Genomic DNA, 57671 nt, shown 5'->3' with positions numbered 1-57671 from the left:
GCAAAACTGCGTCCTGGCGCATATCACCACACAGATGAAAGCACTGCAAAACGGGGCTCCGATCGCCCTGATGTTCCAGAGTCTGGCGGGGACCCAGCAGGCAAACGAAGCGTTCGGAATTTCCCGGGCGATCCTCGATGAGGGGATGGAGATGATGCGGCAGATGGGGACTTCCACAGGGCCGAACGTCATGTACTTCGAGACGGGACAAGGCTCGGAGGTTTCCCTCGACGCCGATCTGGGCGTCGACATGCAGACGCTGGAGGCGAGGACATACGGTTACGCGAAACATTGGCAGCCGTTCATGGTCAATAACGTGTCCGGGTTCATCGGCCCGGAGACGCTTTACGACGGCCGCCAGGTGATCCGGGCCGACTTGGAGGATCTGTTCATGGGGAAACTGCACGGCCTGCCGATGGGGATCGCCCCTACCTACACCAACCACATGTACGCCGACCAGAACGACCAGGAAATCGCCGGCATCCTGACGACGGTAGCCGGAGCCAACTTTTACATGGGACTGCCGGGCGGCGACGATGTCATGCTCAGCTATCAGGACACCAGCTACCACGATGACGCCAGTTTGCGGGAGATGCTCGGATTGCGGCCGCTGCGAGAGTTCGAAAAGTGGCTGGAGCGGATGGGGATTATGCAGGACGGCCGGTTGACGGAGCAGGCCGGGGATTTGTCGATATTTGATTAGGACTGTAAGGCGGAGGTGAGGCGTGATGTCCCAGTTTGATATGGAAGCAATTGTTGAAAAAGTGCTGCAGGAGCTCTCCCGGCGAACGGAGGCAAAGCAGCCCGGGGGCGGGGAACAGACGACGGAGCCGGCAGATGCGGGAACCATCTATTTTCCCGAAGAAAAGGAGATGGGGCTGACCAATCCGCGGAATCCTCAGACCATCGAGCGGGCCAGGCAGATTACTCCCGCGCGTATCGCGATTGGCCGGGCCGGCACGCGGATGAAGACGACCAGCTATCTGCAGTTTCGAATCGACCAGGCAGCTGCCCACGATGCTGTGATGAAAGACGTGAGCGAAGATTTTCTGCGCGACCTGGGGCTGCCGGTGCTGAAGACGAGAGCGGCGGATATACAGGAGTATTTGATGAACCTGGATGTGGGCAGGAAACTGTGTGACGAATCGGTCCAATGGCTGAAAGAAAACGGCCAGAAGGGGAAAGACGTGCAGATCATCGTCTCCGACGGGCTCAGTTCATCGGCGGTCGAAGCGAATACCAAGGACCTTTTGTCCGCGCTCTTGCAGGGATTGAAGCTGAAGCATATCAGCGTCGGGCAGCCTGTGTTTATCAAGCGCGGCCGGGTCTGGGTGCAGGATGAGGTGGCAGCATTGGTCGGGTGCGAAGTGGTCGTTTCCCTGATCGGCGAGCGGCCGGGGCTGGCGACGGCGGAGAGCCTCAGCGCCTACATGATTTACCGGCCAAACGAAAACAGCGTGGAATCGGACCGGACCGTCATTTCCAACATTCACCGCGGCGGGACACCGCCGATAGAAGCCGGAGCTCATCTGGCGGATCTGATTGAAGACATCCTCAGGTTCAAAGCGAGCGGGGTCAAGTACATGCAGTTGAAAAACTCCTGACGAGCGGCGAGCGGCAGGGTTATATCGAAGGGATGGGGGGAAATACATGGCGTTGATCGGTACGATTGTGATTTACATCATCATGGCATTCGCTGTCGCCGGTGCCGTTGCGGCGATTCGCAATGACGAGGAAGGCTTGGGAAAAGAGTTTTTGCAGGGGCTGTACTCGATTGGCCCGATTTTCGTACCGGTAGCCGGAATCATGGCCTCGATTCCGTACTTGTCCAAGTTCATCTGCGCCGTCTTCGGCCCCGTCTACGGCGCGATCGGGGCCGACCCGGCGCTGGCGGCGACCACATTCATTGCGACGGACATGGGCGGATACCAGCTGGCGGAAGCCTTGGCGGCGAGTCGGGAGAGCTGGATCATGGCGATGGTCACCGGCTTCATGGCCGGCGCGACGATCGTCTTCAGCATACCGGTGGGCCTCGCCATGCTGGATAAGCGGGATCACAAGTACATGGCCCTGGGGATCATGTCGGGCATCTTGACCGTACCGGTCGGGGTGTTTATCACCAACTCCATCCTCGCTTTGACGAGTGCGGGGGTTCGCGGCCAGATCTCTACGGAAGCGGCATCGGACTATCACTTGGCTTTGGGCTTTGGCACGATCTTGTCCAATCTGACGCCGTTGATCGTGATTGTCGTGGCGATCGCGCTGGGACTTCGGTTTTTTCCCGACCAGATGATCAAAGGCTTCATGTGGTTCGGGCGGATGATGGATGCCGGCCTCAAGCTGGTATTGGTCTTTTCCATCGTGGAGTACTTCACCGGGGCTTTTTCGGCGCTTTTCGGCGGCTGGGGCTTCGATCCGATCATCGCCGATCAGGCGGATCAATTCCGCGCGCTGGAGACGGCGGGCTACATCGGCGTGATGCTGGCCGGGGCTTTCCCGATGGTGTATACGATCAAGAAATACCTGGCGGGACCGCTGGCCGTCGTCGGAAATAAAGTAGGCCTGAGCGGAGTCGGCAGCGCGGGCATCCTGGCCACTGTCGCCAACATCCTGGCGATGTACCGCCTGATCAGAGACATGCGCCCGAAGGATAAAGTGCTGAATATCGCCTTCGCCGTCTGTGCCGCCTTTCTGTTCGGTGATCATCTGGCCTTTTCCGCCAACTTCCAGCCGACAATCATCCTGCCGCTGATGATCGGCAAAGTGGCGGGCGGCGCTCTGGCAATCGCCCTGGCGTACTGGATATCCGTTCCGAAGGCGCTGGAGTTGGAAAAACAGGACCGGGCAAGCGGCGTGATCGGCGCACGCGAGTACCTGTCGGAGCGGGACACGGACGTAAAAACAAGCGTGAATGGGTAGAACGGAAATACGGTTATCCCGGGCAGGACTTTGCCTGGGATAGCCGTTTTGCTTAAAATAGCTCGATCTCCTCTCCGGTGGTGATGTCGATCACTTTGACCGGATTCCCGGGTGTTTGAATCGTGCTGCGATCCTCCTGCCTGATACATTTCGCGGGATCGTTTTCCGCCAAGTAGCGGTGGGCGGCTTTTGTCACCTGTCTGAAGCGCTCGTTCCACTCCATCAGCGTATCCTCTTCGGCGACCAACGCGTTTTTGCTTTTGGCAAAGGGATCGCTGGGGTCGATTTCACCCTGTGTGCCTTTATCGATGGCGGCGAACGCGAAGCCCTTTTCGAGCACGTAATCGCTGAACAAGAGATCAGTAGAGGTTTCATTGCGCGTGCCGGGAATTCCCGCTACAACCAATTTTCCGTTCCAATCGTCGGGTACGCGGATGACAAATTTGGCGTCTTCAAACATGCCGTTTACCTGGGTGCCCGTTATTTCTGCCGGTGTGTACATGTGATGCCAGCCTGTTCGCTCTTCCTTATCCCCCCAGGCCGTCGGGGCCAAGCCAAGGTTGCCGTACTGGATTGCGCTTTCGTACTGGACGGGGTTTTTGGTTGTCAGCCAATTCCCGTTTTTGCCGTCAAACTTGGTCACGGTGACGCTGTGCGCTCCGGGAATCACCGGTGAATAAGCCGCTTGGGCTGCACCGGGCAGAACCATGGGACATGCCAGAGTCAACCCCAGCAGTGCCTGAAAAACAGCAGAAACCCTGTTCCGTTTCATCCTTCCCCTCCTTAAATTTTTTGCTTCGGTGAGTTGCAAGTCATGTACCAGTGCGGCATGATCTGCCGTTTAGCCGTGAACAAGGACAGTGTGTCTCATGACAGATACATTCGCAGACAACATTGCAGCGACATGTCTCTTTTATGAGACATCGGTCGGGAAGGAAATCACCAGGTTTTCCATCGCCAAACGGCATCTGGCACGTTTTTTGCTATCTATGGCATATATTCGTGGTGCACGACTGGAAACCCGATTGATTTCACCAATCGCGACGGAGGGATGATCGTTGAACAGGATGCTGACGGATCGAACAGCTTTTATTACGGGGGCTGCCAGCGGGATCGGGCTGCAGATCGCCAAGGAGATGGGAGAAGCGGGGGCAAAGGTGGTCCTGTCGGATAAAAACCGGGAAGCCTTGTCTGAGGCAGCGGAGCACCTGAGAGCGGACGGCTTGCAGGTGCTTGCCGTCAAATGCGATGTGCTGAACGAACAGGAGATACAGGAGTGCTTGGAAGCGGCAGAAAAAGCGTACGGACGAATCGACATTCTCGTCAACAATGCCGGCATGCAGCACGTCGCCCCCATTGAGGAATTTCCCACGGAGACGTTTGAGCAAATGGTCCGGCTGATGCTGGTGGCGCCGTTTATGGCGATCAAACACGTCTTTCCCGTGATGAAACGGCAAGGCTTCGGGCGAATCATCAACATCGCCTCGATCAACGGGCTGATCGGCTTCGCCGGAAAAGCCGGTTACAACAGCGCCAAGCATGGGTTGATTGGTCTTGGCAAGGTGGCTGCCCTGGAGGGAGCTGCCCATGGCATCACGGTCAATGCTTTATGTCCCGGCTACGTCGACACGCCGTTGGTGCGAAACCAAATGAAGGATCTGGCAAAGACCAGAGAGGTTCCTGTCGAGAAGGTGTTGGAGCAGGTCATATTTCCGCTCGTTCCGCAAAAACGGCTGATCACCGTACAAGAGGTGGCCGCATATGCCGTCTTTCTCGCAAGCGAAAAGGCGGCGGGGATAACGGGGCAGGCCGTCGTGATCGACGGCGGTTATACGGCGCAGTAGCAGCCCGCCGGTGATGCCGGGCGGGCTGCCTGTTCGCTTCACCCCGCCAGGTTCCTGCGCATTAATTGCGCAACCCCTCTGGGATTGTCGTCATCGTAAACCTCCAGGGCGCGAATCACGCCCTCCTGCCTCGCTTGCGGGGTTTTGGTTTACCTTTCGAATGGTCGAGTATGCTTTTCAGTGCCTCCTCGTCTTCCACTTACCTTCACGATAAGGAAAAGAGAGTTTCGATTCAAATAATTCCGCTTTATTCTGACACTAGGATCAAGTAACATAAAGAGTACAGGCGGAGGTGGAAAATATGGGGATAACTGGTGACGTCCTGCAGAACGGTTTGACGCCGGAGACGAGACAATTGCTTGATTCGCTCAGCAATGGCGTGATGATCGTCGACAAGCGGGGAGTCATTTTGTATGTCAATCAAGCGGGCTGCGGCATGTTGGGTTTGAAACGGCATGAGGTCCTATTCCAAAACATCACCGGCATTGCGCCAGGGACGGATATCCTGCAGGTGATGAAAGAGGGAAAACCCAGCTTGGCCAATGAAGTCCGGTTTGGCGACAAAATGTTTCTGGCAAATCGCACCCCGTATGTTCTGGACGGGGAGATCGTCGGGGGAATATCCGTGTTTCAGGATATCACCGCTTACGAGCTCGCCTTTAAAAAGATGTCGGCGCAGGAGCGGGAGCTGCAGCAGTTCAGGGAATTGGTCGATCAGCTGTACGACGGCCTGGTGATGTGCGATCGCGAAGGCCGGATTACGATGATCAATCAAACCTACTGCGATTTCCTCGGGACCACCATAGAGGAAGCGATCGGCAAACACATTACAGAGGTCATCGAGAATACCCGGATGCATTTGGTCATTCAGACGGGAAAGCCGGAGTTGGGCCATTTGATGCGGCTGCGCAATCGGGATATCATCGTCAGCAGAATGCCGCTTCGCGAAGGTGATGAGATCGTCGGGGGATTGGGCAAGGTTTTATTCAGCGATTTGCGCGAGCTGCGCGGGTTGGTCGAGCGCTACAACATCATGGAGCGGAAATTGGATTACTATCGGCAGGAGCTAAAGCGTGTCATGGGAACAAAATATTCTTTCAATTCAATATTTTCAGACCACCATCTGCTTGCAGAAGCGATCGAGCTGGCGAAAAAGGTGGCAAAGACCAAGTCGTCGATCTTGATTTTGGGGGAAAGCGGCACCGGCAAAGAACTGTTTGCTCACGCGATTCATGAGGCGAGCCCGCGCGGGGAAGGGCCGTTTATCCGCGTAAACTGCGCTGCCATCCCGAAGGATTTGATCGAGGCCGAGCTGTTCGGTTACGAGGAAGGGGCGTTTACCGGCGCGAAAAAGGGAGGAAAACCGGGGAAGATCGAATTGGCCCACGGCGGCACGCTGTTTTTGGACGAAGTGGGAGACATGCCTTTGGATATGCAGGTGAAGCTGCTGCGCGTGCTGCAGGAGAGAGAGGTAGAGAGGGTGGGTGCCACCAAACCGATCAACGTAGACATCCGGGTGATCGCAGCGACGCACCGCCCTTTGGAAAAGCTGATCGCAGAGGGCAGGTTCAGACAAGACCTCTACTACCGGCTGAACGTCTTTACCATTAGCATCCCGCCGCTGAGAGTGCAGGGCCATGCCATTTTGAGCCTTGCGCATCACCTGATCTGGAAGCTGAATCAGGAGCTGTGCACAGCTGTAACGGAGCTGAGCCCGCGGGTGGAAGAGATCTTCCTCTCCCACAGTTGGCCGGGCAATGTAAGGGAGATGCACAACGTCTTGGAGAGGGCGCTGCAGTTGGCCGACTCCGGGACGCTGCAGCCCGATCACCTGCCTCCCTATCTGCAGGACCGGCAGGTGATCCTCAAAGGGGAGGCAGTCACACTTGACCTGGAGGCCGAGTTGGCCAAAACGGAGAAGCGGGTCCTGGAGCTCGCCCTGGAAAAGTGTCAAGGAAACAAAGTGAAGGCTTCACAGGTGCTGGGCATTCACCGGGCAAGCCTGTACCGAAAGCTGGAGAGACACGGTCTGCTCTCGCTTTGAAAAAAATGTCTCATCACGGCTTCATGTCTCACCATCGAAACAGGCTATTGTCTCTTTTCTGCGACAACTAAGATCGCTGCCTGCGCTGCCTTTCCCGGCCGCAGCGGTTGGCATAGGTTTTGCTAAGTAAGAATGACAGCGATTGCAAGGTGCCTTTCGGTGAGAAGAAAAGGGGGACGATGTGAATGAAAGCAAAGTGGCTGTTATCTGCAGTTTTGTTGTGTTCAATGGGATTTGCCGGCTGCGCCCCAAAGGTGGATCAGCAGACCAGCGCTCCCGCTCCGGCCAATCCGGCATCAGAACCGGGACAGACCAGTTCAGGCGGGGATGCCGGAGAATTTAAGATTGGTCTCGCCATTTCCCTCAGCGGCGGAACAGCCAAATTCGGGGAAGCAGTCAAACGGGCTGCTGCAATGGCTGTGGATGAGTTTAACGAAGCGGGCGGAGCAAACGGTCAAAAAGCCAAATTGATCGTGTACGACGATGAAGCAAAGCCGGAAAAGTCGGTTGAAATCGTGCAGCGCCTGATCAATCAGGACAAGGTCGTCGCTTTTATCGGCCCGGCCAACAGCGGCAACGGGAAAGCCCATATCAAGTACCCGCAGGAAGCGGGTATTCCGGAGGTCATCCCTGTCGCAACGGGTACTGGAATCACCACACAGTACGCTGATCAGGAGAAAAATTACATTTTCCGGGTTGCCCCTTACGACCGGGGACAGGTTGAGACGATGCTGAAATTTATCGTCGAGGAAAAAAAGTACGCCAAGATCGGTCTTTTGCATGATACGACCGGCTACGGGCAGGGCGGTAAAGCCGATGTCGAAGACGTGCTGAAAACCAAGTACAACATGCAGCTCACCATAGCCGAATCGTTCCAGGTGAACGACACCAGCATGGAGTCCCAACTGACAAAAATGCGCGAGGCAAACGTCGATGTCGTCATCTTTTACGGCCTGGCTCCAGAGGCGGCACAATACCTGAAATCGCGTGAAAAATTAAACTATTTTCCGGTCACGGTCGCGTCGTGGGCAATGGGCGATCCGACAGTCAAAGAACTGGTTGGCGATCTCGTCAACAAAGACGTCTACATGGTGCAGTCCTTTACGGTGGACCAAAGCCCCGAAGCCGCTGCGTTCCACGAAAAAGTGAAGGCGAAGTACGGCGATGACATCTTCCCGATCGCTTCAGCCCAGGGATATGACTGCGCCAATCTCATTCTGGAAGCGGTGAAGAAAGCGGGCACCGATCCCAAAGCGATTCGCGATGCCATTGAGAATACGGACGGTTTTCGGGGGATTACGGCGATTGATGCCAAGCCGTTCACCAAAGAAAACCACGAAGCGCTAAACAGCGATAATATGTTCCTGGCAACCTATAAAGACGGTTTGATTGTGAAACCGTAACGCCGGGCAGGAAGGAGGAGGCGCGTTGCTGCAAGCAGTGGTAAGCGGATTCATTCTCGGAAGCATCTACGCAATCATAGCCCAAGGCTACTACATTACCTATGTGACGACACGGACGCTGAATTTCGGTCAGGGCGACTTTCTCATGGTCGGGGCGCTTTTGGGATTGACGTCACTGGGGGCGCTGATGACTTCTGGAATCAACGTGTTTCTCGCTTTATTGCTCACCCTGGCCGTGACCTGTCTGGTCATGGGCCTGTTGGGCTGGGGATTGGAGCGGATCGCCATACGTCCGCTGCAGAACAATTTCATATCGATTAGCTGGATCCTGAGCACGGTGGCCGTATCGATGATGTTTCGCAATCTCGCCATGCTGGTCTGGGGAAGGAACGTCATCCCGTTTCCTTCCCCGTTCGGCAGCGGAGTGCTCAGGTTTGGGGGCGTCGGCATTGCCAAACACGAGATTTTCATTGCCGTCTGTGCGCTTGTCATCATGGGCTGCCTTTTCATTTTCCTGAAAAAGTCCCTGCTCGGCAAGGCGCTGGCTGCGGTCGCATGCAACCCCGAGGCGGCAGCTTTAATGGGGATTAATCCGCGTGCGATGGCCATTCTCGCCTTTGCCCTCTCTTCGGCGCTGGCCGGCATCGGCGGCATATTGGTCGGGCCGATTACCAACACCGCTTTTTTCATGGGGGCGACGCTGGGGCTAAAGGCGTTCGCCGCGGCGATTATCGGCGGATTGGATAACCCTGTCGGCATTCTCATCGGCGGCCTGCTGCTCGGCGTGCTGGAGCAGGTGTTTGCGCTGGGCAGTTCCGCGTACAAGGACGCCAGTGCCTTTGTGCTGATCCTGATCGTGCTGATTTTTATGCCGCAAGGTCTCTTCGGGAAAAAAGTGAAGGAGAAATTTTAAGATGAAAAAGTGGGGCATTTACGCGGCTATCGGAGCAGCTTTGTATCTTTTTCCGTGGATTTTTCCCAATTCCTACTTGATTCACCTGGCCCAGGGTTTCCTGTACACCTACATCGTCGTCGTCGGTCTCAACCTGCTGGTCGGGCTCTCCGGCCAGTTGTCGCTGGGACATGCCGGATTTTTTGCCATCGGCGCATACGGCACGGCTTTGCTCAACAACGCCGGCGTTCCCTTTCTCTTCAGCCTGACCCTGGGCACGGCCATCTGTGCCGCTGCCGGCGGCATCGTCGCGATGCTCTCCCTGCGGGCGAAAGGGCCCTATTTGGCGATGGTGACAATCGCGTTCGGCATGCTGATCGAGATTATCGCCAACCGCTGGGTAGAAGTTACCGGGGGGCCGGCCGGCCTGTACCTGAATTCGCCCAGTCTGCTTGGTTTATCGCTTGGGATTGTGGAGTACTACTGGCTGATCGCGCTGATTACCCTCGTCATTACCGTTTTGGCGGACAATTTGTTCACCTCCCGCGTCGGCAGGACCTTTCAGGCGATGGGCAGCAGCGAGGTGGCTGCGGCGACGGCAGGTGTCGACGTGCGGAACTGGAAGGTGCTGGCGTTTGTGGTCAGCGCCTCGATTGCCGGGATCGGCGGTGCGCTGTTCGCTTTTCAAAATTCCTATTTCAACAGCGACTCGTTTACCTGGGACAAATCGATCCTGTTTTTGGTCGGGGTGATCGTGGGCGGCGCCGGCACGCGGCTCGGGCCCGTCATCGGCACAATCGTGATTTTCTTGCTGCCGCAGGCATTCCAGAGCTTGTACGACTACCATCTGCTGATCTTCGGCGCCATCCTGCTGGTCAGTCTGGTGCTGCTGCCGCAGGGCATCGTCGGCAGCCTGGGCCGGGTCAAAGGAAAGAGAAGGGAAGCACTACCGCTTGCCAAAGAAGCGGACGGAGCGCGAGAAGCCTTGGGGACCGAAGTGCGCTGGGCGGCAAAAAGACAGGCGACGGTCCTCGATATCCGGCAAGTGGTGATGGAATTTGACGGGTACCGCGCAGTCGACGGGGTTGATCTAACCCTGCAGGGGCCGGAAGTGCGGGGGCTGATCGGGCCGAACGGGTCGGGAAAAAGCACGATCGTCAACGTCCTGAGCGGCGTATACGTCCCGACGGCGGGGCAGATGATCTGGAACACCCGCAACGTCACCAGCTTTCCGCCCCACAAGATGGCGGAGGCCGGGATCACCCGCACCTTTCAAAACTTGCAGCTCTTTTCGGAACTAACCGTCCTGCAAAACGTGCTGGTCGGATTTCATCTGCACTATACGAGCGGTTTTTTTGCCAACCTCCTGCACACCCCCCGCTTTTGGCGGGAAGAGGAGCGGCTTCGCGAAGAGGCCATGCATTTGCTGGCTTTCGTCGGGATGGCTGAAAAGGCGAATGAAATGGCAGCCAATCTCTCCTACGGCGAACAGCGGCTCGTCGAGATCGCCCGCGCAATGGCGGTCAAGCCGCAATTGCTGATCCTGGACGAACCCGCAGCGGGGGCGAGCCAGTACGAAGTGGACAAAATCGTGAAGGTGATCCGCAATCTCAAGGAGATCGGCATCTCGATCATCCTTGTCGAACATCACATGGAGATCGTGATGAACGTCTGCGACACGATCACAGTGCTTGACTTCGGCAAGAAAATCGCGGAAGGCGATCCGGCGCATATCCAGAAACATCCGCAGGTGATCGAGGCGTACCTGGGCGGCGAGGAGGTGACAAAGCTTGTTGTCGGTGAATGAGCTGTACGTCCATTACGGCAGGGCACAGGCGCTCTGCGGCGTCAATCTGCATATCGACGAGGGCGAGATTGTGGCCCTGATCGGCCGCAACGGAGCGGGCAAAACGACGCTGCTGCGGGCGATCACCGGACTGGTCAAGATCAGTTCAGGCGAGGTCAGGTACAAGGGAGAATTGCTGAATGGCATCCAGGCCCATGACATCATGAAAAAACGGATTGGCCACGTGCCGCAGGGGAGGCAGATATTCGGCGATCAATCCGTGGAAGAAAATTTGATCCTGGGAGCATACACCAAGACCAAAAAAAATCCGGCTCTCGTAAAAGAGTGGATCGAACGCGAGTACACCCGCTTCCCCCGGTTAAAAGAGCGCAGGAAGCAGCAGGCGGGCACTCTCTCAGGAGGCGAGCAGCAGATGCTGGCTCTCTCCCGGGCGCTGATGGCCGACCCCGAATTTATCGTGCTCGATGAGCCGTCGATGGGTCTTTCGCCGCTGTTCGTCAAGCTGATCCTGGACACGGTGGCACAGCTGCGCACCGAGGGAAAGACGATCCTGCTGGTCGAACAGCTGGCAAAAGCGGCGCTTTCCATCTCGGACAGGGCTTATGTGCTCTCATCGGGCGCCGTGGAAATCACAGGCGCTTCGAGCGAGCTTTTACACGACGAGAAGATCATTCAAACCTATCTCGGCGCGTGATCTGACTGCGGGCCGGGAGGTGGCTGTCTCAAGCGGCTGGATCAGCCGTCCCGGACAGCCTTTTTTATTAAGATGTCGCCTTGCTGAATGAAATGGGGTGATAGATCCCGACGGCATCTGCCGCTGTCACGGTTAAAAATAATTGATTACGAAAATTAATCAGAATTATATATATTGATGAAATATTTGTGTTATTATTTTCCTGAAAAATGAAAAATATTGCGAAATAGTGGAGGAGCGTGTGGGGAACAAGCGAACAAATCATTCCGTTTACGATCGGGAGAACGGCGTTATCTTTGGCTCCTTGACCGGAGGCACCGACTTGATGGAGGGCATCATCGCCGAATACGCCAAGTACAATGTCGCGTCCGGCATGCTGACCGGCATCGGCTCGCTCAGCAGGGCCACGTACGTATACGGTGTGGACGGGCCGGATGGGCGGCCGGGTTACAGCGATCCGGTCACGGTAGACGGGCCGATTGAGATTCTAAATGCGACAGGCTTTCTGTGCCGAAACGATGAGCAGGCGATCGACATGCACCTGCATGGTTTATTTGTAAACAAGCAGGGACAGGTTTTTGGCGGCCACGTTTTGCCCGGGAAAAATCCGGTGCTGATTACCGTCGAATTTACGATCAAGGTAGGGAGTTCTGTCGAGGCGGTTCGTTCCTTCCATCCGGAGCTGGGATTTTCCGTCATCACCTTTAAACAGGGAGGGTAGTGGTTGGAAACATTAGGGTGTATTGCCAAAAAAACATGCAGACAATTTTCCGCTCAGACTGCCGTTGCGGAAGGGGAGCGCAGCTTTACCTATGCCGAACTGCGGGACCGCTCTTTTCGCCTGGCAAAAGCACTGCATGACAAGGGGCTGAAAAAAGGGGACCGGGTTGCGATCCTGATGTCCAACCGCATCGAACACGTAGAACTGGACATAGCGATCGCGCTGACCGGGCTTGTCAAGGTTCCGCTCAACTACCGGCTGCACGCAAAGGAGCACGAGTACATCCTGGAACACTCGGGGGCGAGCCTGCTGATCGGGGAGGACCACCTGATGCAAAACGTGGCGGGTCCCCTTCCCAGGGTAGCCGTAGGCGGAGCGTACGAGAGCTGGCTTGCCGCCTCCGAATGCGCGGAGCCAAAGACGGCGGTGGACGAGGACGACCTGTTCGCCATCATGTACACATCCGGTACGACAGGACGGCCAAAAGGCGTGATGCTGTCTCATCGAAACTTCATTTCCGGCGCCTTGTCCCTGACGATGGCGTGCAATCTGACGCACGACGACGTCATCGGCCACGTCGCCCCGCTGACCCACGGGAGCAACTTCCTGGCGCAGTGCGCCCTCCTTTTGGGACTAAAGCAAGTCGTGTTCAACAGGTTCGAGCCGGAGCAGTTTTTGGAGGCGATCGAAACCGAGCGGATCACCACGGTCTTTCTGGTGCCGACGATGGTCAACCTGATGATCCACGATAAAAGCTTCGCCCGGCGGGACCTGCGTTCGCTCAGGACGATCAATATGGCGGGGGCGCCGATGGCGGCCGAGAAGGTCAAGCTGGCGCTGGAGCTGCTCGGTCCCAAGATCGTCGAAACCTACGGCCAGGTGGAGGCGCCGATGACGATCACGGTCATGCCCCGCCACGAACTGCAGCACCGTCCGGCTTCCTGCGGCGCCGCCGGTTCGTTTGTCGAGCTGAAGATCGTCGACGACGAGGGGAGCGAGGTTCCGGCCGGTCAGGTAGGCGAGATTGTCTGCCGGGGCTCGCTGGTGATGAAAGGATACTGGAACAATCCGGAGGCGACAGCCGAGACGCTGAAAGACGGCTGGCTGCACACCGGCGACCTGGGCTGGGTGGACGAGGCAGGGTACCTGCACATCGTCGACAGGAAAAAAGACGTGATCATCAGCGGCGGCGCCAATATTTATCCGCGGGAAGTGGAAGAGGTGTTGAATCTTCACCCTGCGGTCAAAGAAACCTGTGTGTTCGGCATTCCGGACGAAAAGTGGGGCGAAGCGGTCTGCGCCCACGTCGTCCTTCGCGAGGGACAAGCCGCAAGCGAGCAGGAGTTGATTGAACTGTGCAAAAGCCATCTGGCCAGCTTTAAGAAACCGCAGCGAATTCACATTGTGGACTCCTTGCCGAAAAGCACGTACGGCAAGATCTTGCGCAAGGAAATCCGCGAAACGTACGGGAGGAATGCCTGATGAGAGCGGTTTCAGTAATAGGAGTAGGCATGACGCCGTTCGGCAAGCACGATGCCACGATCAAATCGCTGGCGGTCGCCGCCTGCCGGGAGGCGCTCGCTGATGCCGGGCAGCCGAGGATCGACGCCGTCTACGTCGGCAACTTCATGGGCGGCCAGCTCGCCGAACAGGAAATCCTCGGGTCGATGCTGGCCAATGAGCTGGGGCTCGGGCCGATCCCGGCGGCCAAGATGGAGGGTGCCTGCGCTTCGGGCGGCATCGCCTTTCGCCAGGCTTACCACATGGTGGCTGCCGGTCTTTGCGATACGGTACTGGTCGTTGGCGTGGAAAAAATGACCCATGCCGCCACCAGCCAGGTGACCCATGCGATCAACGCCGCGATGGACAACGATTCCAACGAAGGCGTATCAGGCCTGACCTTCCCCGGATTTTTCGGCGTCGTGGCCAACCGCTACATGTATGAAACAGGAGCGGAGAAAAAGCATCTGGCCATGGTGGCCTTGAAAAACCGGAGTTACGCCGTGAACAATCCGAAGGCCCAGTTCCGCAAACCGGCCACGCTCGACGAGATCATGCAGGCGCGGATGGTGACCGATCCCTTGGGGCTGTTCGACTGTTCGCCGATCTCCGACGGAGCCGCTGCCGTCGTTATCACCGCGGGTGACAAGGGGGTAAACGTGCTGGCTTCCGCCCAGGCCTCCGGTCCGCCGCTGATGCAGGAGATTCCCGACCTGCTGCGCATCGGAGCGATCGAGGAAGCGGGACAGCAGGCGTACGAGCAGGCCGGACTTGGACCCGAAGACGTGGATGTCGTGGAAATCCACGACTGCTTCTCGATGACCGAGATACTGGCGACGGAAGCGCTCGGCTTTTGTGCCAAGGGCACAGGCTGGCAGGCGGTGGAGCAAGGCCTTACTGGCCACAATGGAAAAGTGCCGGTCAACACGAGCGGCGGCCTGCTGTCGCGCGGGCATCCGATCGGCGCCACCGGGCTGTCGCAAATCGTTCAAATCGTCAGTCAATTGCGGGGCAGCGCCCCCAATCAGGTGGAGCGGGCCCGAATCGGGCTGGCACAAAACCTCGGCGGAACAGGCGCTTTTGCAACCGTTCACATCTTTGCCGGGAAGGGAGGGCTGGCATGAACATTTCCGTATTGTCCTGCGAAAAGTGCTGCGCAGCCTTTATCCCGCCCAAGTACATCTGTCCCGTCTGCCGGCACGATCAGCTGACGACAAAACCGGCAAGCGGGAGCGGCACGGTCTATTCCTACACGACGATCCACGTCGCGCCGGAGAAGTTTACCGATCAGGTGCCCTACCATATCGTCCTGGTTGACCTGGAGCAGGGCTTGCGGGTCACGGGCCGCTTGACCAGCGGCACGCCGCGCATCGGGAAGAGGGTAGAATGCAGCCGGGTGGATGGATCCGTTTACTGGTTTGACCCGGCGGGGCCGTGAGGACGTGTTCCTCACTGCGGCAAGAAACAGATTCCTTTGAATGGAAGAGACGAGGGGGACTCATGAAAGTGAAAAAACATTGGAACGCATTGGCCGCATTTGTCTTGAGCGCGGCGCTGATCGCCGGCTGCGGCGGAGGAAAATCCGAACAGGCCGCTGGTACGGAGCCGTCCGCTGCCAAGGGCGAAAAAATCAAAATGAAGATGAGCGTTACCACCAGCGAAACCTCTACCTGGTACAAGGGCGCACAGATGTGGGCAGATAAGGTGAAGGAAAAGACCAACGGGCAGGTGGAGATTAAAATCTACGCAAACGAACAGCTGTCCAACGGCAACCAGCCGAAGGGCATCGAGCTTTTGCAAAACGGATCCACCGACGCGTCGCTTCACTCGACGATTATCTACTCCGGTTTGGACGAGAAGTTTTCCGTGATCAGCATGCCTTGGCTGTTCACTGATGAAAGCGTTGCCGACAAAGCGCTGGCGGGTGCCGGAGGGGAAAAGCTGTCCGAACTGCTGCGGGAAAAAGGTGTAGAGCCGCTCGCTTTCGGCGAAAACGGATTCCGGCAGATTACGAACAGCAAACGGCCGATCACCAGTCCGGCTGACATGGCAGGCATGAAAATTCGCGTTCCCAACATGAAGATGTACATCGACCTGTACAAGGCGCTCGGTGCCGACCCGACATCGATGAGCTTCTCCGAGGTTTTCACGGCGCTGCAGCAGGGAACGATCGACGGCCAGGAAAATCCGCTGCCCGTGATCATGAGCTCCAAGCTGTACGAGGTGCAAAAGTACGTGTCCCTGTGGAACTATTCGTACGATCCGCTCGTGCTTGGGGTAAACAAGAAGCTGTTTGACTCCCTGGACAAGGAAACCCAGGACATCATGAGAGAAGCCGCTGTCGAAGCGATGGAATACCAGCGCAAGATCAACCGCGAAGAAAACGCCCAGATGGTAAAAGAACTGGAAGCCAAAGGCGTGACGGTGACCACGCTGACGCCGGAACAGGTGAAGGCTTTTCAGGACAAGGTCGCGCCGATCTATGATCAGTACACCGATACCATCGGCAAAGACTTGATTGACGCTTTCCGCGGCGCAAACTAATTTGGCAGCCCCGGCTTTTGCTGGGGCATCTTTGTTCAGGAGGTGAACACCCGTGAAGTGGCTGAACAGATTGGAAGAAATCATCCTGGTCATCGCGCTTTCGGCGATGGCAGTCATCGCCTTCGCCAACGTCATATCGCGTTACTTTTTGCATGCCTCGCTTTCATTTACAGAAGAATTGACAACGAATTTATTCGTCTACGCCATTTTTATCGGAGCCTCGCTGCTGGCACGGGAAAACGGACATCTTGGCTTTTCGCTGTTGACTGACCTGGTCCCCGTTCCCTTGAAAAAAACCATCCTGACCCTGGTCGCCCTGCTCACGCTGCTGTTCTTTGTCATCCTGTTGTGGTACGGAGTAGAGATGGTCATGCAGCAGGTCGAATACGGGGCAAAAACCTCCGCCTTGGGAATTCCGGAATGGATCATGGGAGTGTCGATCCCGCTGGGGGCGTTCATCTGCCTGTTTCGTTTTACCGAAGGCTTCTGGAAGGAATTCAAGCGGCTTGGGAGGGATGAGTAGTGAGTACGGAAGTATGGTTGTTCGGCTCTTTTTTTCTCCTGCTCGTCCTGAACATGCCGATCGCGATTGCACTTGGCTTGTCGGCCGTAAGCACGATGCTGATCTTCGATTTGCCGATGCAGTCGATTCCGTCCCTGTTTTACTCCTCTACGGCAAAATTCACTCTGCTGGCCATCCCGTTTTTCTTTTTGGCCGGGATTATCATGGAACGTGCCGGCATCTCGGGCCGGCTGATCAACCTGGCAAAGACGCTGACCGGCCATTACACCGGCGGACTGGCGATCGTCTCCGTGGTCTCCGCCTGTTTTTTTGCGGCGATATCCGGTTCCGGACCGGCGACGATGGCGGCAGTGGGTTCGATCCTGATTCCTGCGATGGTCAACTCCGGGTACCGCAAGGATATGGCGGCCGGCCTGCTGGCGACTGCGGGAGGCATCGGGATCATCATCCCGCCGAGCATCGCCTTTGTCGTGTACGGCGTGGTGGCAGAGGTTTCCATCGGGAAGCTGTTTATCGCCGGGATTATCCCCGGCCTCTTGGTAGGCCTCACGCTCGCGGTTACCAGCTACTTCATCGCGAAGCGGGACAAGATTCCCAAGATGCCGCGGGCGACCGGCAGGGAAATCGGCAAAGCTTTACGGGAAGCACTCTGGGGCTTGGCCGCGCCGGTGATCATCCTCGGCGGCATCTACAGCGGGGTGTTTACCCCCACGGAATCAGCCGTCGTCGCCGTTTTTTACAGCCTGTTCGTCGGGCTCTTCATCTACCGGACGATCAAGTGGAAGGACCTTAGCGGCATCCTGCTTCAATCCGGGAAAACAACCGCGATGATCATGCTGATCGTGGCTTCCGCTTCGGTGTTCGCCTGGCTGATCACCGTGGAAGGGATTGCCGAAGACGTCGCCGACAGCCTGCTTGGTCTGGTACAGAGCAAGTACGCCATGCTGTTTATGATCAATGTCATTCTGCTGCTTGCGGGGATGTTTGTCGACGCGATCTCCGCCTACTACATTTTCCTGCCGATTTTCCTGCCGATTCTGGCCGCGCTCCAGATCGATCCGGTTCATTTTGGCGTCGTGATGACGATGAATTTGGCGATCGGGCTGGTGACGCCCCCTGTGGGACTCGACTTGTACGCCGCCTGCGGCCTGGCCAAAATCAGCCTGAAGGAAATCTCCCGCGGCGTGATCCCATTTATCCTGGCTTCACTTGTCGCTTTATTTATCGTCACCTACATTCCCGCCGTCGCCCTTTGGCTGCCGGACATACTCGGCATGTGAGCGGACGAGGCTGTCTTCAGGGACAGTCTCGTTTTTTTTCTCATCCCGCTTAATCTTGTTTTGAGGCCTCCGCCTGATTGCCCTCCGCTTCTTTTCCCGCCTTTTTGGCTCGATTGCCGCGGACCTTTTTCAGATTTTGCTGCTCAAAATAAGAGCTGATCCTCGCCAGCGTAAAGGTCAGAATGACGGAGAAGACGACGACTCCGTAAAATCCCGCACCGATGCCGATCCCTACCCCGCCGGCAAAAAAGATCATTGCAGCCGACGTCAACCCTTTCACCTGCAAGCCGTCTTTGATGATGACGCCTGCTCCCAAAAAGCCCAGCCCGGTAACGATTTGGGCAGCGAGGCGCATGGGATCCATCATGGTTCCGGTATCGGGGGCAGCCAGCATTTTTGCCGTGTAGATGGAAACCAAGGTAATCAATGTGCAGGCGACCGACACGTACGTATACGTTTTCAGCCCGGCCGGTTTATTGCGAAAGGAGCGGTCCCACCCGATAAACAGCCCCAGCAAGGCACTGACCAATATCCTGATATACATTTCCAGATTCCAGAATTCTGTCACAGCCGTATTCCCTCCTATTGACATCAGGGTATTTCAATGCGCCGAAGATGGGAAATATGTTGAAAAACAAGAAGTTGTTTAATTAAAAATATTTGCAATTTTTACTCAATTAATTATATAATATTCCCAACCCACTAAAAATCAATGAAAAAAACGAAAAAACATAAAAAACATGTGGAATTAATAATGAATTAACATCCATTTAACAGACTGCCATTAGTATTTTTGTTACAGTGACACGCCAAGAGAGAGGGAGGGGCTGCCTGAGACAAATAATGAGCGGTAAAGCTCCAGATACATTTATATGGAAGAGGGGGATTGCCTGTATGAGAAAGTGGTTTCGCTTTGCCTTTACCTCGATTTTGCTGTTATCGCTCGGCATGCTGACTGCCTGCGGCGGCTCCAAGGATGCTGCCGGCGGAAGCGGCGGACAATCGAAGGAATTAACGGTCTATACGGCATTGGAAGACGACCAGTTGAAAGCGTATCTCGATTCCTTCAAAAAGTCCCACCCGGATATCAAGATCAACCTGGTCCGGGACTCCACAGGCATCATAACCGCCAAGCTCCTGGCGGAAAAAGACAACCCGCAGGCAGACCTTGTTTGGGGAACATCCGCCTCCAGCCTGCTCGTGGCAGATCACCTGGGGCTGCTGGAGCCGTACGATCCAAAAGGCATCGAACGCGTCAGCCCGGAGTTTCGGGACTCTCGAAGCCCGGCGCACTGGGTGGGAATCGATGTGTATGAGACCGCATTTGTCGTCAATACAGTCGAACTGCAGAAGCGAAATCTGCCGATTCCGCAGTCGTATGAAGATCTGATCAAGCCGGAGTACAAAGGTTTGATCGTCATGCCCAATCCTTCCTCGTCGGGAACAGGTTTTTTGACGATCAACGCCTTTTTCCAGCTGTTTGGCGAGCAGGGTGCCTGGGATTACATGGGCAAGCTGCATGAGAACATCGGGTTGTACACCCATTCCGGGTCCAAGCCGGCCAAGATGGCGGCGGTCGGCGAGTATCCGATCGGGATCACGTTTGGTTACCGCGGCGTTACCGAAAAGAAAAAAGGCGCCCCGCTGGAAGTCGTCTTCCCCAAGGAAGGCTCGGGTTGGGACCCGGAAGCCAACGGGCTGATCAAGAAAAAAGAGATGAAGCCGGAAGCAAAGCTGTTCCTGGACTGGGCGATTTCCGACGATGCGATGAAGGAGTACAACAAGAACTTCGCGATTATCACCGTGCCCGCGATAAGCGAACCGTACCCGCCGGAATACCCTGAAGATCCGCTGAAACAGTTGATCAAAAACGATCTGAACAAAGCAGCCAAGGAGCGGGAGCAATGGCTGGCCGAGTGGGATAAACGCTTTAGCACCAAGAGCGAACCGAAGAGCTGACCGCGCCGATCAAAGCAGGTTGGAGAAAGGAGGAGTTTATGGATCAGGCCTACCTCTCAATACAGGGAATCAGCAAGTCATTTGGCAAGTTTACGGCGCTGAACCAGATTGATATCGACATCCAAAAAAATGAGTTTGTCTGCTTGCTCGGTCCAAGCGGATGCGGAAAGACGACGCTGCTGCGAATCATTGCCGGGCTGGAGAGGCAAAACACGGGACGCATTCTCGTCAATGGGAAAGATATCACCGGTCTGCCCCCGGCCAAGCGAAACTTCGGCATGATGTTTCAATCCTATGCGCTGTTTCCCAATCTTACGGCGGCGCAAAACATTGCCTACGGATTGAAATCAAGGAAGCTTTCCAAAAAAGAGATAGAAGAAAAAGTGGGAGAAGTACTGGCCCTGATCGACCTGGAACACATCAAAGACAAGTATCCGGCACAGCTGTCAGGGGGGCAGCAGCAGCGAATCGCTCTGGCCAGGGCGATCGCTCTGTCGCCCGACTTCCTGCTGCTCGATGAGCCCCTGTCGGCCTTGGACGCGAAGGTTCGCTTGAAATTGCGGCGGGAGATTCGCAGCCTGCACGAAAAAATCGGAATCACGACGATCATGGTGACGCATGACCAGGATGAAGCGCTGACCATGGCCGACAAGATTGTCGTCATGAACAACGCCGAGGTCGTGCAAATCGGCGGGCCACAGGAGGTGTATGAGAGGCCGAACAGTCCGTTTGTCGCCGATTTTATCGGTTCGATCAACTTTTTTGAATCAGTTCACTTTGCCGGGTTCACGCCCGAGCGAAATGGACTTTTGGCGATCCGTCCGGAGAACGTCCACGTGTTGGAGTACGATTCCGATGTCGGCATGAAGGCAGTTGTGGAAGATATGGAATTCCGCGGCTCTTTCTACCGCCTTCTGCTGCAACTCGCCACCGAAAAAAACGAGCCGCCGGGTCAGTACATCATGATTGATATGCCCGTTCACCAGGTGCACCGGTTGAAGCTGCAGAAGCACAAGGTGCTGTCGCTCGAACTGCCGCTGGAGAGGTTGATCACCTTTGACCAGGCAGCGGACCTCAAAGTGAGCGGGGAGTGATTGCAATGATTTCGACAAGAACCGCAGTCCGCCAGCAGGCGGGCAGGGACCAGTGGATCCAGCGAATCCTGATCAGCGTCATGGTCGTCGTATTGTTTGTGAGCGTGCTGCTCCCGCTTGTCGTCCTGTATGAAAAAGTCTTCCTGGACAATGAAGGAAACTACGTCGGGCTGGCTAACCTCGCGAAGTACTTCACCACTCCAGCCCTCTTTCAGTCCTTTACCAATACGATGTTCGTCTCGGCGGTGACGACGGCCATTTCGGTGACGCTCGCTTTCCTGTACGCCTACGCCTTGACCCGGACGGCCATCCCTGGCAAAGCTTTTTTCCGCTACGCAGCCATGCTGCCGCTGTTCGCTCCGACGATGATGCACGCCATCGCCCTGCAATACCTGTTTGGCAATCAGGGGTTGGTGACCACCGGGTTATTCGGGAGTATGGCCGGATTTGACATCCACTTGTACGGGCCGGTGGGCATTATCATCTCGGAAGTGATCTACACCTTTCCCCAGGCGTTCCTGGTCTTGTCTGTGTCGCTTTCCTTTGCCGATTACAATTTGTACGAAGCGGCGGATACGCTCGGGGCGGGCAAGGTCAGGAAGTTTTTCACCGTCACGCTGCCGAACATCAAGTACGGTCTGGTGAGTGCCCTCTTTGTCTGCTTTACCCTGAGCTTTACGGACTTCGGCGCGCCGAAAGTGGTGGGCGGCCAGTACAATGTGCTCGCCACCGACGTATACAAACACGTCATCGGCCAGCAGAACATGACGATGGGAGCGACGGTCGGCTTGATCCTGATCATCCCCGCGATTCTCGCGTTCATCGTCGATCGGGTCGTCGACCGCAAACAGAGCGCATCGATCACCGCAAAGTCAACGCCCTACAAGATCGTTCGGCAAGGCTGGCGGGACTCGCTGTACCTGGCGTACTGCCTGCTGATTACGGTGTTGATTTTTGTCCTGCTGCTGACGGTTGTATTTGCCTCTCTGGTGAAGGTATGGCCGTACGACTTGACGCTTTCCCTGACACACTTTGATTTTTCCAAGGTGGCCGGAGAGGGAATGCAGCCGTTCTGGAACAGTTTGCTGGTCTCCTTTTACTCCGCTGTCATCGGAACGATCATCACCTTCGTCAATGCGTACTTAATCGAAAAAACGCGGTTTATGAAAGGGCTGCGCCAGATCGGGTACTTCCTGTCCATTTTGCCGCTTGCCCTGCCGGGGCTGGTGATCGGGCTGGCGTTTATCTTCTTCTTCAACAACCCTGACAACCCGCTCCACTGGATGTACGGCACAGTTGCCATCATCGTCCTGGCCAATGTGGTTCACTTCTACTCGGTGCCGTTTATTTCATCGACCTCGGCGCTGAAAAAGCTGGACAAGGAGTTTGAACTTGCCTCGGAATCGATGGGTGTGCCGTTTTACAAGACGTTTTTCCGGGTGACAGTGCCCATGTCACTGCCGGCCATCCTGGAAAACGCCGTCTACTTCTTCATCAATTCGATGGTGACGATCTCGGCTGTCGTTTTTTTGTACACGGCCGATTTCAAACTGGCATCGGTAACCATCGTCAACATGGATGACGCCGGGGATGTCGCACCCGCGGCTGCCATGTCCGTGCTGATCGTCTTGACCAACATCATCATTCGCATCGTCTATGAGCTGACGACGAAGGGCCTCAGGCGGCGGACGGAAGCATGGCAAAAAAGATAGGAGGGAAAGAGCGAGAAGATGATTCAAGCTGTGATTATGGATTGGGCCGGAACAGCAGTCGACTACGGATGTTTTGCCCCGCTGGACGTGTTTATCGAGGTGTTCAAAAAGCGGGGAATCGCGGTAACCCACGAGGAAGCGCGGGAACCGATGGGAATGCTGAAGCGGGATCACATGAAGGCGATGTGCAGCATGGAGCGCATCGCCAACCTCTGGCAGGAGAAGTACGGGAGGCTGCCGACGGAAAAGGACATCGACGCCCTCTACGCCGATTTCGAGCCGATGCTGTTTTCCATTTTGCGAAATTACTGTACGCCGATCCCCGGGGCGATCGAGTTGGTGGAGCGGCTCCGAAGGGACGGGCTGAAGGTCGGTTCGACCACGGGGTACACGGCCAAGATGATGTCGATCGTGACCGCTGAAGCGAAAAAACAGGGGTACGCGCCAGACCTGCTGGTGTCCCCCGACGATGTCCCGGCGGGGCGGCCGTATCCCTGGATGATCTACCAGAATGCCATGACGCTGGGCGTTTACCCGATGAAACACATCATCAAAGTCGGCGACACGCTGAGCGATATCAAGGAGGGCGTCAACGCCGGCGTCTGGACCGTGGGGGTCATCAAGGGCAGCAGCGAGCTGGGGATGAGCGAACGAGAGGTGAAGGAATGCGACCCGGATGTCCTGGCTGACAAAATGGATGCCGTGGCCAGGCGCTTTAAAGCTGCCGGAGCCGATTACGTGATCGAGACGATCGGCGAGCTGGACCAGTTGATTCCGAAGATGAATCTTCGACTAACCCAAAAGGAGAGATGACTTGTGGAAGCGACTCGCTTGCAAGGAGAAAGACCGGTGGATCCAAGCCTTCTTCCCGACAATCCGTACCTGCTGCTGACTCCGGGGCCGCTCAGCACCACCAAAGGCGTCAAGGCCGCAATGCTGCGGGATTGGTGCACCTGGGATGACGACTACAACGGACTGGTGCAGGACATTCGCAGGCGGCTCGTCGCCCTGTCCGGTGAACAAACAGCCGGCTATACTGCCGTACTAATGCAGGGAAGCGGCACCTTTTCGGTCGAATCCGTGATCGGGACGGTTGTTCCGGCTGACGGCAAGCTGGCGGTGCTGACCAATGGAGCCTACGGCAACCGGATCGCACAGATCGCGCGGGTGCTGCAGATCGATGGCGAAGTGATCGATTTTGGCGAAGTGGCGCAGGTACAGGCGGAACCGTTGGAACGACTGCTCCAAAGCGATCCGGCGATTACGCATGTCGTCGTCGTTCACTGCGAGACGACGACTGGAATGCTCAACCCCATCGCGGAAGTGGGCAAAGTGGCGAAAGCGTACGGCAAGACCTTCATCGTCGATGCCATGAGCAGCTTTGGCGGAGTGGAGATCGACATGGCTGCCCTGCAAATCGACTTTTTGATCAGCAGCACCAACAAGTGCATCCAGGGTGTCCCCGGTTTCGGTTTTATCCTGGCCAAGGAAGACGAATTGCAAAAATGCAAAGGCCGCGCCCGCTCGCTCTCGCTCGACCTGTACGACCAATGGGCGACGATGGAGCAGTATAACGGCAAGTGGCGCTACACCTCGCCTACTCACGTCGTCCGCGCCTTCTACCAGGCTTTGCTGGAATTAGAAGAGGAAGGCGGAGTAGAGAAGCGCTCGCAGCGCTACAGGGAAAACCAGCGGACACTGGCCCGCGGGATGGAACAAATCGGTTTTCAGCCGCTCTTGCCAAGGGAATACCAATCGCCGATCATCACTTCGTTTTACTACCCCGACAGCCGCGCATTTACTTTCGGCGAGTTTTACAACCGGTTGAAACGGGAGGGATTTGTCATCTACCCGGGAAAAATATCGGCCGCTGAAACCTTCCGAGTGGGCAATATTGGCGATATCCACCCGGCAGACATGATCCGGCTGGTCCAGGCAATCGAACGAAACATCTTCTGGTAACTATTTTTTTGCAGCCGATCAAAACAAAAAACAATGAAAGAAATGTATAAACAGTGGGTTGCATAAGGTTTTCTTGCCTTTACACTGATGATTCAGGGAGGAAGCGGAGAGATGAAGGTATTTTGTTTAGGCGGTGCCGGCAGCATCTGCCGGGAAGCGGTGCTCGACCTGGTTCAGCACTCCCGATTTGAACGGATTACCATCGGCGATTTTAATGAAGAAGAAGGGATGAAGGTTGTCCAATGGTTGAATGATCCGCGGGTGGATTTCGTGAAGGTGGACGTGAAGGATCACGAAGCCACGGTCAGCCGGATGCGGGGCTACGATATCGTCATGGACGGCACGACGATCACGCTGAACGGGCTTTCTACGGCATGCATCGCCGAGGCTGGCTGCCACGGGGTCAACCTGAACGGCTTTGGCGAAGAGTGGGCGGCAGACGAGGTATTTAAACGCAACGGCAAAACATGTCTGCCAGGGTTTGGCATGACGCCCGGGGTGACGCAAATGATGGCGATGCATGCCGCCAATCAACTGGACACGGTCGACACGGTGAGGGTGAGCCATGGTTCTTACCGGCCGATCGCCTTTTCCAAGTCGATCGCCGAGACGACCACCTATGAGTACGATCCCGAGCTCCCGGGCCGGGTCGTCTACGAAAACGGCCGGTTCGTTCAGGTGCCGCCATTTGCCAGGCCGCGAGAAATCCAGCTCCCCGAGCCGTATGGAAAGACGGTCCAGTACATCATTCCCCACGCCGAGACCGTGACGCTGGCGAAGGCGCTCGCCGGCAAGGGCGTGAAGCTGATCGAGACGCGCGGGACCTGGCCGCCGGCCAACATGCAGCTGGTGAAGGCGCTGTACGATTACGGCTTTATGCGCAACGACAAAATTCGGGTAGGCGGGCAGGAAGTCGGGATTCTTGATTGCATTGCCCAGTATCTTTATAATTCAAAAGAGGGCAAGGAGACAGGGCTGTACGGCTATTCACTGCATGTGGAAGTGACAGGAGAGCGGGATGGACGAAAGATGCAGCATACCCTGACGCACACCCATCCGGCTTCGGACGGTTCTGTCCCGGGCTGGGCCGGACTTAGGGCATATACGCGCAACGTGGGAATCCCGTTTGCGATCGCCACACAGCTCATCGCCGCCGGAGCGGTTCAGGCGACAGGGGTGATCAATCCCGAAGAGGCTTTCGAACCGTCGGATATCTTTGCGGAACTGGAGAAGCGGGGCATTTTCGTTCACGAAGAGATCACATGCCTTGAATAACCCGGAGAATCACAGCGCTTGCCGCAGGAGGGGTATGCCATGTCATTGATTGGAGAAGAGCGGAAAGAAATCATCCTCGATATGCTGAACCTCGCCGGCAAAGTGAGGACGAATGAACTTACCCAACGGCTGCAAGTCTCTTCCGAAACGATCAGAAGGTACCTGGAAGAGCTGGAAAATGAACAGAAATTGAAAAGGGTGTACGGCGGAGCCATCAAAATCACCCATGACCGGGAAGAACCGACCCATCTCAAGCGGGAGATTACCCGCGCCGAGGAGAAGAAAAGGATCGGCAGAGCGGCGGCCAACCTGGTTCAGGATAATGATGTCATCGTCATCGACGACGGGACGACAACCTTGCACATGATCGAATACCTGGTCAACAAGATCAATCTGACAGTGATTACCTGTTCGGTGCCGGTCTTATCCCTGCTGATGGATTACCAGAACAAGGGACTCTTCTCCGGAGAGATTTACTTTGTCGGAGGCAAGGTGCAGTCCAAGTATTTCCGCGTCGCAGGTTCGCTGGCGGAAAAGATGGTGTCGGGCTTTTACATGGATAAAGCGTTCATCGCGGCAGACGGCATCTTGATGCGCAAAGGGATTACCAGCTATAACCTGGAGCGGTCGCTGCTCGTCCAGAAGTATATCGAAAATGCGAATGTCAGCATCGTCCTGGCCGACCAGTCAAAAATCGGCATCCATACGCCGTACAAGATTGCCGATATGAAAGACATTGACATGATCATCAGCGACGAAGCGCCGCCGAGGGAGTGGACGGCGGAGCTGGAGGCAAAAGACATCAACTGGATCGTGGCGGATTGAGCAAGGCCGCCTGTTCGCCTGCGTGATGGGCCCAAGGCTCCGCCGCCGGACTCTGGCGGAGCCGAGCCGTACTTTCTAGGATTCTCCTCTTTCAGATGATAAATTTAGATAATTCACAATCGTATGAATATAAAGTAAAATAGATGTCATAGAGTGCCTTGAAAAGAGGTGGTATAGGTGACAGAAAGACCGATACGGGCAGTTCCGCTGGCGACGCGAATGATTCCCAATGTGGATGCCGGGCTGGCAGAAAAGCTGAATCTGCCCCGGCATATCCGCAGCCTGGGACTTTTGACTTCTTCGATTGACGACGTGGGGTATACGGCGCTGGATGAGGCGACCAAGAAAGCGGCGGTGGAAGTGGTGTATGCCAAGTCGTTTTACGCTGGAGCGGCCCACGCCTCGGGGCCGTTGTCAGGAGAATTTATCGGGATCATCGGGGGTGCGACCCCGTCTGAAGTGATCAGCGGGATGGATGCCGCCATTGACTTGATGGAGCGAGGGGCCTGTTTTTACGCGCTGGACGCTGAAGGGACCCATGCGTACTACGCCCACGTCATTTCCCGCACCGGCTCTTACCTTTCCCGGCTGGCCGGGATTCCCGAGGGAGAACCCTTGGCCTACCTGATCGCACCTCCGCTGGAGGCCGTCTACGGCTTGGATGCCGCGCTGAAGGCAGCCGATGTGACCATCCGGCAGTTTTACGGTCCGCCGACGGAGACGAATTTTGGCGGCGGGCTTTTGACCGGCAGCCAATCGGCCTGTACGGCGGCTGCGCAAGCTTTTGCCGAGGCCGTCAGAGGCATTGCCCGGCAGCCGCTAAAACGCTGAGAGGGGGAACCAGGCCGTGAACCATGGCGATGCGTTGGGAATGATCGAAACCTGGGGGTTTCCGGCACTTGTGGCCGCAGCCGATGCGGCAGCCAAAGCTGCAGATGTCAGAATTGTCACATATCAAGGGGCGGACGCGGGGATTGTGACGATCTACATTATCGGTGACGTCGCCTCTGTCCAATCGGCGGTGGCCGTAGGCGAAGCGGAAGCGAGAAGAGTCGGGCAATTGCGCAGTTCACATGTAATTGCCCGGCCGGACGGCAGCGTTCCGCAAATGATCCGGGGAATCGTGGAGAAGAAGGAGAAAAAGCAGGCGGCCAAACAGGCGAAAGCCGAAAAAGCCCCGGGCGGGAAAAAGGAACCGGCCGAACATCAGCCCGAAGAAGAGCAGAAGAGAGGTGACGATCAATCGTGATGATCGATACTGATTTGGCCTCCGTTCAGGAGGTGAGGGACTGCCTCGCGCTGGCAAAGACGGCGCAAAAGGTTCTGCAGCAAATGACGCAGGGCCAGATCGACCAAATCGTGCAAAGCATGGCGAACGCAGCCAGAGAGGAAGCAAAGCGGTTGGCAGTCATGGCTGTAGAAGAGACCGGCTTCGGCAAAGTGGCCGACAAGCTGACGAAAAATCTGTTTGCGGCAAACGATATTTACCATGCGATCAAAGCGAGGAAGACGGTCGGAATCATTTCGCGGGACGAAGCCAACCGGGTGTGGGAAGTGGCCCAACCGGTGGGGATTGTCGCCGGCATCGTCCCCTCGACCAACCCGACCTCCACCACGATTTTTAAAGCGCTGATCGCCGTGAAGGCGGGAAACGCGATCGTCTTCAGCCCCCATCCGGCGGCAGCGAAGTGCACCTTGGAAACGGCGCGGCTGATGCAGACGGCGGCAGAGCGCGCCGGTGCGCCGGCCGGTTTGATATCCTGTATCGCGCAGCCGACGATGGCCGCCGTACAGGAACTGATGACGCATAAATTAACCGATGTGATCCTGGCGACAGGCGGCACGGCGATGGTCAAGGCGGCCTACAGCTCAGGCAAACCGGCATTCGGCGTCGGCCCGGGAAACGTGCCGGTCTACCTGCACGAGAGCGCCGATCTGCCAACGGCGGTGCGGCACATCGTCGCGAGCAAGACGTTTGACAACGGGACGATCTGTTCATCCGAGCAGGCGATTGTCGTCGACCAGTCCATCAAGCGAAAAGTCGTCGCCGAGTTAAAGCGGCAGGGAGCCTACTTCCTCGATGACCACGAAAGAAAGAAAGTAGCTGCGGTCATCATGGCGGGTGGAGGACTAAACGTCCAGATCGTCGGCAAATCCCCGCAGGCGATCGCGGAGATGGCAGGCATTCTCGTACCTGATGACGCGAGGCTGCTGATCGCCGAGGAGACGGACATTGGCAAAGCCTACCCCTTTTCCATCGAAAAACTGTCGCCGATCCTCGCTCTGTACACGGCGAAGGATTGGCAAGAGGCGAGCGATATCTGCCACAGGCTGCTGGAACTGGGGGGATTGGGGCATACCCTCGGGATCCACTGCCAGGATCTGCAGGTGGTGGAGGCGTTCTGCATCGACAAGCCGGCTTCGCGGATCATCGTCAACTCGGGAACGACATTTGGCGCGATCGGCGCGACGACGGGGATTCAGCCTTCGATGACGCTCGGCTGCGGCTCCTTCGGAAACAACATTACCTCGGACAATATCGGCCCCGAGCATCTGTTTAATGTCAAACGGGTAGCCTTTGGCATTCGCGAGATGAAACAGGAGGAGGTGGTCCCCGAGGCAAAAGCGCAGCCAACTTCGGCGGCAGGCCAGCTGACCGTCAGCAGGGAAGAAGTCATGGAAATCATCAAAAGCGTATTGGCGGAAATGAAGCTGTAACAGGGTACCCTGTGAACAAAATGGATTGAAGGAGGCATATCATATGGCAGGCGAAATGGGAGCTTTGGGAATGGTGGAAACGAAAGGTTTGGTCGGAGCGGTAGAGGCGGCGGACGCCATGGTAAAAGCGGCAAACGTGAAGCTGATCGGCAAGGTGCATGTCGGCGGCGGGCTGGTTACCGTGATGGTCCGCGGAGATGTCGGCGCGGTCAAGGCATCCACCGATGCGGGCGCCGCCGCTGCGGAAAAGGTGGGGGAACTCGTCTCGGTACACGTCATACCGCGTCCTCATTCCGATATCGAATTGATCCTTCCCAAATTGGAAGGATAAGTGCGTAGCATATGGCCTTGATTACAGAGACAACACTTAGGGCCATGCTCAGAACAGGGATTCCCAATCCCTATCCCATTCATGAGGACGATAAAATTACCCCGGCGGCCATTGACTTTTTAAAGGGGAGGGGGATCCAATTGAAACCTTTAAAAGTGTCTGAATCAAATGAAGAATCTGATTCTTTAGGGGCGGAGCTGGTCGTTCCCGTAGGGGTGTCGAATCGGCATGTTCACCTGTCCCCCGAGGATGTGGAGGCGCTCTTTGGAACCGGCTATGCGCTTACGCGCCTGCGCAATTTGTCGCAGCCGGGCCAGTTTGCCGCGCAAGAGCAGGTGACGCTGCTCGGCCCCCAAGGACTGATTCACGGCGTGAGAATTCTCGGCCCGGCCAGGGGGGCAAGCCAGGTGGAGATATCCCGGACGGACGGGTTTCGCTTAGGGATTCACCCGCCTGTCCGGTTGTCGGGGTTGATCGAAGGGACGCCGGGAATTACCCTGATCGGCCCAAAGGGTTGTGTCGTGCTGCAGCAAGGAGTGATCGTAGCCAAGTGCCACGTCCACATGTCTCCGGATGACGCCGCGGCCTTTGGCGTTGCGAATGGAGACAGCTTGATCCTGGAGACAGCAGGCGAGCGCCCGATCATTTTCCCGGAGGTGGCTGTTCGCGTCAGCCCGCACTTCGTCCTGGACTTTCATATCGACCTGGACGAGGCGAATGCGGCCAACCTGAAAACAGGTGACAAAGTCTGGGTGACCGGCAAGAACGGCAAGCTCCTGTCCGGGCTCCGGAGGTGAGGAGCATGGACGTCAGAGAAATTGTCGAGTCGATCACGCGGGAAATCTTGCAAGCGATGAAAGGGGAACAGGCAGCCAGACCAAAAGTTTTGTTCATCTTTTGTGACAGCACAGCCCAGGAAGCCTTCACCGATCAGTTCATTAAACTGAAAAATCATGGAATTTTCCACGATATCCTGTTTTTGGATGGAGAAACCTCGTCGTGGCTGGGCATGCACCGGATCGAATGCGGCGGAGCGGGGAAGATCATCGCTGCGGACGAGTACGCCCCTGCCCCGCTGGAGGTGCCGAAAGAATACGATGCCATCGTCATGCCGGAGATCGATCTGGACAACGCCGCCAGAGTAGCGGCCGGGATGAAGGGGTCGATCAAGGCGGAGCTGATCTTTTCCGCATTGGTCCTGGCGAAACCCGTCATCATTGGCGAAGACGTTCCCGGCTTGAAGCGCTCCGACCGGCGCTGCCTGCAGACGTTAACCCTTCCGGTTCCCTACCAAAGACTGTTCGAGCGGCATCGCAGCGAGATGAAGGAACTGGGGATCCACTTTGCGCCGCAAAAAGACCTGGCTGACCTTGTGATCCAAAAACTTGTCCCGGCGGAGCAGCTAAGCGGCCAGACTCCGCTGTTTCCAGGCAAATTGCTGACGGCGGACTGGGTGAAAGCCCGCGCCGGGGATCTCGGCAAGACAATCGTCTTGCAGCCGGGCTGCATCGTTTCCCCTTTGGCTTATGACGTCTTGAAAGAGAAAGGCATTTCCGTCCACTACCTCGGAAAAGGGTGAACAGGATGTTTTTAGGAAAGGTCATCGGCAGTGTGTGGTCGACCCAGAAAGAAGCGGGCATGGAAAACTTGAAACTCCTGATCGTCCAGCCGATCGATTGGAAGGAGACAGAAGGCGGGCAGACCGTCATCGCCGCCGATCGGATCGGCGCCGGCGTTGGCGAGCGGGTGATTGTCTCCCGCGGTTCGGTGGCCCGCAGCCTGTTCCAGGAGAAAAACGTCCCGGTGGACGCCGTCATCGTCGGGATCGTCGATTCGTTTGAGATATCGCAGGATGAGTAGAAGAGAAACGCTTTGGATGGCCTGAGGAATGTTCCTTGTGAACGTTCCTCGGGCCATTTTTTCATGGACAGCCTGCCCGGGCAGATTCGACCGTTTTGCCGAATATCCATCGTCTCCCAGGAATAAAAATGGTACAAAACGTTCATGACCGTTTTAGCACAGGCAGCAATCGCAGGGGGTGATGACTTGAAACGGAGTCTGCGCAGTTTTGGCACCGGGATGATGTTCGTCGGCCCGTCCCTGTTCTTGATGATCGTGTTTGTCTTTTACCCTATTTTGAAAACGATTTATTTCAGCCTGTATCTGACAGACCCCCGCGGCGTCCCCGTCCAGTTCGTCGGTGCGGAAAACTACGTCCAGCTGCTGGCATCCGACAGCTTCCGGCTGAGCATGAAGTCCACCTTTTTGTTCGTCCTCTACACGGTGCCGACAAGCATCCTGCTTGCGCTGTTTTTGGCCGTGTTGGCCAACGAACGGGTGAGGGGGGTGGAATTTTTTCGGATCATTTTTTCTTCCTCGCTCGGTGTCTCTGTCGCTGCCGGCTCCACGATCTGGCTCTTCCTCTTTCATCCGAGCATCGGGCTGTTCAATCACATCTTGAAGACGCTGGGCACAGCTCCGATTCAGTGGCTCACCAGTCCCGACTGGGCGCTTGTCTCGATCGCTCTGACCACCGTCTGGATGAGCGTGGGCTTTAATTTCATCGTGCTGCTCGGAGGGCTGCAAAATATCTCGGAAGAACTGTACGAAAGCGCCAAAATCGACGGAGCCGGGTACTGGGTCAACCTGTTTCGGATCACGCTGCCGCTTTTGTCTCCCACCCTGTTTTTTGTCACCGTCGTCACCGTTATCCATTCGTTTCAATCCTTCGGCCAAATCGACATCCTGACCAAAGGAGGCCCCGCGGAATCGACCAATCTGATCGTGTACTCGATCTACCGGGACGCGTTTATCAACTACAAATTCGGGACGGCCAGCGCCCAAGCGATGATCCTGTTCGTGATCATCCTGATCGCGACGTACGTGCAGTTCAAGGTCGGGGAAAAGAGGGTGCACTATCAGTAATGGTGAAAAACGCGATTCTTACCTGTCTGCTCGGTCTGTCGGCGCTGATCCTCTTCTTTCCGATCCTCTATGCCGTCTCTGCCAGTCTGATGAGCACGGAGGAGCTGTACGGCGGCAAGCTCATCCCCAGCCAATTTTTGCTGGAAAACTACGAAGCGGCCCTGCAAAGTGTCCCCCTGCTCAAGTTTTTGCTGAACAGCCTGATCGTCTCGACGACGGTGATGGTCGGTCAAATCGCCGTCAGCAGTCTGGCCGCCTATGCCTTCGTCTATATTCCGTTTAAAGGAAGGACATTGATTTTTTACCTGTTCATTTCGACGATGATGATTCCCTGGGAAGCGACCATGATCCCCAATTACCTGACGATCCTGCACCTGAACTGGATCAATACCTACCAAGGTCTGTCCGTCCCGTTTTTTGCGCTCGCCTTTGGCACCTTTCTGCTGCGCCAGCACTTCCTGACGATCCCCAAAGAGCTGCGCGAGGCTGCGGAGCTGGAAGGATGCGGCCACCTGCGGTTCCTGCTCTCCTTTGTGCTGCCGCTGTCCAAGCCGATGCTGGCGGCGCTGGGGGTGTACGGCTTTCTCACGACCTGGAACATGTACTTGTGGCCGCTGCTCGCAACCACCAACAAGAGCGTGCGGACCGTGCAAATCGGGTTGAAGATGATGCAGTCCCAGGAGAATTCAACCAATTGGCCGGTGGTCATGGCAGGGGTCGTGATCGTCCTGCTGCCGACGCTGATATTCCTGTTCGTCGGGCTGAAACAGCTGAAAAAAGGGTTGATGTCCGGTGCTTTAAAAGGATGAATGAACCCGGCTGCATCGCGGTGAACGGGATCAAAACCAAACGTGAAAGTGGGGAAGAACATGAAAAGGATATGGCTTCTTGGCCTGGTCTTGCTGCTGGTGCTCGCCGGCTGCACCAATTCCGAAACCGCCGGGGGCGGCGAGACCGGGCAGACGGGCGACGGCAAGGTAAAAGTGACGTTCTGGCATTCGATGGGCGGCGATGCGGGCAAAGCCCTGCAGAAGATCGTCGACAATTACAATGCGAAGCAAACAAAGGTGTTTGTGCAGACGGAGTACCAGGGATCGTACGAAGAAGCGCTGACCAAGCTGAAGACGGTCGGCGGAACGCCGGAGGCGCCCACACTGATGCAGGTGTACGAGGTAGGCACCAAGTTCATGAGCGAGAGCGGATACATCCAACCCGTGCAGAATTTCATCGACAAAGAGCAGTTCGACCTCTCCCAGTTGGAAGAAAATATCGCCGGGTATTACCGGATCGATGGCAAGCTGTACTCGATGCCGTTCAACACGTCGAATGCCGTCATGTTCTACAACAAGGATAAGTTCAGGGATGCGGGGCTCGATCCGGAGAAGCCGCCGCGCACCTTCAGCGAAGTACGGGAGGCGGCCGAAAAGCTGACCGACAGCGCCAAGGACGAAAAGGGCTTTGCCATCCTCATCTACGGCTGGTTTATCGAGCAGTTGATGGCCAACCAGGGAGCTGATTATCTCGATGAAGGAAACGGGCGGAAGGGCGAACCGGCCAAGACGCTGCTGAACGGTCCGGAAGGGCTGCGGATCTACCAGTGGCTCGACGAGATGAACAAGGAAGGCGTGCTCGGCAACTACGGGCGCAAATGGGACGATATCCGCGCGGCGTTCAAGGCGGGGAAAGTGGCGATCTATCTGGATTCGACCGCAGCGACGGCAAGCAATGTGAAGGATTCGCCGTTTGAAGTGGGCACGGGTTTTCTGCCGGTGCCGGATGGCGTTGAACCGAAGGGAGTCATCATCGGGGGCGGATCGATCTGGATGATGAACAGCGTCTCCGACGAGCAGAAAGCGGCTGGCTGGGATTTCCTCAAATTCGTCGCCCAGCCTGATACCCAGGCACAGTGGGCGGTCGACACGGGCTACTTCCCGATTACGAAAGCGGCATACGACGAGAAGATTCTGCAGGATACCTACGCCAAATACCCCCAATACCTGACGGCTGTAAAACAACTGCAAAGCACAAAGCTGACGATCGCGACCCAAGGGGCATTGATGAGCGTCTTCCCTGAGGCGAGAGCAGAAGTGGAGAATTCCATCGAGAAGCTTTACGGGGGAGCCGATGCGCAAAAAGTCCTGGACGAAACGGCGGAGAAGATCAACAAATTGCTGGCGGATCACAAAAAAGTCTCGAAGTAAACGGACGTTGGCAAACCGCAAAAACCCTCGTCATCGTACGGATGGGTTTTTTGCCGTCAGACAGCTAGCGCAGCTTCGTGTCCTGCTCCGACTCGATGCGGGAGATTTTGGAGGACTCCTCCATTCGCCAGTAGACGATCAAACTTACGGCAATACAGGCAGCCACGTAGTAGTAAAAGAGCGGTTCAATGCCGCTGCTTTTGCACCATAACGCGATATACTCGGCCGTGCCGCCAAACACCGCGACCGTCACTCCGTAGGGAAACCCCACGCCCAATGCGCGTATTTCAGTAGGGAAGAGCTCGGCTTTCACGATCGCGTTGATCGATGTGTAGCCGGTGACGATGATCAGCCCTGCCATCATCAGCAAAAAAGCGGCAAAAGGACTCCTTGTCCGCTCCAGGATCAGAAACAGCGGCACCGTCAGCAGCGTTCCGAGAAGGCCAAAACCAATCAGCAGCGGACGCCGCCCGATTCGGTCGGAGAGCAGGCCGGCGAGCGGCTGAAGCACGACGAAGACGAGCAGAGCAACGAAGTTAATCCAGCTTACGACCTCCTTCGGGAGCCCCTCCGTATTTACCATGAACTTCTGCAGGTACGTCGTATAGGTGTAGAAGGCGACGGTTCCGCCGAGGGTAAGCCCGACGACTGTCAGCACTGCCTTGGGATGCTTCATCAAAGCCCGAATCGTGCCGGCGTTTTTCCGGCTTTTTGAGCCCATCTTTTGAAACTGCTCCGATTCATCCATTGTCCGCCGCAGCCACAGCACGGCCAACGCTCCCAATGCCCCGATCACAAAGGGAATGCGCCAGCCCCAGGACTTCATATCGGCTTCGCTGAGTATTTGCTGGAGGATGATCTGGACGCCCAGTGCCACCAGCTGGCCGGCGACGAGTGTGACGTACTGGAAGCTTGAGTAGAAGCCGCGGCGGCCGCTGCTGGCCATTTCGGACAGGTATGTGGCCGAGGTTCCATACTCTCCTCCCAGCGACAGACCTTGCAGCAGACGGGCGAGAACCAGGATAAGGGGAGCCAGCACACCGATCGTGCTGTAGCCGGGCGTGAAGGCGATCACGAGGGAACCGGCGGCCATGACGGTGATGGAGAGCGTGAGTGCGGCTCGGCGGCCGTGACGGTCGGCGTAGCTGCCCAGCAGCAGACTTCCGATCGGGCGCATCAGGAAGCCGACGGCGAAGACAGCCGCGGTGTTCAGCAGTTGGGTTGTCATGTCTCCTTTGGGGAAGAACTCTGCCGAGAAGTACACAGCGAAAGCCGAATAGACGTACCAGTCGTACCACTCGATCAGGTTCCCAACCGAACCCTTGAAGATGTTGCTCGTGATGCGCCGTATCTCCCTACGCTCTGTAGACGTTGTCAATGCCAGATCCTCCTCACCCGCATTCTACTCCTTGATATTATGGAAGATTTTCGCCAAATGTATGACAGAGGACCGAAGCATGGCTAGACCGACTGCTTCTTCTGGTCATTTGCTGTCCGTTTGATATTTTGGATTTCTATATTGATTTGGCGCATTTGCTTGTAAATTTCCGTCATCTGAAAATAGGTAGTGGAAGGATGTTTCGCTTTTTCAATCAATTCGTCTTTTAGCTTTTGCAAAAAAACGATTCTCCCTAATAATCCCATCTTTTTCCCCGCCTTCCCGGTTTGGTCTTTCACGATATAAAATGAATTGTACAACAGAACCGTATTTTTTCATGTTCGTTTGGCAGATTATCTAACGCGCATTCTCGTTCTTTCGTTCCTTGCAACCACTTGCTTGAAATTCTCTGTCACAAAATCTGTCAAGCTTGTATCGCAAACATTCCGTTACCGGTATCATACAACCATAAGCATCATGGTTTGACACTCATTGTTCTCGCCATGGCTCTCCATACTCCTTCTTTGCATCCAGCTGCTGGATGCCCTTTTTTTTGATCCGTCCGCCTGCACCGAACCATGAAAAAAACGTGTACCCCGCAGGATACACGATTGACATCGCCCAAGCGAACTTCAGTACTCTACTTCAGTCACCTCTTGCAAAGGCTCCAACGGATTCTCCCTTGCCTCGCGCAGTTCTTTTTCCAACAGCTTCTCATGGCTTTCATCGGCCAGGTTAAAGTAGAAATATTCGTCGGCATGCTGATCTTTCCGGGCCGGATGTTTCTCTGTTTGGTCCACGGCAACTCTCGCCCCCTTCGAAAATACTTCCATCGTAGCTTTCCTAAACTTCACTGATCTTACACCTGTTGGCAGGGAAGTTGTTTCTGTTTTGTAACTACTTTCGCCTGTTTTCCCGCGAGTAAGTGAATGCTTGTGGAAGGGGAAGAAGGCAGAGCGATGAAGTGGAAATGGGTTTCCTTACTACTGGCAGCAGGTTTGCTGACAGCGGGCTGCGGGATGAGCGCTTTGCCTGACAATCTGGTGAAAGCGCCGCGGCTGGCGCAAACCCAGCAGGCCGTGACAGAGGCGGTTATGCAGGCCCTGCCGGAAGGGGCAAAGCTGACCGTGCCATCCCGGCCGCTGCCGATGAGCGCCGTTAATATGAAAGACTTGAACGGCGACGGCCAGGATGATGCGGTCGCCTTTTATAAAAAGGAATCGAGTGAGTTCGAGTTGGGGATTCTCGTGTTGGAAAACGAAGCCGGCAAGTGGAAACAAATCGCCAATGTGGAAGCTTTGGGCCGTGAGTTGGATTACGCCGATTTTCAGGATGTCACCGGTGACAACCTGCCGGAGCTGCTGGTGGGATTGAGCGGAGGAGCCGGGCTTAACTCCGAGATCTCCGTCTACTCGCTCACAGGAGACCATCTGAAGCAAATCTGGCGGCAAAAGTACTCGGAGATCGCCGTTGGCGACTTGACCGGGGATGATCGCCCAGAGATAGCGGTTTTGCTGCACGACCACGACAAACTTGAATCCAAGCTGAAACTGTACGGGTACCGTGATGGCGAGATCAAGCCTGTCAGCGAGCTGGACATGGATGGGGGGATTAACGGCTTTGATCAGGCCTTGATCGGCAGCGCCTCGCCGACGGTGAAGGGCCTCTTCGTGGACATGGGCGTAGGAGCGCACTCGGCCTTCACCTCGCTGGTGATCATGAAAGACGGCAAGCTGACAGATGTTTTTGGGAAAACGGAATACGGGGGGGATAAGACGTTTAAACCTTATATGCTGCATTCGGAGGACGTAAATGGAGACGGTATTGTCGAAATCGGCATCCAGAGTCAACCGGTCGGTTCGGAAGAGCTGCCAATGGTGGAGGTTCCGTGGATTAACTCCTGGTATCAGTGGGATGGCAGTGACGGCCTCAAATTGGTTGAGGAGGATTACGCCGACTATGATGTGGGATTTGGTTTTACCATTCCGGCCAAATGGCGGGATGCGTACACAGTGGAAAAAGTGCAGTCCGGGGTTCGATTTTCTTATATTGGCCTGTCCCCGGAAAGACCGGCAGAGCTGCTGTCCCTCAAGTGGTATTCAAGGGAGGATTGGAAAAAACAGGAGGAAACACTGAAGAAAAAACAGGTGCGCTATACAGTGCTCGGTGACAACGGCGAACATGTCATTACCGCCCAACTGCCTGCGGACGCCCCTGGCTTATCTGGCCGCTTTCTGAGCGAGTACAAGCAAATGCTGCTGCAGGATCACGAGGTTCAAAATCACTTTCGCATGGTCGAACCCTAATCCTTGACAATTCTTCTGAATGATTATGGTAAAATAATCCTAAGAAGGCTTTCTTAAAAGTCGCTTTTATCCTGTACGAAAGGTTCGTGAATGAGCAAGTGGCAAATTCCCATGCCGTGAGTGATCCTGCGTTGGACCCAGTCTGGGCCGTGACAAAATTTCAAATTCCCCAGTCCCTGCCCACCCACTTGCCGCGGCCGCGCCTGTACGAACTGCTGGAGGAACAAACCAGGTCGAAGCTGACGCTTCTCCTGGCTCCGGCGGGGTTTGGCAAGACGACTTTGATCGGCGGGTGGGCCAAGCAGAGAAGCGGCTCGGCAGGTTGGATTTCCCTTGACAAAAGCGACAATGATCCGGTCAGATTTTGGGGCTGCATCGTCAAGGTGCTGGCGGTGCTCTCTGCAGACCTGAGCAAAGGATGCAAAGCAACCTGCACTCGGCTACACTGCCTTCAGCTGAGATTTTGCCGGCTAAATTGATCAATGAACTGAGCCGGGTTCCGCGGGAATTTGTGCTCGTGTTGGACGATTATCACCTCATCACAAACGAAGCAGGGATACACCAACCAGCGAATCGCCCGGGAGATGTGCATTACGGTAGATACGGTGAAAACCCATACGAAAAACATCTACGAAAAACTGGGAGTCAACAACCGCACCCAGGCGATCTCCCTGGTTATCGAGCGGGGAATTTTGTAAAGACTGCCCTGAATTTCTCTTGTTTGTCCCAAGGGCTTGTGTTACATTAAAGTAACGGTTTACCAAACGAAATAGAACAAGCTCGTATAATTTTGGGGATATGGCCCATAAGTCTCTACCGGATGACCGTAAATCATCTGACTACGAGTGGAAGTGCGCCTAGGGTTCCGCTCCTTTTCTTCGGCACGGGTTTGTCGGGGCGGGGAGGATTGGACCAAGCGGCGCAAGCACATGGAAGCATTCCTTGTGCTACACCTAAGGGATAAAAACCCAGGGGGACAGGTTTCACTTGAGACGCGCATGTCGTGTTTTCGTGACCTGTCTTTCCTGGGTTTTTCTTTTACAAATAAAGGAGCGGAGAAGATGAAGGCATTACAAGAGCAAATCAGGCAGCAAGGGGTAGTGTTGTCCGGCAGTGTGCTGAAGGTGGACTCATTTATCAATCATCAGGTGGATCCGGTGCTTGCGATGGAGATCGGCCAAGCCTTTGCCGAGCACTTCCAGGGGCAGGGGATCACCAAGGTGCTGACGGTGGAGGCGAGCGGAATTCACTTTGCGATGGCCGCTGCACTCGCCCTAAAGGTCCCCTTCGTTTACGCCAAGAAGAAAAAAGCCGTCACGCAAAATGAAGAGGTCTATGCTGCGCCAGTCTATTCCTTTACCCGGCAGGAGACGTACCAGATCAGCGTGTCCAAGCGGTACTTGCAGGCGAGCGACCGCATTTTGATCGTGGACGATTTTCTCGCCACCGGCGCGGCGCTGCTCGGCTTGAAGGAGATCATCTCCGATGCGGGAGCCCATTTGGTCGGGGTGGGCGCCGTGATCGAGAAGAGCTTCCAGGAAGGCCGCCGGAAGCTGGAAGAGGCGGGCGTCCACGTCTGCTCGCTGGCCCGCATCCAATCGATGTCTCCTGAAGAAATCGTGTTTGTCGACGAAGCCGCAGCGACAAAGGAGACTGCATCCGTATGATCAGCAAACAAAAGACGGTAACCTTAGGAGTGCAGCACGTACTGGCGATGTACGCCGGCGCTGTAGTCGTTCCGCTGTTGATTGGCAAAGAGCTGGGCTTGACTCCGACGCAGATGGCCTATCTGATCGCGGCCGATCTGTTCACTTCAGGGATCGCTACACTGATGCAGGTGGTCGGCACGCGATACTTTGGCGTCAGGCTGCCGGTCGTGCTGGGCTGCACGTTCACTGCGGTAGGCCCGATCATCGCGGTCGCCTCCACCTCGAATCTCGCCACCGCTTACGGGGCGATTATTCTCTCCGGCCTGTTTGTGGTGCTGGCGGCTCCGCTGTTTGGCAAATTGCTGCGCTTCTTTCCGACTGTTGTCACCGGATCGGTCGTTACGATCATCGGGTTGTCGCTCATCCCGGTAGCGATGAACAACGCCGCCGGCGGGGCGGGCAGCGCAGACTTCGGGTCCCCCCGCAACCTGCTGCTGGCGCTTGGCACCCTTGTCTTGATATTGCTCGTCAACCGCTTTTTTATCGGCTTTACCCGCTCGATTTCCGTTTTGATCGGGCTGGTCGCCGGCACCGTTGCCGCTTATTTTATGGGCATGGTCAGCTTTCAGTCCGTAGCCCAAGCTTCCTGGGTGAACATCGTACAGCCATTTTACTTCGGTACTCCGCAATTCAACATCGGCGCTATTTTAACCATGATCCTGGTCAACATCATCAGCATGGTGGAATCGACAGGCGTCTACTTTGCCGTATCCAAAATCGTTGACAAGAAACTGGAAGAGCAGGACATCGTCAAAGGCCTGCGGGCGGAAGGGCTTGCCATCACCCTGGGCGGTCTGTTCAACGCCTTTCCATACACGGCCTTTTCCCAAAACGTCGGCCTGATTTCGCTGACCCGGGTAAAAACCCGGTCGGCGATTACCGCTGCCGGCTTGATTCTCGTGGTACTGGGACTGCTGCCGAAGCTGGCCGCGCTTACCACGGTAATCCCTGACGCCGTGCTTGGCGGGGCGATGATCGCGATGTTCGGCATGGTCGTAGCGTCGGGCATCAATACGCTTTCCAGTGTGGACTTGCGCCAGAACGAAAACCTGTTGATCGCCGCCTGTAGCATTGCCGTGGGCTTGGGTTCATCCGCCGTCCCGCAGATATTCGATCAACTGCCGGACATGCTGAAGATGCTGCTGCAAAACGGCATCGTTACAGGTTCCCTGACCGCGATCGCACTCAATATCCTGCTGCTGCACAACCGGAAGGGCGACAAACGCCTGCCCGTGCAAACGTCCCTCCCGGATGTATAATAACAATCAGCTTCGACGAAGATGTCCCGCTTTTACCGGCGGGGCATCTTTTTTCGCGAGGATGCGCCTTTTTACCGGCAAGCGGCGCATAAAAAACAATTGGCTTGCGGTGTGGCTTTGCTCGCGGCTGCTTTCATCGTTTCGCTCCATAAGTCCTGTTGTGATCTGCTCCGGTTATACCCTTTGGCCTAATTCTCTCCTGTATTTGTCAGATTTTTAGGACAATAACCCTATGGAAAATATCCCCATTTCGTGTGAAAATGCAAGTATTTGCAAAAGGACGCTTACTCTATTTCCAAAGGAGGGATTTGTTTGCGGAAAATTGCCTTGCTCACAGGACTTGGTTTGGCCCTTGTCGTCGGGTCGGTGGCTGCCCCGGTAGCAGTGGAGTACAACTTGGGGGTTGCGGTCGCCGCTCCGAAAGAAGGGCGCCCGGCTTCCGCGACGTGGGATAACCCGGGGAAGTCGGCCGCAAAGCTGCACAAGGGAGCGCCGGCCGCAGCAGGCATGCGGGCCGAGCCGCTGCAAGCGATCGACCCGTTCATCGAACAGGCGATTGCGGATAAGATGATGCCTGGCGCCGTCGTGCTGATCGCCCGGAACGGCGTGATCGTCAAGGAACAGGCTTACGGATACGCCGCACGCTATGCGGACGCCAATTTTACCCCGCTGGATCAGCCCATCGCGATGAAGACGGATACGATATTTGACCTGGCATCAGTCAGCAAGCTGTTTACGACGACAGCCGTCATGCAGCTGTACGATCAGGGCAAGATTGAACTGGACAGACCCGTAGCGGCATACATACCGGAGTTTGCCACAAACGGCAAGGACAAGATTACGATCCGGCAATTGCTCACCCACATTTCCGGATTTGAGCCCGGCATCCCCATCTGGAAAGTGGATGCCGACAGGGAGGGCCGCCTGCAGGAGGTGTTCCGCCACACCTTGCAAAATCCGCCCGGCAGCAAATACGTTTACAGTGATCTGAACCTGATCACGCTGGGCGCGGTAGTGGAGCGGATCACCGGCAAGCGGCTCGATGAGTACGTGCGGGAGAATATCACCCAGCCGCTGGGGATGAATGACACCATGTACAATCCACCGGCCAAACGAAAGCCGCGCATCGCGGCCACAGAAGAAGAGCCGTGGGCAGAAAGAGGGCTGGTCTGGGGAGAAGTGCACGACGAGAAAGCCTGGTCGCTGGACGGGGTAGCGGGACACGCCGGGGTCTTCAGCACGGCCGGGGATCTGGCCGTCTTTGCCCAGATGATGCTGAACGGCGGAACTTACGACAACAAGCGGATCCTTTCCAAAGAAGCCGTCGCGCTGATGGCGGAAAATCAGATTCCCCAATTTCCCGAGGACGACCACGGACTGGGCTGGGAGTTGAATCAGGGCTGGTACATGGACGCGCTGAGCGATACGTCTTCCCTGGGCCACACCGGATTTACCGGCACATCGATCGTCGTCAGCCCGGCAAACAACACGATCTGCATCTTGCTGACCAACCGCGTTCATCCGACACGTCAAACCGTGTCGACCAATCCGGTCCGCAGAGGAGTAGCGCGGCAGGCAGCCCTGGCCATTCCGGTGGACATTCCCTGGAAAAAAGAAGGGGCCTGGTTCGCCGGAATGGGCGATCAACTGCAGAACACGCTGACGGCAGAGGTTGACCTCGCCGCAGGTGGCACGCTCAGCTTTGACACCTGGTTTCGGATCGAGCCGGATAAAGACTTCGGGTACGTGGAAGCCTCCTCTGACGGACAGAGCTGGACGGCGCTGGGTACTGCCGCCTTTACGGGGAAGAGCGAGTGGACGCCATATTCGTACCAGCTTCCGGCGGGAACGAAGCAGGTGCGGTTCCGCTACAGCACCAATGAGACAGCAAACGGGCGCGGCTGGTACGTCCACGAGCCCCAAATCAAAAACGCCCAGGGACAGAAGCTGAAGACCGCATGGAAGGCAGCGGGATGGTCACAGGCGGCTGAATAAGCTGCCTGCTGTCGTTTGACAAAAATGTTGAAATCTACCGAAATGTGTTGACGAAAAGATCAATTAGAATAAAATGGTATTGTAGTAAATGAAAAACAGTTTGTCCATAGGAGGTTCAAATGCAAACAGATGGAGTGTTAGAGAGCCATACCCCGCAGCCAAAGAAAAAGAAGATAATGCCGATCGTGGTGGCATTGATCCTGGTTGTCGTTGTCGGGGCGGTGACCGCCATGGCCATGTCCGCTTTCAAAAGCCCGAAAGCCGTCTACTTGAGTGCGGAATTAAAAGGAGTACAGGAGACAACGAAATGGGTGACGGAAGGACTGGACAAATACAAACAGACGATTGCACCCTACCTGGAAAAACCCGTTTACACCACGATGGAAATATCCGACCTGACGATTGGACCCGTTCCCGGAGATCCCGAGCTTAGTCACGTGTTGGATGTGTTAAAGGAAGCGACGCTGTCGATCGACAATGCTGTTGACGAGAAAAACGGAAAAACATACAGCAAAGTAAGTCTGGCGCTCAAAAACAATCACCTGCTCGGCCTGGAGGTGTTTTCCGATCAGGAGCGAATGGGTTTTGGCGTGCCTGAAATATATAACAAATACGGCATTATCAACGTAAAGGACATCGATGAATTTAACAAAAAATACAATGCACAGCTGCCTAAAAAAGTGGTGAGCTATCAGGATTTGGCAGAGGCGATTGAAGTCGACCAATCGGAACTGCTCCCGATCGCTGCCGTGTACGGCAAGCTCTACGCAGACAGCATCACGGATGAGCAGGTGACGATCAAAAAAGACGGCACCTTCGAAGAAGGCGGCACCAAAATTCCCAGCCGGGAAATTACCGTCACCTTCTCCGACAGCCAGTTCAAAGAGCTGATGAAAAAACTATCGGATACCGTGGCCGCTGACGAGAAACTTCACGAGCTCCTTTACAAGCGTTACTCGAATATCGTCAATTTGCTCAAGGACAGCGGCTATCCCATTCAGGACAGCGATGTGATCAGCAAGGAGAAGTTTGTCGATAACATCAAGGCATCGATGAAAGATCTGGTCGCTGAATTGGATAAAGGGGATGCGGTGAGCAGCGTGAAGATGGTCCTCAACGTGGACGGCTCCGATCGCATTTTAAAGCGGACGGTAACCCTCACGTCCCCTGACAAAAAAGAGACGATCACGATGAAGAGCGCGAAGTGGACAGAAGGGGAAGCCGAAAAGGGAGTATTCCAGATCGTCACGGATTCGCTTCGCGGAGAAGACGTTGACATGTCGGTCGGCTTCGCCAAAGAAACCAAGGATCAGACGACAAACGGCAGCTTTGAATTGAAAGTCGATGAACTCTGGGATAAGAAAGTAGAGAATAGCATGGTATTCACTACTTCCTATAAGTCGACGAGGGACGGAAACAAAGAATCCGGGGATATCAACTTTCGCATCGGCCTTCAGGAGGATGGAGTGAACCAAACCCTGTCCGGGAATGTTTACGCTGTTACCGAGACGACAGGAGAAAAACGCAATGCCGAGTACAAGGTCAAGCTGAATACGGGCGAGCGGGCCGAAGAGGAAGAACTGCCGGAAGTCATCCAGTTTTCGCTGAAATCGACCGAGGAGTTTGGCAAAGAAGCACAGTTCCCGTCTCTCTCCAAGGATCATTCGCTCGACCTGGTAAACATGACCGACAGTGAAGCAAATCAGGTGATGATGGAAGTGCAGATGGGTGCGCAAGCGTTTATGCTGAAGAACATGGGGCTGTTTCAACAGCTTGGATTGATTCCGGACATTCCGGAAATGTACTGACCAAAAAGGGGCAGCGCTATCTTTCGCCGCCCCTTTTGATATTTCACCTAGCCATTGGACTCGCTGAAATTGTAAACTAGTGTAATAGGGACAAATAAAAACGGAACGCCAAGGGATGGTTCCCTCGAGACTCAGCCCCGGTACAGTGCCTGAGACACGGTCCCCTCAAGGCATGCGCCAAAAGAACCGCTCGAGGATGATGCGCCCTCTGGCTTCAATATAGAAGAATCGATACAAAAGTTCATCCCCATTGTGCAATCTGCGGGAAAACTGACACCTGGCGCTTTGTGGGCACCGTTCTCCCAATATTGCCGACCTGATTGGAGCATGAGCTAGGATTGACGCAGCCAGCTAGACCTTCATCAAGGAATCAGGCTTAAGCGCAACCAATAGGAGGCAAACGTATGATCATTGCAAAAGTGGAAACATCGCGAGCGGCCATTCCGCTGAAGAAACCGTTCAAAACGGCTCTACGCACGGTTGAACAGGCGGAAACTGTCGTGGTAAAAATCACGAGTGAATGCGGCAAAACGGGTTGGGGCGAGGCGCCGCCCACTGTCGTCATCACAGGTGACAGCATGGAGAGCATCGAGTCAGCCATCCGCAACACATTGGCCCCCCAGTTGATCGGCAAAAACTTGCTCCAGTACGAACAAGTCTTTCACCTGCTGCATCACCTGCTGGTCAACAACAACAGCGCGAAAGCGGCCGTAGACATGGCGCTGTACGACTTGATCAGCCAGCAGGCGGGGATGCCGCTATACCAATTTCTCGGCGGTTACCGCAACCAGATTGAAACGGATTACACGGTAAGCGTCAATTCGCCCGAGGAGATGGGCGAAGACGCGCTCGCCTACATGCAGGCAGGCTTTCTTGTGCTGAAGATCAAAGTGGGCAAAGACCAAATCGAGAACGATATCCTCAGAATCAAGGAAATTCGCAACAAGGTCGGCAACCAGGTGAAAATTCGCCTCGATGCCAACCAGGGATGGGAAGTGAAAGAGGCCATCCGTTCCATTCGCAAGATGGAGGATATGGGGCTGGATATCGAGCTGGTGGAGCAGCCGGTAAAAGCCCACGATCTGGCGGGTTTAAAAGCGGTGACTGATGCGGTGGATACGCCGATCATGGCCGACGAAAGCGTGTTTTCGCCGCGCCAGGCGTTTGAAGTGCTGCACAACCGCGCCGCTGACCTCATCAATATCAAGCTGATGAAGGCAGGCGGGATCTACAAAGCCCAGATTATCAATCACATGGCGGAAGAGTGCGGGGTGGAGTGCATGGTCGGCAGCATGATCGAAACGCATATCGGCATCACTGCCGCCGCCCACTTCGCAGCCAGCAAGAAAAACATTACGCGCTTTGATTTCGATGCCCCGTTGATGCTGGTGAAGAGCATCGTGGAGGGAGGCGTTCGCTATGACGGACGCGTGCTGACTCTTCCCGAGACACCGGGACTCGGCATCACCAAAGTACATGTATAGGCTCGGGGGAGGAGAAGAAATGGAAAAACCAACCGTTCGCATGGTGGCAGCCGTTCCGGTAGCCACAGTTTGGACGACGCCTGCTTCCCCTCGGGAAATGGACCGTCCGGCCATTGAAAATCCGGCGGATCTCACGGGCTGGCTGCAGGCGATGGGCTACGAAGACCGTCTGCAGCTCTGTGAAGCCAACCTGGTGCAAACCCAGGTGCTGTACGGCAGCCTGGTTGAAGCGATCGAAGAAGAGGCTGGTTGGCTGAAGGTAGTCATCCCGAGCCAGCCGTCGAAGAAAGACGGGCGCGGCTATCCCGGGTGGATGCCGAAATGCCAGCTTCTGGAGGCATCAGGGTTTGCCGCAAATCCGGATCAGCCGACCGCAGTGGTTACGAGCTCTGCGGCCCGGCTCTACAACAAGGAGGGCGAGCCGGGCATAACGCTCAGCTTCTTGACCAGGCTGCCCGTCATCTCGCAGTCCGACGAGTGGATCGAGGTAGCGACTCCAACTGGTCCGCAGTTGTTAAAGCAAAGCGATGCCGCAGTTTACCTGACGGAGCGGGACATCCCGATCGGCACAGGAAAACAGATCGTAGAGGCGGGAAAACGGTTTCTCGGTCTGCCCTACCTGTGGGGAGGAATGTCCAGCTTCGGCTACGATTGCTCCGGCTTCGCCTACAACATGCATCTGGCTAACGGCATGGTCATCCCCCGCGATGCTTCCGATCAGGCAAAACAGGGCAAGGCGGTCGAACGCCAGGAGCTGCAGCCGGGCGATCTGCTCTTTTTTGCCTACGAGGAAGGAAAAGGGGCTGTCCATCACGTCGGCATCTACGCAGGCGACGACATGATGCTCCACTCTCCCAAGACGGGGAAAACCATCGAGCTGCTCCGCTTGAGCGGTTCTGCCTATGAAGTGGAGCTTTGCGCTGCCCGACGCTACTGGTAGGCAAAAGAAAAAAGGAAGGGCCTTATGGAACAGACGCTGTCGTGTCTGATTTCCATAGGGTCTTTTTTCATGCATTCCGCAAATATGCGGAAAAACAGCTGCGCTTTTCCTGCACGGTGCACGTATGAACGGTTGGCAAGGGATATTATAATTTTCTTAACCATTTTTCTAGTTTGAATCATTCGGTGTCGAACAGAGGTGAAAGCGGGTGGATTTCCACTTAACTGCGGAACAAGCGGCGATTAAAGCGCTGGCAAAAGCGTTTACGGACGCGGAAATCCTTCCGGTCGCCAGAAAGTACGACGAGGAAGAGCGCTTCCCGACAGAGGTGATGCAAAAGCTGCGGGAATGCGGCCTTGTCAACCTGGCTGTTCCGGAAGAGTACGGCGGTCCCGGAATCGACAAGATTTCCCATGCCCTGATCATTGAGGAAATTGCCAGGGGATGTGCGGGGATTGCCACGTCGCTGGAAGCGAATTCTCTGGCAGCGTATCCGCTCATCATCGCAGGAGACGAAGAACTGAAACGAAAGTACGTAACCCGGCTGACTCGTGACGGCGCGTACGCTTCCTTTGCCCTGACGGAGCCCCAGGCAGGCAGCGACGTCGCCTCGTTGACGTCCACAGTGGCAAGACACGGGGATGAGTACGTTCTGAACGGTTCCAAGTGTTTTATTACCAATGCCAGTCATGCCGACTTCTTTGTCGTCTTGGCCAAACAAAAGGGACTGACGCCCCCGGATCATTTCACCGCGCTTGTCGTCGAACGAAGTGCCGGCGGAGTTACGGTCGGGAAAAAAGAGAAAAAAATGGGGCTTCGTGCATCTGATACCGCCTCGGTCAGCTTTGAAGATGTGAGAATCCCTGTCAGCGGGCGAATCGGCAGGGAAGGGGAAGGTTTTCGGATCTTTATGAAGGCGCTTGCACAAGCCCGCCCGATGGTCGGAGCACAGGCGGTTGGAATCGCCCAGGGAGCGTATGAAGCAGCCCTGTCGTATGCGAAGGAACGCAAACAGTTTGGCAAGCCGATCGCGAAGTTCCAGGCTGTCCAGTTCATGCTGGCCGAGATGGCGATGCAGATCGAAGCGGCTCGCCTGCTCGTGCACAAGGCGGTGTTCCTGACGGGAGCGGGTCAACCATCCGCTGCGCATGCCTCCTTCGCCAAATGCTTTGCTGCCGATACCGCGATGCGAGTGGCAACAGAGGCGGTGCAGATCTTTGGCGGCTACGGCTACATGCGGGAGTATCCCGTTGAAAAGTATATGCGCGACGCAAAGGTGATGCAGATCTACGAGGGAACCAACCAGGTGCAGCGCCTGATTATTGCAAAAGAAATACTCAACGAATGAACAGGAGGAGATTTTGCTTGAAGAAGCAGACAATCGGAGTGGTAGGCTCGGGAACGATGGGGGGAGCAATCGCGCACCTGGCGGCATTATCCGGCTTTCCGGTCATTCTTTGCGACCTTGAGGAGAAATATCTTGCCAGGGCTGTCTCCCGCATGGAGCATTTGATGAACAAAAGCGTGGAAAAAGGCAGGATGACAGCCGAACAGAAGGCAGACGTCCTGGAACGGGTGGAACTGACCACCGATTTGAGCCAAATGGCCAAGGCAGGCGTGGTGATAGAGGCTGTCATCGAAGATATGGAGGCCAAAAAGGCGGTATTCAGCCAATTGGATGAGATCCTGCCGCCGGAGTCGATTATCGCTACGAATACCTCCTCGATGTCGATTACCGTGATCGCCGAAGCGACCGGCAGGCAGGAGCGGGTAGCGGGGATGCACTTTTTCAATCCTCCCCAGGTCATGAAGCTGGTCGAGGTCGTGCGAGGTTACAAGACGAGCGATGAGACCGTTGAAAGGCTGAAAGAGCTGGCCCGGGACTTCGGCAAGGAGCCGATCGAAGTGAAGAAAGATGCGCCGGGGTTTATCGTCAATCGCGTCATGATCCCGCAATTCATCGAAGCGATCCGCCTGGTCGAGGAGGGTGTCGCATCGCCCGAGGACGTGGACAAGGCGGTCACTCTGGGGCTGAATTACCCGATGGGTCCATTTACACTGCAGGATTTTGCCGGAGTAGACATCGGCTTGCACGTCATGGACTACTTCTATGAAGAGTTTAAGGATGACCGCTTTGCAGCGCCGTTGTCCCTGCGCCGTTTGGTCAGGGCCGGAAGACTGGGCAAGAAGACGGGAGCCGGCTGGTACGACTACGAAAAGTGAAAAAAGATGATTGATATAGAAAGCGGGGGAGCGAGATGAATAGACAAGAGGTTGTCTTGTTGGACGGTGCGCGCACGGCTTTTACCGGTTTTGGCGGAGCATTTCGCGATGTGACGGCGATCGATCTGGGCGCGGCCGCGGCCAGGGAAGCGCTGAAGCGCTCCAAGGTGAATCCCGAAGAGATAGACCAAGTCGTGTTTGGCAACGTGATTCAATCAAGCAACGACGCCATCTACCTGGGGCGCCATATCGGGCTGAAAGCCGGCGTACCGAAGCATGTCCCGGGTCTGACCGTCAACCGGCTGTGCGGTTCGGGGCTGCAAGCCATCCTGACGGCAGCTCAGGCCATTTTGCTGGGTGATTCGCGTGTCGCGCTTGCCGGAGGAGCGGAAAATATGAGCCAGGTCCCGCATGTCGTCCACGGAGCGCGCTGGGGCCTGCCTTTGGGGAAGGCGCCGATGGATGACTTGTTATGGGAAGCGTTATACGATCCGTACGGTGACTGTACGATGGCTGTAACCGCTGAAAATTTGGCGGTCCAATACCAGATCTCCCGCGAAGAGGCGGACCGTTTTGCGGTATCAAGTCATGCGAAAGCGCTTTCGGCGGCAGAGCGGGGCGTATTTGCCGAAGAGATCGTGCCGGTTGTGGTAAAAGGCAAAAAAACAGACGTCATTGTCGATCGGGATGAACATCCGCGCCAGACCACTTATGAAGCCTTGGCGAAGCTTCCGGCCCGCTTCAAGAAAGACGGGTTGGTCACCGCCGGCAACGCCAGCGGCATCAATGATGGGGCCGCAGCGGTGGTCGTCGCTTCAGCAGACTATGTCAAAGAGAGAAATCTCACCCCGATCGCCCGGCTTGTCTCCTGGGGAATCGTCGGGGTGGAGCCTCATCTGATGGGGATTGGCCCCGTACCTGCGATCCGGCAGGCGCTGGCCAAAGCCAACATGAGCTTGTCGGATCTCGATCTGATCGAAATCAACGAGGCATTCGCCGCCCAGTATCTGGCCTGCCAGAAAGCGCTGGATTTTTCACCGGAGATCGGCAATGTGAATGGCGGAGCGGTCGCATTGGGCCATCCGCTGGGAGCAAGCGGTGCGCGGATCACCCTTTCGCTGCTCTATGAACTGGGCCGCCGCGGGAAAAGGTACGGTGTGTCCGCGCTCTGCATTGGCGGCGGACAAGGAATCGCCGCGATTTGGGAGAGATTGTAATCGTTTATCGAGAAAGGTGGGGGTCTGGTTGTTTCAAACATGCTATGGCTTGTCGGTATCGGAGCTGTTGAGAAACCGCTTTGCGGCTGCTCCGGACAAAGAGGTCATCTACGACGGATACAGAAGGCTTACCTACCGCGATCTGCAGGCGGAAGCTCAGCAAATCGCCTCGGGATTAAGCCAATTGGGAGTGGGAAAGGGGGATCGAGTAGCGGTATGTCTGCCCAACTGGCATGAATTCGTCACGATCTACTTTGCTGTTGCCCGGCTTGGCGCCATTCTTGTCCCTTTTAATACGCGATACCGCTCCGATGAGGTCGAGTACATTTTACAGAACTCCGGCGCTCAAGTCGCCTTTTTGACTGAAAATTTCGGTAATGTCCCTCACTTCGAACAATTTACGCAGGCAAAAGAGCGTATCTCTTCTCTAAAGCATTTGATCTCTGTTCGCTTTGAGGCGGACGGGCTCACCTCTTTGGAACAGCTGATGGAGCAGGGGACCAGACAGGCACCTCCGGAAGTGGCGATCAATCCCAAACAGGACGTGTTTAGCATTTTGTACACCTCAGGTACGACAGGACGGCCCAAGGGTGCCATGCTGACCCATGACAATGTGGTGCACACGGGGGTCATTTCGGCAGAAATGATGAACTGTACGCCAGAGGATGTGTTTTTGGTCGCCGTACCCGTCTTTCACGTCTTTGGCTTGGTTCCAAGCATTGTCACGACGATTGCGGCAGGAGCCCGGATGGTGCTGATGGAACAATTCAAAGCCGATCTGTCGCTGGCTTTGATCGAACAGGAGAGGGTGACGGTCAAACACGGTGTTCCGACGATGTTTATCCTGGAATTGAACCACCCGCAGTTTAAGCGCTTTACCCTCTCATCGCTGCGGACCGGGATCGTTGCCGCCGCCGCCTGCCCTGTTGAAATCGTGCGGCGAATTCGCACGGAGATGGGCTGCGACATCGTCATCTGCTACGGCCTCAGCGAGACTTCGGCGACATTGACGGCGACAGATTACAGTGATGACGATCTCGTACGTTCGGAGACATGCGGGAAGGCACTGCCGGGGGCCGAAGTGAAGATTGTCGACGCAAACCGGCAGCAGCTTCCGCCCGGCGAGGTCGGGGAGGTCGTCTGCCGCGGGTTTGGCGTAATGAAGGGGTACTACAATCTTCCGGAAGAGACAAGACAGGCATTGGATGAGGATGGCTGGTTTTATACAGGTGATCTTGGCACGCTGGACGACAAAGGATACCTGCGAATCGTCGGCCGAAAAAAGGAAATGATCATCCGCGGCGGCTACAACATCTATCCGCGGGAAGTAGAAGAAGTGTTCTACACTCACCCCGGTGTGATGGAAATTGCTATCGTCGGCTTGCCGGATACCGTTCTCGGCGAGATCTCCTGCGCTGCGATCAAGCTGAAACCTGGAAAAACCGCCACCGAAGAAGAGATGAAGTCTTTCATCAAACAGCGGGTAGCCAATTACAAGGTGCCGGACAAGATCGTGTTTGTCGACGAGTTTCCGATGACGGCAAGCGGAAAGATCAAGAAGGTGGAGATGCAGGTTCAGTTAAAAGAGCGGTTGGGGGCTGAGTTGCGGTGATGACGGCGTTGATTTTCCCCCCAGACATCCGTGTAGTCGCTTTACAGAGGGGAAACGAATGGAGGCGTAATGGTGGATAGCACAGCTTATCGTTTTTCCCACCAGCTCCGGGTGAGATATTCGGAAATTGACGGACAGAAGATGGTGTTCAACTCACATTACCTGACCTATATCGACGTGGCGGTGGTTGAGTACTTTCGAGAAATTCTGGGTGAAAACTGGCTGGCGTTGGCCGAGCAGCATGTCTTTGACATCGCGTTGGTAAAGATTACGCTGAACTTTGTGAAATCGGCCAGACTGGATGATCTCCTGCGGGTTCACTGCCGGATCGAAAAGCTGGGAAATTCCAGTTTTACGCTCTCGGCCATCATCACCCGGGGCGGAGACGAAACCGTGCTGTCGGCTGAGGCCGTGTATGTAAATTACAATGCTGCACAGGGGAAAGCACAGCCCATTCCTTCTGACATCAGGGAGAAACTGGCTGAATTTGAAGGAAGGACGCTGTAAATTCGGATGGCAAAGCACAGCGCCATCGCAGGGAGACAAAGAGACGCTTCCGAGTCGATTCGGGGGTGTTTTCCTGTTTTTGTTTGATTCATTCCTACGAGTCTTGGAATGCGGCCGTTGGCCGATTGGGATCCACGATGCGTACTTTTATGTGCTGTAGTGGCAAAAATGCAGGTATAATCGGCTTAACGGTTCGGGAGGTGAAGCTGTGTGATTGACAGTAAAAAACGGCAATTGTTAGTCGAGCAGATTGACAGCCACTTACGCAGAACAGCTCGGCAATTGATCAAGTTTGATACACTGGACGAGACATTGAATTATTTGATCGAGGCCTTCTGTGAACAATTTTCTTGTGACTACGTAGCGATTAATCTGAAGCTGCGGGGCTGTTTGGCCGCCAGAGTCGCAAAGGGCGAATCTTTTCATCTGCACCATGCGTTACCACTGCCATTGGAGCGATGCTCACCTCGATTTTTTATGGATGCGGTCTGCAGCGATCACGTGATTTCCGAGGAAGAGCGCTGTTCTTTTTTAGAGAATCTGGAACAGGAAGGCTTTGCTTCCTGGTTTACCGTACCGATTAAAGAGTGCGATTCTGACAGTTTCGGGGTGCTCGTGATCGGGTTTCGCCATTACGTCCCGCTGGTGCTCGATGCCGAGAAGCTGTTTCAGGAGTTCGGCAAGGATATTGCGACAGCGATCGGGTTGTCCAAGGAAAGAGAAAACAAGAAAAAGAAAATGAAAGGGATGGAATGGCTAAAAGAGAATGCCTGTCTGGGTTCGTCCATCGAAGAATTGATTTCCGGCATTCTCGAGCAGGTGAGAAAAGGAACGCATGTAGAATCGGCATTTGTGTATTTATACGACGAAGTGGATCATTCCTTTGTTTATCACCCGCCCTCTTACGGGCCAATAAACGCGCCGGAAAAAATAAAGATTGAAGGCAATTACCATATTTCAAGTTATTTTCCTTTTATTGAGAAGATAGGGAGAGAGGAAATCACCGTCCCGCTCATCGTCAACTTTAAAACAATTGGTGTCCTGCATGCCCGAAATAAAAAGGGTAAAGCCTTTTCCCAGGAGGATTTGGAGACGCTGCAATTTTTGTCTTCCCACGTTTCGGTGCTGATTGAGAATGCCAGGCTGTATAAAAATCAAATTGAAGACAAGTCCCGATTGGAAAAACTGGTCGTTCACCATCAGGAATTAGTCAAGCAAACGCTGGTTGGGGAAGGCTTCTCGGAAATTACCAACACGCTCGCTCAGATGATCGGTCATACGGTTGTACTATTTGACCGCTTTTTTCGTCCCATCTCCCATCATTTAATCGATATGAAACAAAATCAATTGGAGCAGTTGTTTCGTCAACTGGATTTGGAAAAGTGGAATTTCTTCCAGGCCAATTACCAGGAGCAATGGGTAAAACTTGCAGACCAAGACGATTTCGGGATTTGGAGAGTCGTCGGAGGAGGGGATTTGCTGGGGTATCTCGGGGTAAAAATCAGCAAGCGGGAAGCAGACCTGCTGCTGCGGATGACATTCAATCACGCGCTGCATGTCTATGCAATTCAGTTTATTAAACAAAAACTGGTGCTCGAGGCGAAAGAGCAGGTAAAGGACAGTTTTCTGAACAAGCTTTTTGTTGAAAACATACAAAATCAAGAAGAGATCATTGAATACGCCAGCATCTTTCACCTGGACATCTTTCAGGCCCATAAAATAGGTATTTTTTCTATCGATCTTAACGACGACGTTGGCCAAGCATCCAGTTTATTGGAGACAGAAGCAAAAAAAACGTGGATTTGGGAGCGCATCAGGGAAAATCTCCTCCAATACGACCGGGATATTATCGTGACGCGAAAAGACGGGTTTTACATTCTAATTGCTCCCGACAAACCGGACAGGTGCTGGGAGCAAGTCTACGCCCGATTGACCAGGGGCGCTGCCCTGGAGGGCGAGAAAGTCGAGATCTGTTTAGGGATTAGCAAGAGTACGGAGCGGCTTGAGGATTACTATGTTTGCTACAAACAGGCCCTGCAAACACTTAAAATCGTGCGCCATCAATTCAAAAGAAAAGGGTTTTTAAGCTTTGACAATCTGGGTTCCTATTCAATACTGTACGATCTGCGGGATACGTTTGCGGCCCAACTGTTTTTGAAAAACTACCTGGATCCATTACTAAGCTATGGTAACGGCAAAGGAAAAGGAAAGGATTTATTTGACACGCTACGTGCATATTTGTATAAAAATGGAAATTTGAAAGATACAGCAGATGATCTTTTTATTCATAGAAGCTCCTTGAAATACCGGCTCGAAAAAATTGAAGAAATTTTGCAGATCAAGCTGGAGGACGCAGAAGAGCGGTTTCATCTTATGTTGGCGTATAAGTTATACGATTTGTACCATTTAGAGGATTAGCTCACCAGTAACGAAAAACCCATTTATTTTCGTACACGATGGACGTATTGCTCCACGAAAAAGAGACGTATAATTTCGAACATAACGAATTTTATTTAGATGAAGGAAGAGGGGAATTTATGATGAATACAGAAACATTGCAATATTTTGTGGAAGGCCAGGTTGCAATGGTCTACCTCAATCGACCGCCTTTCAATCCGCTAAACAAGCAGCTGTTTTCCGATTTGCACGCCATTATGGAGCAGATCGCTCAAGACAATAGGATTCGCTGCGTGATCATCAGCGGACGAGGGGACCGGGCATTTGCCGCAGGGGCAGACATTCACGAGATGAACGGCTTGGATCAGGCTGGGATGGCCGAGATGGGGCGGATGTCCCGTAAGGCCTTCGACAGTATTGAGCGGTTGCCAAAACCAGTCATTGCGGCGGTCAACGGTTTGGCTCTGGGAGGGGGATGCGAGCTGGCCTTAGCCTGCGATTTGCGCATCTGTTCGGAAAACGCAAAGTTCGCTTTGCCGGAAATCAATCTGGGGATTATTCCGGGCGGCGGCGGAACGCAGCGTCTGCCGCGGCTGATCGGGGAAGCCCGGGCAAAAGAACTGCTGTATTTTGGCGAGACCATTGGCGCTGAACAGGCATATGACTATGGCCTGGTTCATAAGGTGGTGCCGTTTGAAGAACTGGTTCCGGGCGCCAAGAAATGGGCTTTGAAATTGGCTGAAAAGCCGGCGGTTGCGATGTCCATGCTGAAAATCTGCGTTAATGCAGGTGCGAACAGAGATCTTGACAGCGCCTTAGACCTTGAGTTTGCGTGTTTTGGCAATGCGTTTGCCAGCGAAGACCGAAAAGAGGGCATGGCTGCTTTTGCTGAAAAACGTAAGCCTCACTTTATGGGCAGATGATCAGCGAAACATTTGGCAGGAAAGAGGGAGGAAGCAATGTGTCATTACATTTACGACTATAAAGTGAAGTGGGGGGACACAGATGCCGCCGGGATCGTTTACTACCCCAACTTTTACAAGTGGATGGATCAAGCGGCACATGAGATGTTCAATCACCTTGGCTTTGCGGTATCGAAGCTGTTTACAGAAGATAAGGTGGGATTGCCTCTGCTTGAAACCCACTGTGAATTTAAATCGCCTGCTCTGTTCGAGGATGTGCTCGAAGTAAGAACCACTGTTGCCGAAGTCCGTGACAAGGTCATCAGGTTAACCCATGAGTTTTTCAGAGACGGGAAACTGATTGCCAAAGGATATGAAGTAAGAGCCTGGACAACCTTCGCAGAGGACAAATTAAAGGCTGTGTCCATTCCGGAGCAAGTACGTGAAGCATTGACCAACATGAAGAGAGTGTCCCGCTGATTCACCGCTTAGAGTGTCTTCTCGTGAAGGGCAAGGCACTTTAAGCTTCACCTAGTTTGCCCGCAAACTGCCGACCCACGACTGGACGAATTTTCCTGTTGCCATCTGTTTTTTGTCGTGGTATGATTTTATTTGTCGCTCGAAAGCGATGGGGAGAAATACAAGAGAGAAAACGAAAAACTATTAAAAATTTCCTCTTGATTTCTGAGATTTAGCCTGATATACTATTGAATTGTCGCCGGTAGTTAAAAGTTGACGCCGACGAGAAAAAATGCTCTTTG

General features: G+C 55.1%; 55 protein-coding genes and 1 riboswitch (1 of these 56 running past the window's edge). Of the genes, 50 read left to right on the top strand and 5 right to left on the bottom strand.

Annotated features, from left to right (window positions below; all coding sequences use genetic code 11):
- The 3 genes in view from HGBM_RS20670 to eutH are tightly spaced (at most 46 nt apart) and all read left to right on the top strand, a layout consistent with a single transcriptional unit that may run on beyond the window.
- Positions 1 to 703, top strand: the 3' portion of a protein-coding gene (locus HGBM_RS20670; protein WP_026074561.1) for an ethanolamine ammonia-lyase subunit EutB. 659 nt of this gene lie to the left of the window's left edge; only the last 703 of its 1362 coding nucleotides appear in the window; its start codon lies beyond the left edge, outside the window; the stop codon is at positions 701 to 703.
- A gap of 25 nt (positions 704 to 728) precedes the next feature.
- The gene (eutC, locus tag HGBM_RS20665; protein ID WP_019122992.1) at positions 729 to 1604 is read left to right on the top strand and encodes an ethanolamine ammonia-lyase subunit EutC; all 876 of its coding nucleotides are present in this window, start codon (positions 729 to 731) and stop codon (positions 1602 to 1604) included.
- Between the two features lie 46 nt (positions 1605 to 1650).
- Positions 1651 to 2919: an ethanolamine utilization protein EutH gene (gene eutH / locus HGBM_RS20660; RefSeq protein ID WP_019122991.1), complete on the top strand. Its 1269-nt coding sequence runs from the start codon at positions 1651 to 1653 to the stop codon at positions 2917 to 2919.
- A 52-nt stretch (positions 2920 to 2971) separates the two neighbouring features.
- On the opposite strand, the gene HGBM_RS28145 is transcribed toward eutH, so the two are convergent.
- Positions 2972 to 3691: a hypothetical protein gene (locus HGBM_RS28145; RefSeq protein ID WP_019122990.1), complete on the bottom strand. Its 720-nt coding sequence runs from the start codon at positions 3689 to 3691 to the stop codon at positions 2972 to 2974.
- Between the two features lie 295 nt (positions 3692 to 3986).
- Between HGBM_RS28145 and HGBM_RS20650 the strand changes: the two genes are divergently transcribed.
- The 13 genes from HGBM_RS20650 (at position 3987) to HGBM_RS20590 (ending at position 18171) form a co-directional block, all read left to right on the top strand.
- Positions 3987 to 4763 (top strand): 3-hydroxybutyrate dehydrogenase, encoded by a 777-nt coding sequence (locus tag HGBM_RS20650; RefSeq protein WP_173391405.1) that lies wholly within the window; start codon positions 3987 to 3989, stop codon positions 4761 to 4763.
- Positions 4764 to 5064: 301 nt separating this feature from the next.
- Positions 5065 to 6807: a sigma-54-dependent Fis family transcriptional regulator gene (locus HGBM_RS20645; protein ID WP_019122988.1), complete on the top strand. Its 1743-nt coding sequence runs from the start codon at positions 5065 to 5067 to the stop codon at positions 6805 to 6807.
- A gap of 185 nt (positions 6808 to 6992) precedes the next feature.
- On the top strand, positions 6993 to 8210 hold the full coding sequence (locus HGBM_RS20640) for an ABC transporter substrate-binding protein (RefSeq protein ID WP_019122987.1): 1218 nt from the start codon (positions 6993 to 6995) through the stop codon (positions 8208 to 8210).
- A gap of 25 nt (positions 8211 to 8235) precedes the next feature.
- Positions 8236 to 9123 carry a branched-chain amino acid ABC transporter permease gene (locus HGBM_RS20635; protein ID WP_019122986.1) on the top strand — a complete coding sequence of 296 codons (888 nt, stop codon included), beginning with the start codon at positions 8236 to 8238 and terminating at the stop codon, positions 9121 to 9123.
- A gap of 1 nt (position 9124) precedes the next feature.
- Entirely contained in the window at positions 9125 to 10909 is a 1785-nt protein-coding gene (locus HGBM_RS20630) for a branched-chain amino acid ABC transporter ATP-binding protein/permease (protein ID WP_019122985.1), read from the top strand.
- Positions 10893 to 11603, top strand: coding sequence for an ABC transporter ATP-binding protein (locus HGBM_RS20625; protein WP_019122984.1), 711 nt, complete (start codon positions 10893 to 10895; stop codon positions 11601 to 11603). The genes HGBM_RS20630 and HGBM_RS20625 overlap by 17 nt, the downstream gene beginning before the upstream one ends.
- A 241-nt stretch (positions 11604 to 11844) precedes the next feature.
- Positions 11845 to 12324, top strand: a complete 480-nt coding sequence (locus HGBM_RS28140) for a PPC domain-containing DNA-binding protein (RefSeq protein ID WP_019122983.1) — start codon at positions 11845 to 11847, stop codon at positions 12322 to 12324.
- Positions 12325 to 12327: 3 nt separating this feature from the next.
- Positions 12328 to 13806 carry a class I adenylate-forming enzyme family protein gene (locus HGBM_RS20615; RefSeq protein WP_019122982.1) on the top strand — a complete coding sequence of 493 codons (1479 nt, stop codon included), beginning with the start codon at positions 12328 to 12330 and terminating at the stop codon, positions 13804 to 13806.
- Positions 13806 to 14948 carry a thiolase C-terminal domain-containing protein gene (locus tag HGBM_RS20610; RefSeq protein ID WP_019122981.1) on the top strand — a complete coding sequence of 381 codons (1143 nt, stop codon included), beginning with the start codon at positions 13806 to 13808 and terminating at the stop codon, positions 14946 to 14948. The genes HGBM_RS20615 and HGBM_RS20610 overlap by 1 nt, the downstream gene beginning before the upstream one ends.
- Positions 14945 to 15262, top strand: a complete 318-nt coding sequence (locus tag HGBM_RS29080) for a Zn-ribbon domain-containing OB-fold protein (RefSeq protein ID WP_019122980.1) — start codon at positions 14945 to 14947, stop codon at positions 15260 to 15262. The genes HGBM_RS20610 and HGBM_RS29080 overlap by 4 nt, the downstream gene beginning before the upstream one ends.
- Positions 15263 to 15324: 62 nt before the next feature.
- Positions 15325 to 16368, top strand: a complete 1044-nt coding sequence (locus HGBM_RS20600) for a DctP family TRAP transporter solute-binding subunit (protein ID WP_019122979.1) — start codon at positions 15325 to 15327, stop codon at positions 16366 to 16368.
- A 52-nt stretch (positions 16369 to 16420) separates the two neighbouring features.
- Positions 16421 to 16891 (top strand): TRAP transporter small permease, encoded by a 471-nt coding sequence (locus tag HGBM_RS20595; RefSeq protein ID WP_019122978.1) that lies wholly within the window; start codon positions 16421 to 16423, stop codon positions 16889 to 16891.
- Positions 16891 to 18171, top strand: coding sequence for a TRAP transporter large permease (locus HGBM_RS20590; protein ID WP_019122977.1), 1281 nt, complete (start codon positions 16891 to 16893; stop codon positions 18169 to 18171). Before HGBM_RS20595 ends, HGBM_RS20590 begins: the two co-directional genes overlap by 1 nt.
- Before the next feature lie 49 nt (positions 18172 to 18220).
- On the opposite strand, the gene HGBM_RS20585 is transcribed toward HGBM_RS20590, so the two are convergent.
- Entirely contained in the window at positions 18221 to 18763 is a 543-nt protein-coding gene (locus HGBM_RS20585) for an MgtC/SapB family protein (RefSeq protein ID WP_051029755.1), read from the bottom strand.
- A 302-nt stretch (positions 18764 to 19065) separates the two neighbouring features.
- Here HGBM_RS20585 and HGBM_RS20580 point away from each other — a divergent pair, with 302 nt between their 5' ends.
- From HGBM_RS20580 to HGBM_RS20500, 17 genes are all read left to right on the top strand, one after another.
- Positions 19066 to 20130, top strand: coding sequence for a putative 2-aminoethylphosphonate ABC transporter substrate-binding protein (locus tag HGBM_RS20580; protein WP_019122975.1), 1065 nt, complete (start codon positions 19066 to 19068; stop codon positions 20128 to 20130).
- A 38-nt stretch (positions 20131 to 20168) separates the two neighbouring features.
- Positions 20169 to 21224, top strand: coding sequence for a putative 2-aminoethylphosphonate ABC transporter ATP-binding protein (locus tag HGBM_RS20575; RefSeq protein ID WP_019122974.1), 1056 nt, complete (start codon positions 20169 to 20171; stop codon positions 21222 to 21224).
- A 5-nt stretch (positions 21225 to 21229) separates the two neighbouring features.
- Complete coding sequence (locus HGBM_RS30050; protein WP_019122973.1) at positions 21230 to 22936, top strand: putative 2-aminoethylphosphonate ABC transporter permease subunit; 1707 nt, start codon at positions 21230 to 21232, stop codon at positions 22934 to 22936.
- Positions 22937 to 22954: 18 nt separating this feature from the next.
- The gene (phnX, locus tag HGBM_RS30500; protein WP_019122972.1) at positions 22955 to 23749 is read left to right on the top strand and encodes a phosphonoacetaldehyde hydrolase; all 795 of its coding nucleotides are present in this window, start codon (positions 22955 to 22957) and stop codon (positions 23747 to 23749) included.
- A 36-nt stretch (positions 23750 to 23785) separates the two neighbouring features.
- A complete protein-coding gene (phnW, locus tag HGBM_RS30495) occupies positions 23786 to 24898 on the top strand; it encodes a 2-aminoethylphosphonate--pyruvate transaminase (RefSeq protein ID WP_026074559.1) in 1113 nt (370 codons plus the stop codon).
- 111 nt (positions 24899 to 25009) lie between these two features.
- Positions 25010 to 26173, top strand: a complete 1164-nt coding sequence (locus HGBM_RS20555; RefSeq protein ID WP_019122970.1) for a saccharopine dehydrogenase family protein — start codon at positions 25010 to 25012, stop codon at positions 26171 to 26173.
- Positions 26174 to 26212: 39 nt separating this feature from the next.
- Positions 26213 to 26998: a DeoR/GlpR family DNA-binding transcription regulator gene (locus HGBM_RS20550; protein WP_019122969.1), complete on the top strand. Its 786-nt coding sequence runs from the start codon at positions 26213 to 26215 to the stop codon at positions 26996 to 26998.
- A 177-nt stretch (positions 26999 to 27175) separates the two neighbouring features.
- Entirely contained in the window at positions 27176 to 27829 is a 654-nt protein-coding gene (gene eutL / locus HGBM_RS20545; RefSeq protein WP_019122968.1) for an ethanolamine utilization microcompartment protein EutL, read from the top strand.
- A gap of 16 nt (positions 27830 to 27845) precedes the next feature.
- A complete protein-coding gene (locus tag HGBM_RS20540) occupies positions 27846 to 28247 on the top strand; it encodes a BMC domain-containing protein (RefSeq protein ID WP_019122967.1) in 402 nt (133 codons plus the stop codon).
- Positions 28244 to 29716, top strand: a complete 1473-nt coding sequence (locus tag HGBM_RS28130) for an acetaldehyde dehydrogenase (acetylating) (RefSeq protein ID WP_019122966.1) — start codon at positions 28244 to 28246, stop codon at positions 29714 to 29716. Before HGBM_RS20540 ends, HGBM_RS28130 begins: the two co-directional genes overlap by 4 nt.
- A gap of 43 nt (positions 29717 to 29759) precedes the next feature.
- Positions 29760 to 30047 (top strand): BMC domain-containing protein, encoded by a 288-nt coding sequence (locus tag HGBM_RS20530; RefSeq protein ID WP_019122965.1) that lies wholly within the window; start codon positions 29760 to 29762, stop codon positions 30045 to 30047.
- A gap of 11 nt (positions 30048 to 30058) precedes the next feature.
- On the top strand, positions 30059 to 30844 hold the full coding sequence (pduL, locus tag HGBM_RS20525) for a phosphate propanoyltransferase (RefSeq protein WP_019122964.1): 786 nt from the start codon (positions 30059 to 30061) through the stop codon (positions 30842 to 30844).
- Positions 30845 to 30849: 5 nt separating this feature from the next.
- On the top strand, positions 30850 to 31626 hold the full coding sequence (locus HGBM_RS20520) for a hypothetical protein (protein ID WP_019122963.1): 777 nt from the start codon (positions 30850 to 30852) through the stop codon (positions 31624 to 31626).
- A gap of 5 nt (positions 31627 to 31631) precedes the next feature.
- Entirely contained in the window at positions 31632 to 31907 is a 276-nt protein-coding gene (locus HGBM_RS20515) for a EutN/CcmL family microcompartment protein (protein WP_019122962.1), read from the top strand.
- 144 nt (positions 31908 to 32051) lie between these two features.
- Positions 32052 to 32972, top strand: a complete 921-nt coding sequence (locus HGBM_RS20510; protein WP_051029753.1) for a carbohydrate ABC transporter permease — start codon at positions 32052 to 32054, stop codon at positions 32970 to 32972.
- Positions 32972 to 33781 (top strand): carbohydrate ABC transporter permease, encoded by an 810-nt coding sequence (locus tag HGBM_RS20505; protein WP_019122960.1) that lies wholly within the window; start codon positions 32972 to 32974, stop codon positions 33779 to 33781. Before HGBM_RS20510 ends, HGBM_RS20505 begins: the two co-directional genes overlap by 1 nt.
- Positions 33782 to 33841: 60 nt before the next feature.
- The gene (locus tag HGBM_RS20500; protein ID WP_019122959.1) at positions 33842 to 35173 is read left to right on the top strand and encodes an ABC transporter substrate-binding protein; all 1332 of its coding nucleotides are present in this window, start codon (positions 33842 to 33844) and stop codon (positions 35171 to 35173) included.
- Positions 35174 to 35237: 64 nt separating this feature from the next.
- On the opposite strand, the gene HGBM_RS20495 is transcribed toward HGBM_RS20500, so the two are convergent.
- From HGBM_RS20495 to HGBM_RS20480, 3 genes are all read right to left on the bottom strand, one after another.
- Positions 35238 to 36551 (bottom strand): MFS transporter, encoded by a 1314-nt coding sequence (locus HGBM_RS20495; RefSeq protein ID WP_019122958.1) that lies wholly within the window; start codon positions 36549 to 36551, stop codon positions 35238 to 35240.
- A gap of 83 nt (positions 36552 to 36634) precedes the next feature.
- A complete protein-coding gene (locus tag HGBM_RS20490) occupies positions 36635 to 36790 on the bottom strand; it encodes a hypothetical protein (RefSeq protein WP_154653335.1) in 156 nt (51 codons plus the stop codon).
- A 393-nt stretch (positions 36791 to 37183) separates the two neighbouring features.
- Positions 37184 to 37384 (bottom strand): hypothetical protein, encoded by a 201-nt coding sequence (locus tag HGBM_RS20480; RefSeq protein WP_019122955.1) that lies wholly within the window; start codon positions 37382 to 37384, stop codon positions 37184 to 37186.
- 126 nt (positions 37385 to 37510) lie between these two features.
- Between HGBM_RS20480 and HGBM_RS20475 the strand changes: the two genes are divergently transcribed.
- The 17 genes from HGBM_RS20475 to HGBM_RS20395 all read left to right on the top strand — a co-directional run bounded on the left by HGBM_RS20475 (position 37511) and on the right by HGBM_RS20395 (position 57390).
- Positions 37511 to 38857, top strand: coding sequence for a hypothetical protein (locus tag HGBM_RS20475; RefSeq protein WP_026074556.1), 1347 nt, complete (start codon positions 37511 to 37513; stop codon positions 38855 to 38857).
- Between the two features lie 131 nt (positions 38858 to 38988).
- Positions 38989 to 39336: a hypothetical protein gene (locus tag HGBM_RS20470; RefSeq protein ID WP_147512947.1), complete on the top strand. Its 348-nt coding sequence runs from the start codon at positions 38989 to 38991 to the stop codon at positions 39334 to 39336.
- Positions 39337 to 39366: 30 nt separating this feature from the next.
- Positions 39367 to 39555, top strand: a complete 189-nt coding sequence (locus HGBM_RS30490) for a helix-turn-helix transcriptional regulator (RefSeq protein ID WP_147512946.1) — start codon at positions 39367 to 39369, stop codon at positions 39553 to 39555.
- 62 nt (positions 39556 to 39617) lie between these two features.
- Positions 39618 to 39719: riboswitch (purine riboswitch) on the top strand.
- A gap of 199 nt (positions 39720 to 39918) precedes the next feature.
- Positions 39919 to 40524: a xanthine phosphoribosyltransferase gene (locus HGBM_RS20460; RefSeq protein ID WP_026074555.1), complete on the top strand. Its 606-nt coding sequence runs from the start codon at positions 39919 to 39921 to the stop codon at positions 40522 to 40524.
- Positions 40521 to 41825 (top strand): nucleobase:cation symporter-2 family protein, encoded by a 1305-nt coding sequence (locus tag HGBM_RS20455; protein ID WP_019122950.1) that lies wholly within the window; start codon positions 40521 to 40523, stop codon positions 41823 to 41825. The genes HGBM_RS20460 and HGBM_RS20455 overlap by 4 nt, the downstream gene beginning before the upstream one ends.
- A gap of 312 nt (positions 41826 to 42137) precedes the next feature.
- Positions 42138 to 43820 carry a serine hydrolase domain-containing protein gene (locus tag HGBM_RS20450; protein WP_019122949.1) on the top strand — a complete coding sequence of 561 codons (1683 nt, stop codon included), beginning with the start codon at positions 42138 to 42140 and terminating at the stop codon, positions 43818 to 43820.
- Between the two features lie 119 nt (positions 43821 to 43939).
- The gene (locus HGBM_RS20445) at positions 43940 to 45628 is read left to right on the top strand and encodes a DUF6583 family protein (RefSeq protein ID WP_019122948.1); all 1689 of its coding nucleotides are present in this window, start codon (positions 43940 to 43942) and stop codon (positions 45626 to 45628) included.
- Between the two features lie 404 nt (positions 45629 to 46032).
- Positions 46033 to 47112, top strand: coding sequence for a mandelate racemase/muconate lactonizing enzyme family protein (locus HGBM_RS20440; protein ID WP_019122947.1), 1080 nt, complete (start codon positions 46033 to 46035; stop codon positions 47110 to 47112).
- Between the two features lie 19 nt (positions 47113 to 47131).
- Entirely contained in the window at positions 47132 to 48052 is a 921-nt protein-coding gene (locus HGBM_RS20435; protein WP_019122946.1) for a C40 family peptidase, read from the top strand.
- A 208-nt stretch (positions 48053 to 48260) separates the two neighbouring features.
- Positions 48261 to 49400 carry an acyl-CoA dehydrogenase family protein gene (locus HGBM_RS20430; RefSeq protein ID WP_019122945.1) on the top strand — a complete coding sequence of 380 codons (1140 nt, stop codon included), beginning with the start codon at positions 48261 to 48263 and terminating at the stop codon, positions 49398 to 49400.
- A gap of 17 nt (positions 49401 to 49417) precedes the next feature.
- Positions 49418 to 50275: a 3-hydroxyacyl-CoA dehydrogenase family protein gene (locus HGBM_RS20425; protein ID WP_019122944.1), complete on the top strand. Its 858-nt coding sequence runs from the start codon at positions 49418 to 49420 to the stop codon at positions 50273 to 50275.
- A gap of 35 nt (positions 50276 to 50310) precedes the next feature.
- Complete coding sequence (locus HGBM_RS20420; RefSeq protein WP_035287616.1) at positions 50311 to 51492, top strand: acetyl-CoA C-acetyltransferase; 1182 nt, start codon at positions 50311 to 50313, stop codon at positions 51490 to 51492.
- Between the two features lie 28 nt (positions 51493 to 51520).
- On the top strand, positions 51521 to 53104 hold the full coding sequence (locus HGBM_RS20415; RefSeq protein ID WP_019122942.1) for a class I adenylate-forming enzyme family protein: 1584 nt from the start codon (positions 51521 to 51523) through the stop codon (positions 53102 to 53104).
- A 69-nt stretch (positions 53105 to 53173) separates the two neighbouring features.
- Positions 53174 to 53611 (top strand): acyl-CoA thioesterase, encoded by a 438-nt coding sequence (locus HGBM_RS20410; RefSeq protein WP_019122941.1) that lies wholly within the window; start codon positions 53174 to 53176, stop codon positions 53609 to 53611.
- Positions 53612 to 53821: 210 nt separating this feature from the next.
- Complete coding sequence (locus HGBM_RS20405) at positions 53822 to 56029, top strand: helix-turn-helix domain-containing protein (RefSeq protein ID WP_019122940.1); 2208 nt, start codon at positions 53822 to 53824, stop codon at positions 56027 to 56029.
- A gap of 122 nt (positions 56030 to 56151) precedes the next feature.
- Positions 56152 to 56931 (top strand): enoyl-CoA hydratase/isomerase family protein, encoded by a 780-nt coding sequence (locus HGBM_RS20400; protein ID WP_026074554.1) that lies wholly within the window; start codon positions 56152 to 56154, stop codon positions 56929 to 56931.
- A gap of 36 nt (positions 56932 to 56967) precedes the next feature.
- Entirely contained in the window at positions 56968 to 57390 is a 423-nt protein-coding gene (locus HGBM_RS20395; RefSeq protein WP_019122938.1) for an acyl-CoA thioesterase, read from the top strand.
- The last annotated feature ends 281 nt before the right edge of the window (positions 57391 to 57671 follow it).

The sequence above is a fragment of the Brevibacillus massiliensis genome, from assembly GCF_000311785.1.
Lineage (GTDB): Bacteria > Bacillota > Bacilli > Brevibacillales > Brevibacillaceae > Brevibacillus_C > Brevibacillus_C massiliensis.
Note: the sequence above shows the minus strand (reverse complement) of the source record. Positions and strands in the feature narration are given on the sequence as shown.

Bases quoted from the DNA above. Each gene is read 5' to 3' on its own strand.
- eutC (WP_019122992.1), top strand. From the start codon at position 729: ATGTCCCAGTTTGATATGGAAGCAATTGTTGAAAAAGTGCTGCAGGAG.
- eutH (WP_019122991.1), top strand. From the start codon at position 1,651: ATGGCGTTGATCGGTACGATTGTGATTTACATCATCATGGCATTCGCT.
- HGBM_RS28145 (WP_019122990.1), bottom strand. From the start codon at position 3,691: ATGAAACGGAACAGGGTTTCTGCTGTTTTTCAGGCACTGCTGGGGTTG.
- HGBM_RS20650 (WP_173391405.1), top strand. From the start codon at position 3,987: ATGCTGACGGATCGAACAGCTTTTATTACGGGGGCTGCCAGCGGGATC.
- HGBM_RS20645 (WP_019122988.1), top strand. From the start codon at position 5,065: ATGGGGATAACTGGTGACGTCCTGCAGAACGGTTTGACGCCGGAGACG.
- HGBM_RS20640 (WP_019122987.1), top strand. From the start codon at position 6,993: ATGAAAGCAAAGTGGCTGTTATCTGCAGTTTTGTTGTGTTCAATGGGA.
- HGBM_RS20630 (WP_019122985.1), top strand. From the start codon at position 9,125: ATGAAAAAGTGGGGCATTTACGCGGCTATCGGAGCAGCTTTGTATCTT.
- HGBM_RS20610 (WP_019122981.1), top strand. From the start codon at position 13,806: ATGAGAGCGGTTTCAGTAATAGGAGTAGGCATGACGCCGTTCGGCAAG.
- HGBM_RS29080 (WP_019122980.1), top strand. From the start codon at position 14,945: ATGAACATTTCCGTATTGTCCTGCGAAAAGTGCTGCGCAGCCTTTATC.
- HGBM_RS20600 (WP_019122979.1), top strand. From the start codon at position 15,325: ATGAAAGTGAAAAAACATTGGAACGCATTGGCCGCATTTGTCTTGAGC.
- HGBM_RS20585 (WP_051029755.1), bottom strand. From the start codon at position 18,763: ATGTCAATAGGAGGGAATACGGCTGTGACAGAATTCTGGAATCTGGAA.
- HGBM_RS20580 (WP_019122975.1), top strand. From the start codon at position 19,066: ATGAGAAAGTGGTTTCGCTTTGCCTTTACCTCGATTTTGCTGTTATCG.
- HGBM_RS20575 (WP_019122974.1), top strand. From the start codon at position 20,169: ATGGATCAGGCCTACCTCTCAATACAGGGAATCAGCAAGTCATTTGGC.
- HGBM_RS30050 (WP_019122973.1), top strand. From the start codon at position 21,230: ATGATTTCGACAAGAACCGCAGTCCGCCAGCAGGCGGGCAGGGACCAG.
- phnX (WP_019122972.1), top strand. From the start codon at position 22,955: ATGATTCAAGCTGTGATTATGGATTGGGCCGGAACAGCAGTCGACTAC.
- HGBM_RS20555 (WP_019122970.1), top strand. From the start codon at position 25,010: ATGAAGGTATTTTGTTTAGGCGGTGCCGGCAGCATCTGCCGGGAAGCG.
- HGBM_RS20550 (WP_019122969.1), top strand. From the start codon at position 26,213: ATGTCATTGATTGGAGAAGAGCGGAAAGAAATCATCCTCGATATGCTG.
- HGBM_RS20530 (WP_019122965.1), top strand. From the start codon at position 29,760: ATGGCAGGCGAAATGGGAGCTTTGGGAATGGTGGAAACGAAAGGTTTG.
- pduL (WP_019122964.1), top strand. From the start codon at position 30,059: ATGGCCTTGATTACAGAGACAACACTTAGGGCCATGCTCAGAACAGGG.
- HGBM_RS20520 (WP_019122963.1), top strand. From the start codon at position 30,850: ATGGACGTCAGAGAAATTGTCGAGTCGATCACGCGGGAAATCTTGCAA.
- HGBM_RS20515 (WP_019122962.1), top strand. From the start codon at position 31,632: ATGTTTTTAGGAAAGGTCATCGGCAGTGTGTGGTCGACCCAGAAAGAA.
- HGBM_RS20510 (WP_051029753.1), top strand. From the start codon at position 32,052: ATGACCGTTTTAGCACAGGCAGCAATCGCAGGGGGTGATGACTTGAAA.
- HGBM_RS20505 (WP_019122960.1), top strand. From the start codon at position 32,972: ATGGTGAAAAACGCGATTCTTACCTGTCTGCTCGGTCTGTCGGCGCTG.
- HGBM_RS20500 (WP_019122959.1), top strand. From the start codon at position 33,842: ATGAAAAGGATATGGCTTCTTGGCCTGGTCTTGCTGCTGGTGCTCGCC.
- HGBM_RS20480 (WP_019122955.1), bottom strand. From the start codon at position 37,384: ATGGAAGTATTTTCGAAGGGGGCGAGAGTTGCCGTGGACCAAACAGAG.
- HGBM_RS20475 (WP_026074556.1), top strand. From the start codon at position 37,511: ATGAAGTGGAAATGGGTTTCCTTACTACTGGCAGCAGGTTTGCTGACA.
- HGBM_RS20460 (WP_026074555.1), top strand. From the start codon at position 39,919: ATGAAGGCATTACAAGAGCAAATCAGGCAGCAAGGGGTAGTGTTGTCC.
- HGBM_RS20455 (WP_019122950.1), top strand. From the start codon at position 40,521: ATGATCAGCAAACAAAAGACGGTAACCTTAGGAGTGCAGCACGTACTG.
- HGBM_RS20445 (WP_019122948.1), top strand. From the start codon at position 43,940: ATGCAAACAGATGGAGTGTTAGAGAGCCATACCCCGCAGCCAAAGAAA.
- HGBM_RS20440 (WP_019122947.1), top strand. From the start codon at position 46,033: ATGATCATTGCAAAAGTGGAAACATCGCGAGCGGCCATTCCGCTGAAG.
- HGBM_RS20435 (WP_019122946.1), top strand. From the start codon at position 47,132: ATGGAAAAACCAACCGTTCGCATGGTGGCAGCCGTTCCGGTAGCCACA.
- HGBM_RS20420 (WP_035287616.1), top strand. From the start codon at position 50,311: ATGAATAGACAAGAGGTTGTCTTGTTGGACGGTGCGCGCACGGCTTTT.
- HGBM_RS20410 (WP_019122941.1), top strand. From the start codon at position 53,174: ATGGTGGATAGCACAGCTTATCGTTTTTCCCACCAGCTCCGGGTGAGA.
- HGBM_RS20400 (WP_026074554.1), top strand. From the start codon at position 56,152: ATGAATACAGAAACATTGCAATATTTTGTGGAAGGCCAGGTTGCAATG.
- HGBM_RS20395 (WP_019122938.1), top strand. From the start codon at position 56,968: ATGTGTCATTACATTTACGACTATAAAGTGAAGTGGGGGGACACAGAT.